This window comes from Variovorax sp. YR752 (assembly GCF_943372545.1).
The window spans coordinates 1-57,671 of record NZ_CALRZC010000018.1; the positions used below are offsets into that span (position 1 = coordinate 1).

Here is a 57,671-nt window from a genome sequence, read left to right on the forward strand (position 1 = left end):
CCACCCCACAACCCACCCCGAGAACGCCCCCCATGACGATCAAGGACGTCGCCGACGACCACCCCGACCGCGACGGTGCCGCCGTCAAGCGCGCAGTGGCCAACAAGCTGCTCTCCGCCGTCGGCAAGGACCCCGTGGCCGCCAGCCCCGACGACTGGCTGCACGCCACCGCACTGGCCGTGCGCGACCAGCTCGTCGAGCGCTGGATGACGACCACGCGCGCCAACTACGCGCAGGACCTCAAGCGCGTGTACTACCTGTCGATGGAGTTCCTCATCGGCCGCACCTTCACCAACGCGCTGCTCGCTGTCGACCTCTACGGCATCGTGCGCGAGGCGCTGGCCGACTTCGGCGTCGACATGGCGGCGCTGGCCGAGCGCGAGCCCGATGCGGCGCTCGGCAACGGCGGCCTGGGGCGGCTCGCCGCCTGCTTTCTCGATTCGATGGCCACGCTCGGCGTGCCCGGCATGGGCTACGGCATCCGCTACGAATACGGCATGTTCCGCCAGCAGATCGTCGACGGCCAGCAGGTCGAGACACCCGACTACTGGCTCACGCGCGGCAACCCGTGGGAGTTCCAGCGGCCCGAGGTGAACTACCGCGTGCGCTTCGGCGGCCGCGTGCAAAAGCGCGAAGGCACCAATGCGCCCTACGGCGCGGCCGACTGGGTCGACACGCACGACGTGCGCGCCGTCGCCTACGACACGATCATTCCCGGCTACGGCACGCAGGCCACCAACACCTTGCGGCTGTGGTCGGCGCGCGCGACCGAAGAGATCGACCTGTCGGCCTTCAACCGCGGCAACTACATGCAGGCGGTGGAGAGCAAGAACCACTCCGAGAACGTGTCGCGCGTGCTCTACCCCGACGACTCCACGCCCTCGGGTCGCGAACTGCGGCTGCACCAGGAATACTTTTTCTGCAGCGCCAGCGTGCAAGATTTGTTGCGGCGCTACCTGCGCAACCACACGAGCTTCGACCAGCTGTCGGACAAGGTGAGCATCCACCTGAACGACACGCACCCGGTGCTCGCCGTGCCCGAGCTCATGCGCCTGCTGCTCGACGAGCACGGCCTCGCGTGGGATGTGGCCTGGGGCCACACGCAGAAGGTGTTCAGCTACACCAACCACACGCTGATGCACGAGGCACTGGAGACCTGGCCGGTCGAGATGCTCGGGCGCATCCTGCCACGTCACCTGCAGATCATTTACGACATCAACGCGAAGTTCCTGGCCACGGTGACGCAGAAGGTGGGCAACGACGTCGAGCTGATGCGTCGGCTGTCGCTGGTCGACGAAGCGGGCGAGCGGCGCGTGCGCATGGCGTATGTGGCGGTGCTTGCGAGCCACTCGATCAACGGCGTGTCGGGGCTGCACTCGGAGCTGATGAAGCAGTCGATCTTTTCCGACTTTGCCAAGATCTTTCCCGAGCGCTTCAACAACAAGACCAACGGCGTCACGCCGCGCCGCTGGCTCGCACAGGCCAATCCGCCGCTGGCCGGCCTGCTCGACCAGCGCATCGGCAAGGGCTGGCGGCGCGACCTGTCGCAGCTCGAAGCGTTGCGGCCGATGGTCGCGCAGCCTGCCTTCGTGCGCGCCTTTCGCCACGCCAAGCGCGAGAACAAGCTGCGGCTGGCCAACTGGGTCGGCGAGCACCTGAAGCTCGACCTGGACACCGACGCGATGTTCGACGTGCAGGTCAAGCGCATCCACGAGTACAAGCGGCAGCTGCTCAACGTGCTGCACGTGATTGCGCGGTACCACCGCATCCTCGATGCGCAGGCCAGCGGTGCGCCGGTCGACATCGTGCCGCGCGTGGTCGTGTTCGCGGGCAAGGCAGCCTCGGCCTACGCGATGGCCAAGCAGGTGATCCGTCTGATCAACGACGTGGCGGCCACCGTGAACGCCGACGCGCGCGTGGGCAAGCTGCTGAAGGTGGTGTTCCTGCCGAACTACAGCGTGAGCCTGGCCGAGATCATCATGCCGGCGGCCGACCTGTCGGAGCAGATTTCCACCGCGGGCACCGAGGCCTCGGGCACCGGCAACATGAAATTCGCGCTCAACGGCGCGCTCACCATCGGCACGCTCGACGGCGCCAATGTCGAGATGCGCGAGAACGTCGGCCCCGAGAACATCTTCATCTTCGGCCACACCACGCCCGAGGTGGCCGACATCCGCGCCCGCGGCTACCAGCCGCGCGAGATCTACGAAGAAAACGCCGAACTCAAACGCGTGCTCGACGCCATCCGCGACGGCGCGTTCTCACCGGGCGAGCCGGCGCGCTACCAGGGCATCTACGACGCGCTCGTGAACTGGGGCGACCACTACCTGCTGCTGGCCGACTACGCGAGCTACGTGGCCAAGCAGGCCGAGGTCGATGCGCTGTACCGCGACGCGGACGCGTGGACGCACATGGCGATCCTCAATGTGGCGGGGATGGGCGCGTTCTCGTCGGACCGGACGATCGCGGAGTACGCGCATGAGATCTGGCATACGAAGCCGGTCGTGCTGAGCTGAGTCTTCGGTATTTCTCCCTCCCCTTCCGGGGAAGGGGAAGGGGAAGGAGCAAAGCCAGGCTCAGCGCGGTTTTGCCGGCGCCGCTTCCGCCTCGGTCACGAACCCGATCCGGCTCAACCCCGCCTTGTTCGCGATCCCCATCAGCGCCACCACCTTGCCATACGGCACGGTCTGGTCGGCGCGCAACTGCACCTCGGTGTCCTTGCTGTCGGCGGCGGCCTTCTCGAGCTGCGCCGTCAGCTCTTCATCGGTCACGGGCTTGTCGTTGAAGAAAGTCTTGCCCGACGCATCGACCGACAGGCTCACGAACTTGGGCGTGTCGTTGGGCTGGCCCGCGTCGGTCTGCGGCAGGTCGAGCTTGATCGAGCTGGCCATCAGCGGCGCGGTGATGATGAAGATCACCAGCAGCACCAGCATCACGTCGACCAGCGGTGTGACGTTGATGTCGGACAGCGGGCGCTGCCCGCCCGCGCCCACGGCACGCCCGCCGCCTGCGGCGCTGCTGCCTAGCGATGTGCGTCCGAAGGCCATGGTGTGTGTGCTGCTCTCTAGACGGGCATCGGCCGCGCAGGCGGCGGTGCGGCGGGCTTCGGCGCTTCGCCGAAGCTGCCGAGCAGGTCGTGCGCGAAGCCTTCGAGCTCGGCCTCGACGCGGCCCACCACACGACCGAACACGTTGTAGGCCAGCACGGCCGGAATGGCGACGGCAAGGCCGAAGGCCGTCATGACGAGCGCCTCGCCGACGGGCCCGGCCACCTTGTCGATGGTGAAGCCGCCGGTCTGGCCTGCGATGCCCGCCAGTGCGCCGTAGATTCCCCAGACGGTGCCAAGCAGGCCGACGAAAGGCGCGGTGGCGCCCACGGTGGCCAACAGGATCTGCCCGGCCTGCAGGCGCCGCAGCGCGCCGTGCAGCGCGCCGCGCAGCACGCGCGTGAGGCGCTGGTTGCGATCGACCGTGGCGCCCAGCGTGCCGCCGGGGGCTTCGGTGGCGGCCTGGCGCAGCGCGGCCACGGCGGGGCGCACGAGTTCGGCGCGGTCGAAGGCCTGGAGCTTCTGCTCGGCCTCGACCAGGGTGGCCGATTGCCAGAACGCCGCGATGCTGCGCAGCACGTCGCGCGTGCCGCCGCGCAGCAGCCAGGCTTTCCAGAGAATCACGACCCAGCTGGCGATCGACATCGCGAGCAGCAGCGCGGCCACCGAACGGCTGACGCCGTCACCGTGGGTCAGCAGTTCGAGCACGCTCATTCGCGTCCTTGGTTGTGGTCGCCTGGCTTAGCGCAGGCCGAGTACGTCGAACATGTCGAACAGGCCGTTGCGCTGGCCGCCCAGGAAGCGCACCGCACGCAGCGCGCCCTGCGCGTAGGTCACGCGGCTGGACGACTTGTGGGAGATTTCGATGCGCTCGCCGATGCCCGCGAACAGCACGGTGTGGTCGCCCACGATGTCGCCGCCGCGGATGGTGGCGAAGCCGATGGTCGACGGGTCGCGCTCGCCCGTGATGCCTTCGCGGCCGTACACGGCGCAGTCCTTGAGGTCTCGGCCCAGCGCGTCGGCGATCACTTCGCCCATCTTGAGCGCGGTGCCCGAGGGGGCGTCGACCTTGAAGCGGTGGTGGGCCTCGACGATCTCGATGTCGTAGCCGGTGGCCATGGCGCGGGCGGCCATGTCGAGCAGCTTGAGCGTGACGTTGACGCCCACGCTCATGTTGGGCGCCATCATGATGGCGATGTCCTTGGCGATCTCGGCAATCTCGGTCTTCTGCGCATCGCTGAAGCCGGTGGTGCCGATCACGGCCTGCACGCCCAGCTCACGGCACACGGCGAGGTGCGCCATCGTGCCTTCGGGGCGGGTGAAGTCGATGAGCACCTGCGCGTCTTGCAGGCCGGTGCGCAGGTCGGCCACGATGGGCACGCCGCTGGTGAAGCCCAGGAAGGCCGCGGCATCGGCGCCGAGGGCGGCGCTGCCCGTGATGTCGAGCGCGCCGGCCAGGCGGCAGTCGGGGGCATTGCGCACGGCCTCGATCAGCATGTGGCCCATGCGGCCCGAGGCGCCGGCAATCGCGACCCGGCGCAGCGCGGGAGCGGAGGAAGAAGAAACGGAAGTGGGGGTGGTGGTCGGTTCAGTCACGGCGATTCAGTCTTTGAAAAGTCCCTACGGGAGCCATGGACACCGACGCAAGCCAACCACCGGTCCGGCGGGCACCGCCCGCAGGTGGGGTGGCCGCCGCCGGAGCCCTGCCGCGCACGCTCAGCGCGCAGCTTCGAGCGGGGGGTAGGCGGCCGGCAGCGCGGGCACGGGGGCTGCCGGGGTGCCGGTGGTGTCGGCTTTCTTGTCGTCCTTGGCGGGCGCAAATTTCTTGAGCTCGTCTTCGGTGGCCTCGAGCTGCGGCACCTTGCCGGTCTTGCGGCGGGTGTCGAGCGTGGCGACGAACTCTTCTTCGCTGGGCATCTCGTCGCCCTGGAAGCGGTCCATGAGTTCACCGTTGAAGAACACGGTCAGGCGGCGCTCCTGCGGATCGACGCCCTGGCGGCGGATCGTGAAGACGTAGTCCCAGCGGTTGGCGTGGAAGACGTCGTTCAGCAGCGAGGTGCCGAGGATCTCGCGCACCTGTTGGCGCGACATGCCGGGCTTGAGTGCCGCGACCTGTTCCTTCGACACGAAATTGCCCTGCACCACTTCGACTTTGTAGGGGGTGACGGCAGACAGCGCGCCACGCGTGCGTTCGCTGAAACCGCTGCAGGCACCGAGGGCGAGCGTCGCCGCAATGGCAGCAACCAGCAACCAGGGCCGGCGTTGGAGGATGGCAGGCATGGGAGAAGAGGGGGTAGCGATATGATCGAACATTGTAGCGGCCGAGCCTGAAGGCCCGGCCTCAGCCCAGGGCGCAGGAACCATCATGGCCAACATCGACGAACTCAAGAACACCGGCCTCAAGGCCACCTTGCCGCGACTGAAGATCCTCGAGATCTTCCAGACCGGCAGCCAGCGGCACATGACAGCGGAAGATGTCTTTCGCGTGCTGCTCAACGAACACTCCGACATCGGACTGGCCACCGTGTACCGCGTGCTGACGCAGTTCGAGCAGGCCGGCATCCTGGAGCGCAGCCACTTCGAAAGCGGCAAGGCGGTCTACGAGCTGAACGAAGGCACGCACCACGACCACCTGATCTGCACCTCGTGCGGCAAGGTCGAGGAGTTCTACGACGCCGAGATCGAGCGCCGCCAGCAGATGATCGCCAAGGACAAGGGCTGGATCCTGCAGGATCACGCGATGTCGCTGTACGGCCTGTGCGGCGACTGCGTCAAGAAGCGCTGACGCTGAAGACCTGTTGAAGCAGACAGCGGCCCTTCCAGCCCTTCAGCTGGAAGGGCTTTTTTCTTTGCTCAGTCCGGATCGCGCCCGCTCTCCATCGCCTTGTGGTGGCGCGCCACGAAATCGGCGTAGGTGTCGATGCCGCGCAGCTGCAGGATCGAATTGCGCACCGCGGCTTCCACCAGCACGGCGATGTTGCGCCCCGCCACCACCTGGATGATGACCTTGCGCACCGGGATGCCCAGCACGTCCTGCGTGAGCGGCGCCGAGGGCATGCGCTCGTAGTCGCGCTCGAAGCTGTCGCGCCGCACGAGGTGCACGATGAGCTTCAGCCGCATCTTCCGGCGCACGGCCGTCTCGCCGAAGATCGCGCGGATGTCCAGCAGGCCGATGCCGCGCACCTCCAGCAGGTTCAGCAGCAGGTCGGGGCAGCGCCCCTCGATGGTGTTCTGGTTGATGCGGTACAGGTCGACCGCGTCGTCGGCCACGAGGCCGTTGCCGCGCGAGATCAACTCCAGGCCGAGCTCGCTCTTACCGAGGCCCGACTCGCCCGTGATCATCACGCCCATGCCCAGGATGTCCATGAACACGCCGTGCATCGAGGTGCGCTCGGCGAAGTGCTTGGACAGGTAGGCGCGCAGCAGGTCGATCACGAAGGCCGATGATTCGCGCGTGGCAAAGAGCGGCAGCTGGGCCCGCTCGCAGATCGACAGCAGCTCGTCGGGCGCGGCCTGGCCGTCAGCCAGCACCAGCATCGGCGGCTCCAGCGTGACGATGCGCCCGATGCGGCGCACGCAGTCTTCCTTGCTGCCGCGCGTGAGGTAGGCCACCTCGCGCGCGCCCAGAATCTGCACGCGGTACGGGTGGATGTAGTTCAGGTAGCCGACCAGGTCGGCGGCCGACTGCGCGCGGCTGATGACATCGGGGTCGAACTGGCGCTCCGAGGCGCCGAGCCCCGCGAGCCATTCCCAGCGGAGCGATCCGCGGAACTCCTCGAACATGGCATCGGCGCTGATGACGGTCGGCTTCATGCGTGCGGCGGCCGGCGCGGGACGCCGGCATTCTGGTCAGGATGGAGGGAGAGAAAAGCGTCGCCGCAGCTTATCAGCAGCGGCCCGCCCGGCGCGTGCGCTCAGGCGACCTGGGTCGATTGCCAGCCGGCAATGAGGCCGTGCAGTGCGGCGGCGTCGGTACTGGACTTGATCTGCTCGCGCAGGCCGGCGTCGCTCAGCAGCTCGGCAATTTCAGACAGGATTTCGAGGTGCTTCTGCGTGGCCGCTTCGGGCACCAGCAGGAAGATCAGCAGCGCCACGGGCTGCTCGTCGGGAGCGTCGAAGCCGATGGGGTTCGCCAGCTGGAACACCGCGGCCATCGGCGCCTTGAGGCCCTTGATGCGGCCATGCGGAATGGCAACGCCATGGCCCAGACCGGTGGAGCCGAGGCGCTCGCGCGCAAACAGGCTGTCGGTGATAAGGGCACGTCCCAGGCCGTGAAGGCTTTCGAACAGAAGACCAGCTTCTTCGAAAGCACGTTTCTTGCTGGTGGCGTCAACGCTCACGAGCACTTGAGCGGGCGGCAGGATGGACGCGAGGCGATTCATGGTGGGGTCAGGGCGGGGGCGATTATGCACCTCCTCGGTAAAAACCCCCAGTCCCCCTAATTACTTTCGTCTACATGTGTTGCCAAGAGGCGTCGCCTCCTCTGGAGGCCTTTGCAAAGCCCCACCAATGTGGTCGGACAAACAAAAGGCCGCCCGAAGGCGGCCTGAGATGCGGGGCGCGGGGCCCGGCGTTTACATCACGCGCTTGGGTGCCACGTGATGGTGGTCTTGCAGGCGATCCTTGTGGCGGACCACCTGGCGGTCGAGCTTGTCGACCAGCTCATCGACCGCGGCGTAGAGATCAGCGTGGCTCGATTCCGCGAACATGTCACTGCCCTTGACGTGGATGTTGCATTCCGCCTTTTGGCGGCGTTCCTTTTCCTTCTGCTTTTCCACCGTGAGGATCACCTTGACATCGACCACCTGGTCGAAATGTCGCGTGATCCGGTCCAGCTTGCTCGTGACGTAGGTGCGCAAGGCAGGTGTGACGTCGAGGTGATGACCGCTGATCGTCAAATTCATGAATGACCTCCTGAGAATTGACGGTTGGGGAAATGACCGCACTCCGGGATGAAGCGTGGCCGGCGAAACAGGTGTGGGGGAGAACGGGAGAAGAGGAAGAGAGAGGTGAGAAAGGGGGCGGTCGGATTCACTATGCCCAAGCTGTCACGGTATTGCAATACCGGGGCTTGCCCGAGTGACGGGCCGGTGTATTGCATGCCCTAATCCGCTATTGTTTCCATAGCTGTCCCCGTGCAGGGGTATGCGGTTGCGGCACATTGGAAGCAAGTGTTTCCACACATCGCACGCAGTGACCCTCCCGACCGAAGGGCTGGCCCGCTCAGCGCCAGGCGGCGCGCATGCGGTTGCGCAGGTCGATCACCGCGGCCGGTGGCGGCACGGCGGGCGGCAGCACCGGAGGCGGCGGCCAGGTCTGCAGCTCGAAGCCTGCGAGGTCGGACTCGGTGATGAAGCGGGTGCGGTTGGCGTACAGGTGCCGGTCGCCGCGCGCCGCCTGCTGCGTGATGTGAAAGCGCTGCGGCATCACCAGGTGCAGGTGGTCGCGGGCCCGCGTCATTGCCACGTAGAGCAGGCGCCGCTCTTCTTCCAGCTCGTGCGCGCCCTGCGCCACGTCGGCCGGCATGCAGCCGTCGACCACGTTGATCACATGCACCGAATTCCACTCCTGGCCCTTGGCCGAATGGATGGTCGACAGGATCAGGTAGTCCTCGTCGAGCAGCGGCGGGCCGGGCCGGTCGCTGGTGGCTTCGGGCGGATCGAGCGTGAGCTCGGTGAGAAAGCGTTCGCGCGAGCCGTAGCCGCCCGCGAGCCGCGCCAGTTGCTCGACATCGGCACGCCGCACGCCCGAGGTGTCTTCGTACAGCCGCTCCAGGTGCGGCTGGTACCACTGCATCGCGACCTCCACATCGGCCGGCCACTTCAGCGACGGTTCGCGCAAGGCGGTATAGGCCTGGGCGAAGTCGGCCCACTGTTCGCGCGCGGCCGACGGCGGCACGAAGTCGCGCACGGCCGCGGCCGGGTCGGCCGCCTGGTCCATCGCGTCGAGCAGGCGCGTGCCGGTGGCCGGGCCCACGCCGGGAATGAGCTGCGTGACGCGAAAGCCCGCCATGCGTCCGCGCGGGTTCTGCGCGAAACGCAGCACCGCGAGCAGGTCCTTCACGTGCGAGGCCTCGAGAAACTTGAGCCCACCGAACTTCACGAACGGGATGTTGCGTCGCGCCAGTTCCAGTTCGAGCGCCGCGCTGTGCGACGAGGTGCGAAACAGCACCGCCTGCGACTTCAGCGCCAGTCCGCCCTCGCGGTGCGCCAGGATCTTGTCGGCCACCCAGCGCGCCTGCCCGGCCTCGTCGGGCACGAGCACCAGCACCGGCTTGCCGGCCGAGGGCTTGTCGGTCCACAGCGTCTTGGCGTGCCGCTCGGCGGCCTGCGCGATGACGCGGTTCGACGCGTCGAGGATCGGCTGCGTCGAGCGGTAGTTGCGCTCCAGCGTGACGATGCGCGCCTCTTGCGAAAACTGCGACGGAAAGTCGAGGATGTTGCGCACCGTGGCGCCGCGGAACGAATAGATCGACTGCGCGTCGTCGCCCACCACCGTCACGCCGCGCCCGTCGGGCTTCATGGCCCGCAGGATCGCGGCCTGCAGCAGGTTGGTGTCCTGGTACTCGTCGACCAGCACATGGTCGAAGCGCGCGCCGACATGCGCGGCCAGCGCGGGCTCGGCGACCATTTCGGCCCAGTAGAGCAGCAGGTCGTCGTAATCGAGCACGTTCTGCTGCTGCTTGGCCTCGACGTACGCCCCGAACAGCATCCTGAGCTGGGCCTCCCACTCGGCGCACCAGGGAAAGTTGTCTTTCAGCACCTCGGCCAGCGGCGCGCGCGTGTTCACGCAGCGCGAGTAGATCGACAGGCAGGTGCCCTTGCGCGGAAAGCGGTTGACCGTGGACGACAGCCCCAGCTCATGCCGCACCAGCCCCATGAGGTCTTCGGCGTCGCCGCGGTCGTGGATGGTGAAGTTCTCGTCGAGCCCGATCTGCGCGGCGTACTCGCGCAGCAGCCGCGCGCCGATGCCGTGGAAGGTGCCGGCCCACGGCAGCGCCGGCGGGCGTTCCGACTTCAGGCCCAGCACACGCGCCAGCACCTGGCCCGCGCGGCGCTCCATTTCCTGCGCGGCGCGGCGCGAGAAGGTGAGCAGCAGCAGGCGCTGCGGATCGACCCCGCCCGCGATCAGGTGCGCCACCCGGTGCGCCAGCGTGCTGGTCTTGCCCGACCCTGCGCCGGCGATCACGAGCAGCGGCCGGTGGTCTTCGCCGAGCGCCGCCCCCACGCCGTGCTCGACCGCCGCGCGCTGGTCGTCGTTGAGCGCAGCAAGCGCCGCGGCCAGGCGCTCGGCTTGCGTCTTGGGTGCGGTGGAAACAATGGGGGGCGCAGCGGTCTGCATGGGCACGACTTTACTGTATGTCCGTCCAGTTCGAGTGCCTTGCCGCCCAATGGCCAGTGACATAATCGCGCCTCGCTGCAACCGGAGACTCCCCATGGAAACCGCCCCGTCTCGGCAGCTTTCAACTCCCTTGCGACGCCGCGCATGATGTACTGACGCCGGGTCTGCGGGAATTGAAAGCGCCCCTCCCTCGCCCATCGTTCAGTCATTCCCGGGAGTGAGCCCATGCTCAATATCTTTACGCTCGCCAACGGCCGCCTCGTCCAGGAAGAGATCGAGTCGCTCGAAGAGCTCTCCAAGTTCCAGCCGATCTGGGTCGATCTCGAGTCGCCCACGCTCGAAGAAAAGCGCTGGATCAAGCAGTACTACGGCCTCTCGATTCCCGAAGACGCGATGGACGAGGACATCGAGGAGTCGGCGCGCTTCTACGAAGAAGACAACGGCGAACTGCACATCCGCTCCGACTTCTTGATCGACGACGACGAAGACCCGCGCACCGTGCGCGTGGCTTTCATCCTCAACCAACACAACACCGACCTGCGCAGCCGCGGCGTGCTGTTCTCGATCCACGACGAAGACGTGCCCGTGTTCCGCCTCTTGCGCATGCGCGCACGCCGCGCGCCGGGGCTGATCGAAGACGCCAAGGAAGTGATGCTCAAGCTCTTCGACGCCGACGCCGAATACTCCGCCGACACGCTGGAGAACATCTACGACGAGCTCGAAGTGGCGGGCAAGAAAGTGCTCTCGGGCAACGTCACCGACGAGCTGGCCGGTGAAGTGCTCGGCCTCATCGCGCGGCAGGAAGACTTGAACGGCCGCATCCGCCGCAACGTCATGGACACGCGCCGCGCCGTGAGCTTCATGATGCGCAGCAAGATGCTCAACGCCGAGCAGTTCGAAGAGGCGCGGCAGATCCTGCGCGACATCGAATCGCTGGACAACCACACGGCCTTCCTCTTCGACAAGATCAACTTCCTGATGGATGCGACCGTCGGTTTCATTAACATCAACCAGAACAAGACCATCAAGATCTTCTCGGTGGCCAGCGTCGCGCTGCTGCCGCCCACGCTGATCGCGAGCATTTACGGCATGAACTTCAAGTACATGCCCGAGCTCGACTGGCAGGGCGGCTACCCGTACGCCCTGGCGCTGATGGCAGCGAGCGCGCTGGGGCCGATGTGGTACTTCCGCCGGCGCGGCTGGCTCAAGTAACGCCGCGCATCGGGTGCTAGAGTGACTGCCGACAGGCAGTTGACCTGGAGGGCCCCGTGCGCAGACTTCGTTTCCTCACCAACCGCCACCGCGCGCCGTCGACGAACACCGCGCTCGGCCTGCTGCTGGCCTTCAATGCCGGCGCCGTCAATGCGGGCGGCTTCCTCGTGCTGCACATGTACACCTCGCACATGACCGGCTTCGCCTCGCAGCTGGCGGACGGCATGGTGCTGGGCAACCTCACGTTGCTGCTGAACGCGTTGGGCGCGATCCTCGCGTTCGTGAGCGGCGCCGCGGTCTGCGCGGTGCTGGTGAACTGGGCACGCCAGCATCGGCTGCATGGCGTGTATGCGCTGCCGTTGCTGCTGGAGGCCGCGCTGATGTTCCCGTTCGGGCTCGCCGGCGCCATCACGCTGACCTGGGCCACGCCGTTCGCGGTGCCGCTCACAGTGCTGCTGCTGTCGTTCATCATGGGGCTGCAGAACGCCGTGGCGTCGAAGACCTCGGGCGGCAGCACGCGCACCACCCACATGACCGGCAACATCACCGACGTGGGGATCGAGCTGGGCAAGATGCTCTACTGGAACCGACGCGCGCCGTCCACACCGCTGCCGGTGCGCCACGACCGCAGCCGGCTGCGCCGCTGCGGCGGGCTGGTCGGCATGTTCGTGCTCGGGGGCGCGGTGGGCGCGCTGGGCTTCAAGCACGTGGGCTTCATCTGCGTCGTGCCGCTGGCCGCGCTGCTGCTGGCGCTTTCGATCCCGCCACTGCTGCGCGACCTGCCGTCGCTGCGCCGGCTCGCGCCGTAGCTTTTTTCAGGCCGCGTCGCGCGGCAAGGAGGCGAGCCACGCGTCGACGAGGGCCAGGCTGTAGCGGCTCGCCACCTCGGCCACGAAGCGCGTGAAGTCGCCGTGCGCGGCATCGTCGGCGCGGTCTGAAATGGTCCGCAGTGCCGCGAAGGGCACGCCGTAGTCGTGGCAGGCCTGCGCCATCGCCGCGCCTTCCATCTCGACCGCGAGCGCATCGGGCAACGAGCGCTGCAGGGCCCCGCTTTCCGCGGTGGTCGACACGAAGCGGTCGCCACTGATCAGCAGGCCGCGATGGACCTTCGGTGACCGCAGATGGAACTCATCGACAGCCTTCTGCCCCACCAGGCTCACCGGGTCACGCAGGGCACCTTCAGCCACCGCCGCCAGTGCATCGCCGATGGCCGCATCGGCCGCGAAGCGTGCACGCCCCATCAGCGGCACCTCGTACTTCGGAAAGATCGGCGAGGCGTCCATGTCGTGCTGCAGCAGCTCTGTCGCCACGACCACGTCGCCGACGTTCACGCCCGGCGCGAGTCCGCCCGCCACGCCCGTGAACACGATCGCCCGCACGCCGAAGCGTTCGAGCAGCACCGTGGCCGTGACCGCCGCCGCGACCTTGCCGATGCGCGACAGCACCGCGACCACGGGCTGGCCCTGCAGATGGCCGATCCAGAAGTCGCGACCGGCGACGCGCACGCGCTGCTCGTCGGGCATTCGCGCAAGGAGCGCGCTCAGCTCCTCGTGCATGGCCGCCACGATGGCGATGGGTGCAACCACCACGGCTTACTTGATGTCCACGCCGTAGAACGTATGGCGGCCGAAGGGGCTCAGCTTGAAGTCGACCACCTCCTTGCGCACCGGCTTCAACTGCACCGCGTGCGCGATGGTGAACCACGGCGCCTGCTCCTTGAAGATGACCTGCGCCTTCTTGTAGAGCGCATCGCGGTCGGCCTGCTTGACCGTGCTCTTGGCCTTCACCACGAGGTCTTCGTACGGCTGGTAGCAGAACTTCGAGATGTTGCTGCCGCTAGCCGACTTGGCCGAGGCGCAGCCCAGCAGCGTGTACAGGAAGTTGTCCGGGTCACCGTTGTCGCCGGTCCAGCCCAGCATGCCCATCTGGTGCTCGCCGGCCTGCAGGCGCTTGCGGTACTCGCCCCATTCGAAGCTCTTGATCTCGGCCTTGACGTTGATCTTGGCGAGGTCGGCCTGCATCAGCTCGGCGATGCGCTTGGCGTTCGGGTTGTACGGGCGCTGCACCGGCATGGCCCACAGGTCGGTGCTGAAACCGTCGGGGAAGCCGGCCGTCGCCAGCAGCTTCTTCGCCGCTTCGGGGTCGTACGGATCGTCCTTGGTCGCATCGTTGTAGGACCACATGGTCGGCGGAATCGGGTTCTTCGCAGCCACGCCGGTCGTGAGGTACACGCCGTCGATGATGGCCTTCTTGTTGATCGCCATGTTGATGGCCTTGCGCACGCGCACATCGTCGAAAGGCTTCTTCGTCGTGTTGTACGAGAGGTAGCCGACGTTCAAGCCGGGCTGCTCCAGCACCTGCACATTCGGGTCCTTGCGGATCGCATCGAGGTCGGCCGGGTTCGGGTACGGCATGACGTGGCACTCGCCCTTCTGCAGCTTGGCCCAGCGCACCGAGGCATCGGGCGTGATCGCGAACACGAGGTCGTCGATCTTCGCCTTGCCGCCCCAGTACTGCGGGAAGGCCTTGAAGCGGATGATCGCGTCTTTCTGGTACTGCACGAGGTAGAACGGGCCGGTGCCGACCGGGTCCTGGTCGACCTTCTCGGGCGTACCGGCCTTGAGCATCGCGATGGCGTATTCCTTCGACTGGATGCCCGCGTACTGCATCGCCAGGTTGGCCAGGAACGGCGCCTCGGCCTGGTTGAGCGTGATCTTCACCGTGTGGTCGTCGATGCGGTCCACCGATTTCAGCAGCTTAGGCATGCCCATGTCGTTGAAGTACGAGTGGTTCTGGCTCGTGACCTTGAAGAAGGGGTCGCTCTCCTTCCACTGGCGCTCGAGCATGAAGATGAAGTCGTCGGCGTTGAAGTCGCGCGTGGGCTTGAAGCTCTTGCTCGTGGTGTGCCACTTCACGCCCTTGCGCAGGTGGAAGGTGTACACCGTGCCGTCAGCCGAGATGTCCCATTTTTCAGCCAGGCCCGGCATGACCTTGGTGCCGCCGCGCTCGAACTCGACGATGGTGTTGTAGACCTGCGTGGTCACGTCGAACGACGTGCCGGTGGTGTTCATGCCCGGGTAGAAATTTTCCGGGCTTCCTTCGGAGCAGTACACCAACGTCTTGGCTGACACGGCGCCGCAGGCCAGGGTAAGGGCCGTGAGCGCTGCCGGTGCCAGGAGCGCCAGCTTTTGTGAGCGGCGCGAAACGGAGGACTGGGTCGTCATGGGGACTCCTCGAGACAGGGTTGAAAAAATCGCCACGTCACTCTTCAGGAAGCGGCGAGCACGGGACCATCGGCGCGCACGACAGGCGCGCCATCGAGAAACTGCTCGGCGAAGTGGCAGGCCACCAGCCGTTCGTCGAGCGCGCGCAGCGCGGGGCGCTCCTCGCGGCAGCGCGGCTGCACGTGCGGGCAGCGCGTGTTGAAGACGCAGCCCGTGGGCGGATTCAGCGGCGACGGCAGCTCGCCCTTGAGCACGATGCGCTGGCTGCTCAGGCCCGGCGTCGAGGCCAGCAGCGCCTGCGTGTACGGATGCAGCGGCCGCGCGAAGATGCGCGACTTGGGCCCGTGCTCCACCGCATGGCCGAGGTACATCACGAGCACGTCGTGCGCAATGTGGCGCACCACGCCCAGGTCGTGCGAGATGAAGAGGTACGCCAGCCCCAGCTCGGCCTGCAGGTCGGCCAGCAGGTTCAGCACCTGCGCCTGGATCGACACGTCGAGCGCCGACACCGGCTCGTCGGCCACCAAGAGGCGCGGCGACAGCATGAGCGCACGCGCAATGGCGATGCGCTGGCGCTGGCCGCCCGAGAACATGTGCGGGTAGCGGTTGGCGTACTCGGGGCGCAGGCCGACACGGGCGAGCATCTCGCGCGCCTTGTCGGCGCGCTCGGACTTGCTCAGCGTGGTGTTGATGGCCAGCGGGTCTTCGAGCACCGCCGAAATTTTCTTGCGCGGGTTGAGCGAGCCGTACGGGTTCTGGAACACCAGCTGCACGGCTTGGCGCAGCTCGCGCTTGCGTTCGTGCGGCGGGCTCACCGCATCGGCGCCGATCAGCGTCAGCTGCCCCGCAGTGGGCTTCTCGATCAGCGCGACCATGCGCGCGAGCGTCGACTTGCCGCAGCCCGATTCGCCCACCACAGCGAGCGTGCGGCCGCGTTCGAGGCGGAACGAGATGTCGCCCACGGCACGCAGCTGCGCCGGCGCACGGAACAGCCCGCGCCGCACGTCGTAGGTGCGCTGCAGGTTGCGCGCCTCGACCACGATCTCCGGCGGTGCGTCGCTCATGGCAGCACCTCCGCGATGGCAGCGCGCGGCGGGTCTTGCGCGATGGCTTCGGCGCGCCCCGGCTCGCCGAGCGGAAAGTGGCAGCGCACCTCGGCGCCCTGCCACGCACGCAGCGCCGGTCGCACCTGGCAGGCACGCTCGGTGACGTAGCCGCAGCGCGGTGCGAACAGGCAGCCCGCGGGCCGGTCGTGCACACCGGGCACCACGCCGCTGATGGTCGCGAGCCGCCCCTCGGGCGCGGCACGCTCGGGCAGCGCCGCGAGCAAGGCCTCGGTGTAGGGGTGCTGCGGCGAGGCGAACAAGCGATCGACGCGCTGGTGCTCCATCACCTGCCCCGCGTACATCACGGCGATGCGCTGTGCCATCTCGCTGACCACGCCCATGTTGTGCGTGATGAGCACGAGCGCCATGCCGCGCTCCTTCTGCAGGTCGCGCAGCAGGTCGAGGATCTGCGCCTGGATGGTCACGTCGAGCGCGGTGGTCGGCTCGTCGGCGATCAGCAGGCGCGGGTTGCAGGCAATGGCCATCGCGATCATCACGCGCTGGTTCATGCCGCCCGAGAGCTGATGCGGGTAGCTGCCCAGGCGCGACGAGGCGGCGGAAATGCCCACCTGTTCGAGCAGCTCGGTGGCGCGCTTCTTCGCCTCGCGCTTGTCGAGCTTCAAGTGCAGCCGCAGCGTTTCCATGAGCTGGAAGCCGATGGTGAAGCAGGGGTTGAGGCTGGTGGTCGGCTCCTGGAAGATCATCGCGACCTCCTTGCCGACCAGCGTGCGGCGCGCCTTGTCGGAGATGCCGAGCAGCTCCTTGCCCGCAAAGCGCATGTGCTCGGCGCGCACGCGGCCCGGGTAGCCGACGAGGCCCATGAGCGCCATCATCGTGACGCTCTTGCCCGAGCCCGATTCGCCGACGATGCCGAGCACCTCGCCCTCTTCGAGCGTGAGGCTCACGCCGTCGACGGCGTGCATCACGCCACCTTGCGTGGGGAACTCGACGTGCAGGTCCTTGATGTCCAGCAAAGGCATCGGTTCTTTCCTTTGCGTCAGCGCTTGAGCTTGGGGTCGAGCGCATCGCGCAACCCGTCGCCCAGCAGGTTGAACGCCAGCACCGCCGCAAGAATCGCAAGGCCCGGGAAGGTGACGACCCACCAGGCGCGCAGCACGAACTCGCGCGCGTCGGCCAGCATCGTTCCCCACTCGGGCGACGGCGGCTGCGCACCAAGCCCGATGAAGCCGAGTGCCGCCGCATCGAGGATGGCGGTCGAGACGCCGAGCGAGGCCTGCACGATCAGCGGCGCCGAGCAGTTGGGCAGCACCTCGCGGAACATCAGGCGCAGCGTGCCGGCGCCGCTCACGCGCGCGGCGGTCACGTAGTCGCGCGAGACCTCGGCGATGACGGTGGCGCGCGTGATGCGCACGTAGTGCGGCAGCACGACGATGGCCACGGCGAGCATCGCGTTGACGAGCCCCGGCCCGAGGATCGCGACGATCACGATGGCCATCAGCAGGCTGGGCATCGTGAGGATGATGTCCATCATCCGCATGATCGTGATCTCGAGCACGCCGCGGAAGAAGCCGGCGACGAGGCCGAGCACCACGCCCACCACCACCGACAGCGCCACCACCGCGACACCGATCGACAGCGACAGCCGCGCGCCGTGCATGAGCCGCGACAGGATGTCACGCCCGATGGCGTCGGTGCCGAGCAGATAGCTCCACGAACCGCCCTCCTGCCAGGCCGGCGGCTTGAGGAAGGCGGCGGCGTTGGTTTCGTTCGGCGCGTGCGGTGCGATCCACGGTGCGAACAGCGCGACGAGCAAGAGCACCACGATGGTGACGAGGCCGATGACCGCACCCCGGTTCGCCGAGAAGGCGGTCCAGAACTCGCGCCAGGGACCGGGAGGCGCCGCGGCCTGCGGGCCGGGGGTGACTGCGTGGGTATTGCTCGTCATCGACTCAGTGCCTGATCCGCGGGTTGATGACGCCGTACGCGATGTCCACCAGCAGGTTGAGCAGCATCACGATGCCGCCCAGCAGCAGCATGCCGCCTTGCAGCACGGGGTAGTCGCGCCGGCCGATGGCTTCGATGAGCCACTTGCCGACACCGGGCCAGGAGAAGATGGTCTCGGTGAGGATCGCGCCGGTGAAGAGCACGCCGATCTGCAGGCCGATCACGGTCACGACCGGGATCAGCGCGTTGCGCAGCGCATGCAGGCCCACCACGCGAAAGCGCGACAGGCCCTTGGCGCGCGCGGTGCGGATGTAGTCCTCGCCCAGCACCTCGAGCATGGCCGAGCGCGTCATGCGCGCGATGACGGCCAGCGGCACGGTGCCCAGCACGATGGCCGGAAGAATGAGGTGGTGCAGCGCCGACCAGAAGGCCTCGGTCTCGCCGGCGCGCAGCGCGTCGATCAGCAAAAAGCCGGTCTGCGGCTCGACGAAGTACTGCACCGAGATGCGGCCCGACACGGGCGTCCAGCCCAGCTGCACCGAGAAGAACAGGATGAGCAGCAGGCCCCACCAGAAGATCGGCATCGAATAGCCGGTGAGCGATGTCGCCATCACGCCGTGGTCGAAGATCGAATTGCGCCGCACCGCCGCGACGATGCCGGCCGGCAGCCCGAGCAGCAACGCGAAAAGAATCGCGCACACGCCGAGTTCGACCGTGGCGGGAAAGAGCGCGAGAAACTCGCTCATCACCGTGTCCTGCGTGATGAGCGACTTACCCAGGTCGCCCTGCAGCACGCGGCCGATGTAGATGCCGTACTGCACGAGCAAGGGCTTGTCCAGGCCCATGGCGGTGCGCAGCTCGGCGTGGCGCGCGGGGTCGATCCCGCGCTCGCCGGCCATGGTCTCGATGGGGTCACCCGGCACCAGCCGGATGAGAAAGAAGGCCAGCAGCGTCATGCCGATGAAGGTCGGCACGAGCAAGCCTAGGCGGACATAGATGAATCTGAGCATCGACCCGCGAATATGCAAGATCGATGCCCCGGCCCCACCCGGGCGGAACCCTTACTACTTCTTGCTATCCCGCAGCTCGCGCCGCAGGATCTTGCCCACCGGGGTCTTGGGCATGTCGGTGCGGAACTCGATCACGCGCGGCTGCTTGTAGCCCGTGAGGTTGGCGCGGCAGTACTCGCGCACCTGCGCTTCGGTGAGCGCCGGGTCCTTCTTGACGATGACGAGCTTCACGGCCTCGCCGGTCTTGTCGTCGGGCACGCCGACGGCGGCACATTCGAGCACGCCGGGCAGCATCGACACCACGTCTTCGATCTCGTTCGGGTACACGTTGAAGCCCGACACCAGAATCATGTCCTTCTTGCGGTCGACCACCTTGAAGTAGCCGCGCTCGTCGACCACGCCGATGTCGCCGCTCTTGAAGTAGCCGTCGGGCGTCATGACCTTGGCGGTTTCGTCGGGGCGCTGCCAGTAGCCGGCCATGACCTGCGGGCCCTTGATGGCGATCTCGCCACGCTCGCCGGTCGGCACTTCGTTGCCGTCGTCGTCGAGCAGCTTGAGCCAGGTGCTCGGCAGCGGCAGGCCGATGGTGCCGGTGTAGGCGGTGCTGTTGGTCGGGTTGCAGGTGGTCGAGGGCGAGGTTTCCGAGAGGCCGTAGCCTTCGCAGATCGGGCAGCCGGTTTTTTCGAGCCAGAGCTTGGCCACCGCGGCCTGCACCGCCATGCCGCCGCCGACCGAGACCTTCAGGTTCTTCCAGTTGACGGTGTTGAAGTCGGGGTGGTTCGCCAGCCCGTTGAACAGCGTGTTGACGGCCGGGAAGCTGTGGATGGTGTGCTTCGACAGTTCCTTCAGCACGCCAGGGATGTCGCGCGGGTTCGGGATCAGGATCAGCTTGCCGCCCGTGCGCATGTTCAGCATCATGCCGACCGTGAACGCGAAGATGTGATACAGCGGCAGCGCGCACACGCTGGTGGGCTGCTCGTTGGCCGGCACCTTGGCCATGACGGGCTCGTTCCAGGCCTCGGACTGCAGCACGTTGGCGATCACGTTGCGATGCAGCAGCACCGCACCCTTCGACACGCCGGTGGTGCCGCCGGTGTACTGCAGCACGGCCACGTCGTCGGGGCCGATGGCCACGGGCTTGAGCTTGCCGCTCGCGCCCTTGTCGAGCGCGTCGTTGAAGCGCACCGCGCCGGGCAGGCTGAAGTGCGGCACCAGCTTCTTGACGTTGCGCACCACGTAGTTGACGAGCGCGCCCTTCAGGAAGCCGAGCCGGTCGCCCATGGAGGCCAGCACGATGTGCTTGATCGGCGTGGCCGCGATGCATTGCTGCAGCGTGGTGCCGAAGTTCTCCATGATGATGATCGCCTTGGCGCCCGAGTCCTTGAGTTGGTGCTCGAGTTCGCGCGGCGTGTACAGCGGGTTCACGTTCACCAGGATCAGGCCGGCGCGCAGGATGGCCGCGACTGCAATCGGGTACTGCGGGCAGTTGGGCATCATCGCGGCGACGCGGTCGCCCTTCACGAGGCCCAGGCCCTGCAGGTACACGGCGAAGGACTTGCTCTGCTTGTCGGTCTCCGCGTAGCTGACGTCCTTGCCCATGAAGCTGTAGGCCGTGCGGTCGGCGTACTTGGTGAAGCTCTCTTCCATGAGCGCCACCAGCGACGGGTAGTGCGACGCGTCGATGTCGGCGGGCACGCCTTGCGGGTAGCTGCTGAGCCAGGGGCGTTCGGTCATGGATGTGTCTCCTCGGAGTCGGATGAGTTTTTTAAAACGAAAACGGCGCACGTGAGGCGCCGCGATGATCGGGCCCGCATCGCGGGCGCGGACCTTCGGCCTATTCGATGGCCTTGCCCATATCTTCCACTACTTTTTTCGCATCGCCAAAGACCATCATGGTCTTGTCCATGTAGAAGAGTTCGTTGTCCAGGCCCGCGTAACCCGCCGCCATGGAGCGCTTGTTCACGATGACGGTCTTGGCCTTGTAGGCTTCCAGAATGGGCATGCCGTAGATCGGGCTGCCCTTGGTGAGCGCGGCCGGGTTCACCACGTCGTTGGCGCCCAGGATGATCGCCACGTCGGCCTGCGCGAACTCGCCATTGATGTCCTCCATCTCGAACACCTGGTCGTAGGGCACCTCGGCCTCGGCCAGCAGCACGTTCATGTGGCCCGGCATGCGGCCAGCCACGGGGTGGATGGCGTACTTCACCTTGATGCCCTTGTGCGTGAGCTTCTCGGCCAGTTCGTTCACGGCGTGCTGGGCGCGCGCCACCGCCAGACCGTAGCCCGGAACGATGATCACCGTCTCGGCGTTGGACAGCATGTAGGCCGCGTCATCCGCGCTGCCGCTCTTGACCGGGCGCTGCTCCTTGTCGCCGCTGGTGGCCGTGGTCGCCTCGCCGCCGAAGCCGCCCAGGATCACGTTGAAGAACGAGCGGTTCATGGCCTTGCACATGATGTAGCTCAGGATCGCACCCGACGAGCCCACCAGCGAACCGGCCACGATCAGCATCGCGTTGTTCAGGCTGAAGCCGATGCCGGCCGCCGCCCAGCCCGAGTAGCTGTTGAGCATCGACACCACCACCGGCATGTCGGCGCCGCCGATCGGGATGATGATGAGCACACCCATCACGAAGGCCAGCGCCAGCATCGCGAAGAACGCCGGCCAGCTTTCGGTGGCCACGAACACCAGGCCCAGTGCGACGGTCGCCAGGCCCAGCACCAGGTTCAGCATGTGCTGGCCCTTGAACTGCACCGGCGCGCCCTGGAACAGGCGGAACTTGTACTTGCCCGACAGCTTGCCGAAGGCGATGACCGAGCCGCTGAAGGTGACGGCGCCGATGGCCGCACCCAGGAACAGCTCGAGCCGGTTGCCGTAAGGAATGCCGTGGCGCACGAAGCCCTCGAAGAGCACGGCACCGTCGGGTGTGCGCGCACCGATGACGGCCGCCACGGGCGCGGCGGTGATGCCGAAGGCCCAGGGCTCGGCCACCGCGGCCACGCCGATGAACACCGCGGCCAGGCCGATCATGCTGTGCATGAAGGCGACCAGTTCGGGCATCTTGGTCATCTCGACCTTGTTGGCCATGAAAGCGCCCAGGCCGCCACCGACCACGACGGCGGCCAGCACCCAGGCGATGCCGGTGGTGAAGTCGACGTTGAGCGCGCGCGCCTGCCCGTGGACCAGCGCGATGGTGGTCAGCACGGCGATCGCCATGCCGGTCATGCCGAAGACGTTGCCGCGGATCGAGGTGGTGGGATGCGAGAGGCCCTTCAGGGCCTGGATGAAGCAGACGCTGGCAACGAGGTACAGCAGCGTGACGAGGTTCATGCTCACTTGGCCACTCCTTGTGCTGCCTCTGCGGCCTTCGGGGCGGCCTTCTTGTCTTTCTTCTTGAACATCTCGAGCATCCGGCGCGTGACCAGGAAGCCGCCGAAGACGTTCACCGCGGCCAGCGCCACGGCGAGCACGCCCATGGTCTTGCCCAGCGGGGTGGTGGTGAGCGCGGCGGCCAGCATGGCGCCCACGATCACGATGGCCGAGATGGCATTGGTCACGGCCATCAGCGGCGTGTGCAGCGCGGGCGTGACGGTCCAGACCACGTGGTAGCCGACATAGATGGCCAGCACGAAGATGGTCAGGTTGATGACGGTGTGCGAAACGATTTCCATGGTGTTTTCCTCTCCTCGTTCGGTCTCGGTCTCTTGTCCAGGGCTCTGTCAGAGCTTCTTGACTTCGTTGATGCGGTTGGCATCGCCAAGCAGCACCACCTTGGGCTTGTAGTCCGCGGCTTCGGCCTCGGTCATGGGGGCGTAGGTGCAGATGATGAGCAGGTCGCCCACATGCGCCTTGCGCGCCGCCGCGCCGTTGAGCGAGATGGCGCCCGATCCGCGCGCCGCCTTGATGATGTAAGTCGAGAAGCGCTCGCCGTTGTTGACGTTGTACAGCTCGATCTTTTCGTACTCGCGCATGTCGGCCGCGTCGAGCAGGTCTTCGTCGATGCCGCACGAGCCTTCGTAGTGCAGGTCGGCTTCGGTCACGGTGGCGCGATGCAGCTTCGCGCGAAGCATGGTGCGATTCATGGAGGGCAGCCTGCTCTTCTTACTTGCGCGTGACCTGGCCGTCTTGCGTGACGCGGCAGGCGGCGACGATGTCGTCCTCGAGGTCGATCTGGAGCGCGCCTTCCTTCGTGACGACGAGCTTCAGGAAGTCGAGCACGTTGCGCGCATAGAGCGCCGACGCGTCGGCCGCCACCAGCGCCGCGAGGTTGGTTTCGCCGACGATGGTCACGCCATGCTTGACCACAGTCTTGTCGGCTTCCGACAGCGGGCAGTTGCCGCCGACACCGTCGGGGCCCTTGCCGGCCGCGATGTCGACGATGACCGAGCCCGGCTTCATCGACTTGACCATGTCTTCGGTGATGAGGGTGGGCGCGGCACGGCCGGGAATGAGCGCGGTGCTGATGACCACGTCGGCCAGCGCGACGCGCTTGGCGACCTCGATCTGCTGGCGCGCGAGCCAGCTCGCGGGCATCGGCTTGGCGTAGCCGCCGACACCGACCGCGGCCTCTTTCTCTTCATCCGTGTCGTAGGACACCTCGATGAACTTGCCGCCCAGCGACTCGATCTGTTCCTTGACGCTCGGACGCACGTCCGACGCCTCGATGACGGCGCCCAGGCGCTTGGCCGTGGCAATCGCCTGCAGGCCGGCCACGCCGACGCCCAGGATGACGACGCGCGCGGCCTTCACGGTGCCGGCGGCGGTCATGAGCATGGGGAAGAAGCGCTGGTACTTGTCGGCCGCGATCATCACGGCCTTGTAGCCCGCGATGTTGGCCTGCGAGCTGAGCACGTCCATGCTCTGGGCACGGGTGGTGCGCGGCGCGGCTTCGAGGGCGAAGCCGGTGACGCCCGCGGCAGCCAGGCGTTGCAGGCCGGCCGCGTCGAAGGGATTGAGCATGCCGATGACGACCGCACCGGCTTTCAGCTGCGCCGCTTCGGCGTCGCTGGGCGTGCGCACCTTGAGCACCATGTCGGCGGAGAACGCCCCGGCCTGATCTGTGATTTCCGCGCCAGCGGTCTGGTAGGCCGCATCGGTGACGCTGGCTGCAACGCCGGCTCCCGACTGAACACGAACGATGTGCCCGGAAGCGACCAGTTTCTTCACCGTTTCAGGTGTCACGGCCACTCGGGTTTCGCCAGCCGCTGTCTCGGCAGGCACGCCTATCAACATAGAGATCTCCTCAGGGGGAAGGGGCAGCACGGATTGCGGGCAGAGCTTACAGCAAGATTACAAGCGTTCACTGTCGCCAAGATGCTGCATGCACATTGCCTGTCAATGCCCGCCCACATTGAATTCATAGCTACTCAATTGATAGCAAATTGAGGATCGATGCGATTCTGGGCGCCCACCGCCCGCATGGGTTGAAACCCGTAGGCCGCGCGATCCGGCGGAATTCCAAGAATGCAATCAATTGAGATCAATTGACTTCAATTAACGATTGGATCACATAGATCAAATCAATTTGAGTGAATTAGTGGCAATTGACACTCCAAACCCAAGACGCAGATAGATACACTTCGATTCATATTGCCGACACATACACAGATCGGCTCAGGGCGGAAAAGGGAATGGAATGCGAATTGCAGTACTCGACACTGAGCCGGACCAGCTTCAGTTGATCAACCAAACCATGGCGAGCCTCGGCCACGAGTGCCACACCTATCCTGGTGGCAAGGCGCTGCTCCATGCGATGCGCCGCGAGACCTTCGACATGCTGGTGCTCGACTGGCGCCTGCCCGACATGAAGGGCCCCGACGTCGTGCGGACGATCCGCCAGGACTACAAGAGCCGGATGCCCATCCTGTTCGTGACCGAGTGCCACGACGACACCGACCTGGTCGAGGGCCTCAATGTCGGTGCCGACGATTTCATGGCCAAGCCGCTGCGCGCGACCGAGCTGCAGGCCCGCATCAACGCGCTGCTGCGCCGCTCCTACCCCGCGCGGCACGAGCCCGAACTGGTGTTCGGCCCGTACCACTTCTTTCCGCCGTCGCGCACCATCCGGGTCCACGGTGCGCTGGTCGAGCTGAAAAACCGCGAATACGAACTCGCGCTCTTCCTGTTCCAGAACCTCGGGCGCCTGCTCTCGCGCGAGCACCTGCACGAGGCGGTCTGGGGTCTGGGCGTCGAAGCCCTGTCGCGCTCGCTCGACACCCATGTGTCGCGCCTGCGCACCAAGCTCGAGCTGCGCCCCGCGAACGGTTTCCTGTTGCTGGCGGTCTACGGCCTCGGCTACCGGCTCGAAACCATCGAAGTCGACACGCAGGCGGTCACGACCCTGCGCTGAAGCGCTCCGGGCCGCGGCGCCTGTCGTGCTGCGATCAGCCGATAGCCGATAGACTCGCGCCCACGATGCCCACACGCTGGAAACCCAATGTCACCGTGGCCGCGGTGATCGAGCAAGACGGCCGCTTCCTGCTCGTCGAAGAGCAGACCGACGACGGCCTGAAGCTCAACAACCCCGCCGGCCACCTCGACCCCGGCGAGTCGCCCGAGGACGGCTGCATCCGCGAGACGCTCGAGGAAACAGCCCACGCCTTCACGCCGACCGCGCTGCTCGGCGTCTACATGGCGCGCTCGGCCGAGCAGCCCGACGTGACCTACATGCGCTTCGCCTTCACCGGCGAACTGGGCGCACGTGAGGAAGGTCGCGCGCTTGACGAAGGCATCGTGCGCACGCTGTGGATGACCGTGGACGAAATCCGCGCCAGCGTGGCGCGCCATCGCAGCCCGCTGCTGCTGCGCTGCATCGAGGACTACCTCGCCGGCAAGCGCCACCCGCTGTCGCTGATCCACACCGAAGACGGCGTGCGACAGCCGCGCTGATCAGCTGCCGCAAGGCTCAGACGATGACGCCGCCCCCGAGGCAGCGCTCGCCGTCGTACAGTACGGCCGACTGCCCCGGCGTGACCGCCCATTGCGGCGCACCGAAGCGCAGGCTGAACGCACCATTGGCGCCATCGCCCAACTCGCAGGCTGCATCGGCCTGCCGGTAGCGCGCCTTCGAACCGTAGGTGCCCGCAGCGGGTGCTTCACCCGCCACCCAGCTCGCGTCGTCCGCCTTCAGTTCGGTCGACAGCAGCCACGGATGGTCGTGGCCCTGCACCACCCACAGCGTGTTCTTCTCGACGTCCTTGCGCGCGACGAACCAGGGCGAATGGTCGCCCGCGCCGCGCTGTGCGCCCTTCTCCTTCACGCCGCCGATGCCCAGGCCCTGGCGCTGGCCCAGCGTGTAGAAGCTCAGGCCCTGGTGCTCGCCGAGCTTGCGGCCGCGGTCGTCCTTGATCGGGCCCGGCTCTTTCGAGATGTAGCGGTTCAGGAAGTCGCGGAACGGCCGCTCGCCGATGAAGCAGATGCCGGTCGAGTCCTTCTTCTTCGCATTGGGCAGGCCGATTTCTTCGGCGATGCGGCGCACCTCGGTCTTGTGCAGCTCGCCGACCGGGAACAGCGTCTTCGACAGCTGCGCCTGGTTCAGCCGGTGCAGGAAATAGCTCTGGTCCTTCGAGTTGTCGAGCCCCTTGAGCAACTCGTGCCGGCCCGTGGCCTCGTTCAGGCGCACACGGGCGTAGTGGCCGGTGGCGATCTTCTCGGCGCCCAGCCGCATGGCGTGGTCGAGAAAGGCCTTGAACTTGATCTCGGCGTTGCACAGCACGTCGGGGTTGGGCGTGCGACCGGCCTTGTACTCGCGCAGGAACTCGGCGAACACGCGGTCCTTGTAGTCGGCGGCAAAGTTGACGTGCTCGATCTCGATGCCCAGCACGTCGGCCACGCTGGCGGCGTCGATGAAGTCGATGTTCGACGAGCAGTACTCGCTGTCGTCGTCGTCTTCCCAGTTCTTCATGAAGATGCCGACCACCTCGTGCCCCTGCTGCTTGAGCAGGTGCGCGGTGACCGCGGAGTCCACCCCGCCGCTCAGCCCGACCACGATCCGTTGTTTTGCCATAAGCCCGCCATTGTCCCAGCCCGGCGACAGGGGCATCCGGCGTGTGGGAAATCGGGAAAACCCGTGTCGCCGGCTTGTCAGCCCGCACTCCACGATGCGAAAGGCCGGCGCTACAGTGACCCGAAACACCGCGGAGACACAACGCATGGCGACCCCTTCCCTCTCTGACAACCCCACCCCCTGGACGCGCAACTACCCGCTCGGCATGCGCTGGGACGCCGAGCTGCCCGTCAAGCCGGTGCAGCAGATGCTCGATGAAGCGGTCGCCCGCTGGCCCGACCACTCGGCCGTCGAGTTCATGGGCCAGTCGCTCAGCTACCGCCAGCTCGGCGACGCGGTGGACCGCGCCGCCAAGGGTCTGCAGGACCTGGGCGTGAAGCCGGGCGTGCACGTCGGCCTGTACCTGCCGAACACGCCGCACTACCCCATCGCCTTCTTCGCCGTGCTGAAAGCCGGCGGCACGGTGGTGAACTATTCGCCGCTCGACGCCGAACGCGTGCTGGCCCACAAGATCGAGGACAGCCGCACCGACATCCTCGTCACGCTCGACCTCGTGAACCTGTACCCGCTGATGGCGCGTCTGCTCGACAGCTCGCGCCTGAAGACGCTGGTGGTCGGCAGCCTCGGCGACTACGGTGCGGCGGGCGACAAGGTGCAGGCCCAGTTGCAGGCCGCGGGCCAGATCGCGCCCGTGCCGGTGGACGCGCGCCATGTGCGCTTCACCGACCTGCTCCAGAGCGAAGGCACGCATCAGGTCTACCCGCTCGGCGACCTCGCCGAAGAGATCGTCGTGCTGCAGTACACCGGCGGCACCACCGGCCTGCCCAAGGGCGCGATGCTCACGCACGCCAACCTCACGTCGGCCTCGGCGCAGTACTACGAATCGACGCGCGGCGAGCCGCCGATCCTGGCCGAGGGCGGCGAGCGCTTCTTGGTCGTGCTGCCGCTGTTCCACATCTTTGCGCTCAGCGCCGCGATGCTGCTGGGCGTGCGCCTGGGTGCGGCGCTGGTGCTGCACACGCGCTTCGATGTCGACGCGGTGATGAACGAACTCGCGGCCAGCAAGATCAGCGTCTTCCCCGGCGTGCCGACCATGTACACCGCCATCCTTTCGCACCCCAAGGCCAAGGAGATGGACCTGCGCTCGCTGAAGTTCTGCGGCTCGGGCGGCGCGCCGCTGCCGGTGGAAGTGGAACAACGCTTCTTCGAACTCACCGGCTGCCACCTCAACGAAGGCTGGGGCATGACCGAGACCTCGCCCGTGGGCACCTTCACGCCCGCGCGCGGCGTGCGCAAGGCCGGCTCGTGCGGCATGCCGCTGCCGCGCGTGCGCATCAAGCTCGTGAGCCTGGACGATCCGACGAAAGACGTGACCGCGTTCGGCGAGCCCGGCGAGCTGTGCGTGCAAGGGCCGAACGTCATGAAGGGCTACTGGAACAACCCGAAGGCCACCGCCGAATCGATGACGGCCGACGGCTACTTCCGCAGCGGCGACGTCGCGAAGATGGACGCCGACGGCTACCTCTACATCGTCGACCGCACCAAGGACATGCTGCTGTGCGGTGGCTACAACGTGTACCCGCGCGTGCTCGAAGAGGCGGTGTACGAACACCCGTCGGTGGCCGAGGTCTGCGTGATCGGCGTGCCCGACGAGTACCGCGGGCAGTCGCCGAAAGCCTTCGTGAAACTGAAGGACGGCGCGGACGAGCTCACGCTCGACACGCTCAAGTCGTTCCTGAAGAATCGCCTGGGCAAGCACGAGATGATCGGCGCGCTCGAAATTCGCGCCGAGCTGCCCAAGACCGCCGTGGGCAAGCTCTCGAAGAAGGGCCTCGTGGACGAGGAAGCCCGCAAACGGGCCTAGGACGGGTCTTTACTTCTTCTGGCCGAACGCCCCGGCCAGCAGCTCGTACGAGCGCAGCCGGGCGGCGTGGTCGAACACCTGCGAGGTGATCATGAGTTCGTCGGCGCCGGTGCGCGCCACGAACGCTTCCACGCCCTGCTTCACGGTCTCGACCGAGCCCACCGCCGAGCACGACAGCACCGAATCGAGCAGCGCGTTCTCGGCCGGACCGACCTTCTGGCGGTAGTTCTCCACCGGCGGCGGCAGCTGGCCGGGACGGCCGCTGCGCAGGTTCACGAAGGCCTGCTGCCACGAGGTGGCGCGGAACTCGGCTTCGGCATCGGTGTCGGCCGCGAACACGTTGAAGCCCAGCATCACGTACGGCTTGCTCAGCTGCGCCGAGGGCTTGAAGGTCTCGCGGTAGATCTGGATGGCCTGCATGATCTGCTGCGGCGCGAAGTGCGAGGCAAAGGCGTAGGGCAGGCCCAGGTGCGCCGCGAGCTGTGCGCCGAAAGTGCTCGAGCCCAAGATCCACACCGGCACTTCGAGCCCCGCGCCGGGCACGGCACGCACGGCCTGCTGCGGGCTCTTCGACATGAAGTCCATGAGCTCCATCACGTCCTGCGGGAACTGGTCGGCGTCCGACTCCAGGTTGCGTCGCAGCGCGCGCGCGGTGCGCTGGTCGGAGCCGGGCGCGCGGCCCAGGCCGAGGTCGACGCGCCCCGGGTACAGCGACTCCAGCGTGCCGAACTGCTCGGCGATCACCAGCGGCGAGTGGTTGGGCAGCATCACGCCGCCGGCGCCGATGCGGATGGTGGAGGTGCCCGCGCCCACATACGACAGCAGCACGGCCGTGGCCGCGCTCGCGATGCCCGGCATGCCGTGGTGCTCGGCCAGCCAGTAGCGCGTGTAGCCCAGCGCCTCGCCGTGCTGCGCCAGCGACAGCGAGTTGCGGAACGACTGCGCGGCATCGCTGCCTTCGGTGATCGGGGAAAGGTCGAGGATCGAGAGCGGAATCATGGCGCGATCATGGCGCGAACCGCCCCATGCCGTCACGCACGGGGCTATTCGGTTTGGTATAGCGTCGCGACGCTCGCGAAATCGCGACCGTGCTGCGTCACGTGGACCTGAAACGGCACGCTCTCGCCGGGCGCAATGGCCGGCAGGTTCTCGATCAGCTTGAAGCCGGTCAGCTGGTCGTTGCGGTCGCGCAGGCTGACCCACAGTCGCACCTTGGCCGCAATGGCCGTGCCGGGGTTCGTCACCGTGCCCGTGACCTCGACGCTCTTGTAAGTGAAGCGCTGGCTGAAGTTGAGCAGCACGCTGCCCGTGCCGGCCTTGGTGCCCGTCACCTGCACTTCCAGCGGCTTGCGCGGGCCGGGCAATGCGGCGCGGCGCATCGGCTTCCACTCGACGCGGGTCTGCGTGATGCGGTCCACGGCCCTCGGCTCGAACAGGATCGGAAAGCGCTCGCCCGGGTACAGGTAAGCCAGCTCATCGAGTCGCGTGGTGCCGTCGGCCGTGCTGCCGCCGAAGCGCGCGATCACGGCGCCGGGCGTGATCGCCACGGCGTCGGTGCTGCGGTTCACCAGCTCGGTCATGAAGAGCGGCCGCTGGATCGTGCTGCGTCCCGCCACCAGCGGCAGCAGTTCGAGTTGCCGCGGGTCGAAGCGCTCGCTGTCCTCGGCCAGCAGGTCTTCGGTGCTCAGCCGCAGGTCGGGATGGAAGACCTCCGGCGCGCCGGTCGTGCGGATCACGCGGTCGGCACTCAAAACCGCCGTGCGCGAGCCCGAGGGCATGACCGTGTGGTAACCGATGCGGTAGTCCCACGCCGCGATGGCGGTGCCGCGGCCGAAGCGGCTGAGGTCGACATCGATCGCGGCGCGCCCGCCCGGCTCCAGCGTGGACCCGGGCGCGTGGCCGCGGCCGACGCCGATCACCTGGCCCGCGTCGTCGTACAGCGTGACGAGCGCCTCGATGCTGCCGAACGCCGGCGCCCCGGGCGCACCCGCATGCACGATGCGCCCAGCCAGGCGCACGCGCTCGCCCTGCTGCACCAGCCGCAGGCGCGAGAACGCGAGACGCGGCCCTTCGGCGGCGCTGCGGGGTTCGGACAGCTTCTCGACCGTCACGTCCTGCCGCGTGACGTTCTTGCCCGACGGCAAATCGACCAGCACGGACGCGGACTCGCCGGGCATCAGCACGTCGATCGGCAGCGATTCGCTGCGCTCGCTCAGCCGCGTGTCGCCGTCGTGGAACACGACCTTCAGGCTGGGGCGTTCGAGCGGCCGGCCGGTTTCGTTGCGCGCCAGCACCAGCAGCTTCGGCCGCTCGCCGACCAGCACCTGGCGCGGCTCGGAGAGCTTCAGGCCATCCGTGGCGATGGTGCGATCGACGATCGCGCGCGACACCGAGGGCGCCTCGCTGCGCTTGCCCGGACCGAACAGCAGCATCGCGACCTGGACGGCCAGCGCCACGCCAACGAAGCCGATCACGACGAAACCGACCGTGCGCAGCATCTGCTTCTGGCGCAGCGCCTGTTCGGCCGCGATCTGCTGGCCGGCGTGATGCTTGACCTGCTGCAACACGCGCTCGAGGCGGTCGGACACGTCGTCTTCCACCAGCGACATCGAGCCGCAGTGCGAACAGGTGTATTCGTTCAGGCCGGTGCGGCGCAGCGTGCTGCTGCCGCACTCGCCGCATTTGAGGGTCTGCAGGTCGATGCTCATGGATGTCGTTTCTTTTTGTCCCTTACCAGCCGAACACGTCGACGATGTCTTCCGCCGCCGCGGCGCTGCCCAGCAGCGGCACGAGGCGCGTGATCAGCCGCGCGCGATGCACCGGGTCGACCTCGCAGTCGTCCTCGTCGGTGAAGATGGTGTCGCCCGCTTCGTCCCACACCTGGCCGATGGTGCCCAGGCAGGCGGCCATCTCGAAGATGTCGGCGAAGAGCGGTTCGTCTTCCTGCCAAGTGCCCGTGCCGTGCATCGCGAACTGGATCGCGCCGGTGCGCAGGTCGAAGATGAACGGATCGGCGCCCTGGTCGGCCACCACGAGCCAATGCTCGGGCCAGTCGGCGATGCGCTCGCCGGTGATGCCGTGCCAGCGGTAGCCCGCCTGCAGCTGCCACAGGCGCGAGAGCGCGGGAATGCTGAACGGATTGCCGGTGGTCGGCACCGTGAGACCTGCATAACCCACGCGGTCGTTGACCCAATCGCCGAGCGGGCCGACCTGTTCGTAGAAGGTGGCGATGGCGGCGGGCAAGGCCAGCTCGCCGTGCCAGTGCTCGGCGGCGGATTGCGGCGCGAGTGCACCATGAGAAGCCAGGGCCGCGCGGGCCTGTTCGATCGATGCCACGTGTGTTGTTCTCCGTTCAGGCAAGGCAGGCGGTCTGCAATGCCGTGCGCAGTGCGTCGATGTCGCCGGGTGCGACCTCGTGCACGCCCGGCACACCGGCCAGGCCGCAGGCGGTCGATGCCACCACGGGCACGCCGGCCGCCACGGCGCGCAGCAGCGCGCGCGGTGCGTGTTCGATGTGCGCGGGCAGCACGACGACGCTCGCATCAGCCAGCCCGTCGCCTTGCCAGTTCATGTGTTGAATGTGTTCGATGCCCTGCCAGAGCCGCGCGTCGTCCGATGGCGACCCCAGCACGCGCAGGCGGCACGACCAACCTTGCAGTGCGGCAGCGAGTTCGCGCGCGCCCTTGCGTGCCAGCGCGCTCGCGGCGAACACGACGAGCGGCGGTTCTTGGCGCGCGCTGTGCGCGGCCCTCACCTGCGGCATTACCCAATCGAGCCGCTGCAGCGTGGCCTGCGGTGCGTATGTCGCCATGGCCTGCGCCACCGCGGCATGCGGCGTGACGATGCTCGCCGCACGTGCGAGCGCCAACGCCTCGTCGCGCACCAGCGACGCATCGGCGCGAAAGTCGCGCAAGGTCGCATCGCCGGGCCAGCGCTGCGAGGCGGCATCGAGGGTCTGTTCGATGTCGGCCATCGGCAAGGCGCTGGCCAGAACGGTGATGCGGCGCCCGTCGAGCGCGCCGAGGCGCTGCAGGTGCGGCAGCAGCGACTGCTCGACCACCAGGTGCGTGTGCGCCGGCACCAGCCGCACGGCAAAAGCCTGCGCGAGCCATCGCTGGCCGTCGATCAGGCTGGCTTGGCGGCGGCCCGGCTGCCGTGCCCAGAGCCGCTGCCACACGGCACGGCGCAGGCTTGCGGCCCAAGGGGTGGTCACTTGCTCTTTCGTCGCAGGCTCGCGATGCCACCCCGCAGCAGGCACGCGCCAGAACGCGAGCCGCAGCGGCACGGGCTGCATGCGCTGCGTCTGCGGATGCGCCTCGCGCAGGTGGCATGCGAACTCCGGCGTCCAGCCATCGACGAGCACCGCCGTGCGGCCTTCGGAACCGACGTCGATCGGCGGGCGATGGCGAAAGCACGCCGTCTGGTCGCAGCTCAGACAGCCGCGCGCCAACGGCAACGCGGTGGGCGTGTCGTCGTTCGTGCGCCGCAGCGTGACGGGCTCGGTCGGCACTGGCACCGCCAGCGGCGTGCGCGCGCGAATGCGCACCACGAGCTCGGTGTCGGTCAGCGCCACTTCGAGCCGCCATGCCTGCCGGGCGCGCAGCTTGAGGTCGACGTAGTTCCAGAACACCGTCGCGTCGATGGCATCGCCGTTCGGCGTGTCTGCCTGCTCGATGCGCGCCGTATGCCCGTGGCGCTCCACCAGCTCGAAGCCCGCGCGCACGGCCACCGTGGCGAGCGCGTTCGACAGCTGGCACAGCCCACCGGCCAGCGTCGGCACCACGCAACCGCCGCGCACCTCGCGCCCGACCACGAAGCCGCGCCCCGCGCCCGGCCGCCCGAGCTGGCGCCAGAAGCTCAGCACTTCGCCGGCCGGCACCTCGACGGCGTCGAAGGCCGCCCGCGCCACGCGCAGGTTCTGCACCTTGCCGGCGACCAGCGGAAATTCATCGGCACGGCCGTCGGTCCACAAGGGGGTTCGGTACTGCGCGAGCACCGGCGCATCGGCCAGTGCATGCGCGCCACGGGGCCAGCGCCGGGCCGAGGGTCGCAGGGTTTCGCGCAGGGCGTGGGCCGTGGCGAGCAGCCGCGAGCGCAGCCAGAAGTCGATCGCATCGATGCGGCGCGGCGGCTGCCAGGCCTGCACGCTCACGCGGTGGGGCCTCGCTTGCGCCATTGGCCGAGATCGGCTTCGATGCGCTCGTTGATGTTGCCGCTCCATTGCGCGCCGAAGCCGGCGTCGCGCAGCAGCTCGACGATGCGATGGCCGACCACGACGGTGTTGGCTTCGCGCTGCGCGATCTCGGGGATCATGCCGCCGCTGAACGCGAGGTACAGGCGGCCGTTGCGCACGGCGCCGTCGAGGTCCTGGGCGTGATAGAAGCAGCAGCCGCGGATGCCGGACTCGAGCCGTCCTGCCGCACGCCACTGCTCGCGCACGTCGTCATGCCCGTCGGACAGCGTGTTGCCGGCGCGGTGCAGGGCGATGATGTTTTCGTTGCGCAGTTGGGCGAACACAGCCTCGAGCCGGTCGTACTCGGTCTGCACGGGCCACTGCGCCTCGGCGGCGCGCTTGGCGGCGCAGGCGCGCGTGGTCTCGGCCTTGATCCAGGCGCGATCCTCGGCGGTGAGCTCATCGGGATCGAGGTACTCGTCGGTGATCATCCAGCCGATGTCGGCATCGGCATGGAAGCCGCTCCACACCAGGTCGTGGATGCGTCCGCGCGTGTCTTCGGGGTCGAGAGTGAGGGCCATGCGTAGTGGGTCGTCGCTGGGTCGGCGACGGATCATGCTTTCATTTTTCGCGGTCGGAACGACGCTTGATTCTCGCGTGTCCGCACGACGGCGATGCGTTAATGCGAAAGCATGCGCTCTGGCGGCCATCCCTCCCGCGCCCAAATCATGAAGGATGCGCAAGGCCAAGGCAATGTGACTTTCGGCCAAGATTTCACGGTCATGGCCCATGAAAAAAGCCGACCCTGCGTTGGCAGGGCCGGCTTTCATGAAGACCTGGAACGTTCGCCGAGCGCATCGGCGAGCGTTCGGAGCGCTTACAGCGGCAGTGCGTCGCCGTGGGCGGCAGCGCGGGCTGCGGCGCGAACCGCAGCGCGGTCGACGGTGCTGGCAACGATCGGGGCCACGCCCGACGAAGCGCCTTCGGCGTACGGGTCGGCGCTGTGTGCAGCGGCGACGGCGTCGGCACGCACAGCGGCGCGGCTGGTCGACGAGACGATCACCGGTGCGGGGCCTGCGTTGGCGCCGGTGGCGTACGGGTTGGCGCTGTGTGCGGCCACGACGGCTTGTGCGGCGACGTCGGCACGGCTGGCGGCCGAGGTCAGCTGGTGCACGCCTTCATAGCTTTCGGCATGGGCGGCGCCGGCAACGGCCATCAGGGCAACAGCAACGGCGGAGAGGATCTTCGAGGCGGTCATTTGGATTTCTTCCTTCTTCAATTCAGTTCAAGTTCTTGCTTCGGATGTGGAACCGGTCTTGGGTGGGTCACCGCCCCTCTGTTCTTTTTCGGAGGGCGGCCACCTCGCTCGGGGCCCTGTTCACCCAGATCAGCTTTGAGGGCTGGTCCGTGAGATCAATTGTGCGCCGCGATCTAGGTAAAAACCCGTAGCAAAACGAACCACGGTGTTCACGGATTCGAAACAATTGAAAGGAAGCGGGACGCGCAGGGCCCTGTTCGCGAGGGGAAAACAAAAACGCGCGTCCCCGGACCGGGAACGCGCGTTTCTGTGAAATCGCACGGATCGCAGCGCGTCCGCCCACGAAGGACGGCGGCTGCGGCTCGCTGGATCAGAACGGAATGTCGTCGTCCATGTCGTCGAAGCCCGACGACGACTTGGCCGGAGCCTGGCGCGGCGCCGGTGCCGGTGCGCGCGGTGCTGCGGCTGCTGCGGGGGCACGCGGGGCGTAACCGCCACCGCCGCCACCACCACCGCCGCCGCCTTGCGAATAACCGCCGCCGCCACCGCCTTGCGAGTAGCCGCCGTCGTCTTCCGGACCGCCCGACGGGCCGCCCTGACCCTGGCGGCTGCCCAGCATTTGCATCTGGTCGGCGCGGATTTCGGTGGTGTACTTTTCGATGCCGTCCTTGTCGGTCCACTTGCGCGTGCGCAGCGAGCCTTCGACGTACACCTGCGAGCCCTTGCGCAGGTACTGGCCGGCGATTTCGGCCAGGCGGCCGTTGAACACGATGCGGTGCCATTCGGTGGCTTCGCGCATCTCACCGCTTTGCTTGTCTTTCCAGCGATCGGTGGTGGCCACGGTGACGTTTGCGACCTGATCGCCGCTCGGGAAGGTCCGCATTTCGGGGTCGCGCCCCAGGTTGCCGACGACGATGACTTTATTGACCGATGCCATATGCACTGCCCCTGATAAGTAGATGAAGGAGGAGGTTGAGAGGAACCCTCCATTCTGCCTGATCGGGCGCCGGCGTCCGCCTGGGCGTCCGGTGTCCCCGGCCTACAGCCCGGCGCCCGGGCCGGTGCCAGAATGAACGTCTCCCCCGCCCCGCCCGATGAACCACGAGCCCGATTTCCTCGCACACCTGCGCGCCGAGCTGTCCAGCGGGCGCATCTGGCTCGACCGAGCCATCGTGCTGGGCTACGCCATCGCGGCCGGCCTGTTCGTGGTGGGCTTCACGCTCGCCAGCGACTGGGTCTTCGGCGCCTTTCACCGCTTCTACGCCGCCTGGCCCTGGGCGGTGCTACTGACCACGCCGGCGATCACCGCCGGTATCGTCTGGTGCACGCTGCGCTTCTTCCCCGGCGCGGGCGGCTCCGGCATTCCACAGATCAAGGCGGCGCTGCACCCGGCGCTGCCCGAGGAGCGGCGCTTCGTCTTCGCCTCGCTGCGACTCACGGTCGCCAAGATCGGCCTGGGCGTGGCGGGTTTCGCCGCCGGCCTGTCGATCGGGCGCGAGGGCCCGTCGGTGCAGGTGGCGGCCGGGGTCATGCAGCACGCGCGGCGCTGGCTGTCGCCCCACACCGCCATCGACGGCCGCGCGCTGCTGGTGGCCGGCGGGGCCGCCGGCATTGCGGCGGCGTTCAACGCGCCGCTGGCAGGCGTGGTGTTCGCCATCGAGGAGCTGTCGGGCCGGCTCGAGGCCCGCTCCAGCGGGCTGATCATCACGGCCATCGTGCTGGCGGGCCTGGTGGCGGTGTCGGCCTTCGGCAACGCCAGCTACTTCGGCGTGATCCGCGTGCAGCGGCTGGACTGGGACGCGCTCGGGCCGGGCCTGCTGGTCACCCTGCTGAGCGGCGCGGCCGGCGGCCTGTTCGCCCGGCTGCTGATCGCCTCGCTGACGGGCGCGCCCGGGCGCCTGAATCGCTGGCGGGCGCGCTTTCCGGTGCGCTTCGCAGCCGTCGGCGGGCTGGCAGTGGCGGTCATCGGGCTGGTGACGGGCGGCGTCACCTTCGGCGCAGGCTCCGAGGCGGTCAAGCAGATGCTGCAGGGCCACGACGAGCTGACGCCGCTGTACACGGTGCTGAAGTTCATCGCCACCTGGCTCACGGCCTGGTGCGGCGTGCCGGGCGGCATCTTCGCGCCGTCGCTGTCGATCGGCGCGGGCATCGGCGACGCAGTGGCCCGGCTGGCCGCCAATGACCTGGGGCCGGCGCTCATCGCCATGGGCATGGCCGGCTTCCTGGCCGCGGTGACGCAGGCACCGCTCACCGCCTTCATCATCGTGATGGAAATGGTCGACGGCCATTCGATGGTGCTGAGCCTGATGGCCGCGGCCATGCTGGCCAGCCTGGTCTCGCGCATGATCAGCCGCCCGCTGTACGACACGCTGGCCGAGCACATGGTCGGCCGGGCCATCGGCAGCACGGCGCCGGTGCACCCGCCGGAAAGCCCCGCGCCCAGCCCGCCAGAAGCCGCCCGCTCGCCATGAAATGGCCGGCGGACTATCATGTCCGGTTGCCCTCGGACGATCGCCCCCTTTGAATTCAATATCCACTGAAGACACCGCGGAGCGTGCGCGCGACGCAGAACGCGAACGTGACGTCTACCTCGGCGCCCTGCTCGCCCAGCAGCGCATCAGCATCCGCGGCGCGCGCACCCACAACCTGAAGAACGTCGACCTCGACATTCCGCGCAACAAGCTGGTGGTAATCACCGGCCTGTCGGGCTCGGGCAAGTCGAGCCTGGCGTTCGACACGCTGTATGCCGAAGGGCAGCGGCGCTACGTGGAAAGCCTCTCGGCCTATGCGCGGCAGTTCCTGCAGCTCATGGACAAGCCCGATGTCGACGTGATCGAGGGCCTGTCGCCCGCCATCAGCATCGAGCAGAAGGCCACCAGCCACAACCCGCGCTCCACCGTGGGTACGGTGACCGAGATCCACGACTACCTGCGCCTGCTGTACGCGCGCGCCGGCACGCCCTTCTGCCCCGACCACCACCTGCCGCTGCAGGCGCAGACGGTCTCGCAGATGGTCGACGCCACGCTGGCGCTACCCGACGAGCCCCGCCTCATGATCCTGGCGCCCGTGGCGCGCGAGAAAAAGGGTGAGTTCCTCGAGCTCTTCACCGAGATGCAGGCGGCCGGCTACGTGCGCTTTCGCGTCGACGGGCAAACGTACGAATACAACGACCTGCCCAAGCTCAAGAAGACCGAGAAGCACGACATCGACGTGGTCATCGACCGCCTGCGCGCGCGCCCCGACATGCAGCAGCGCCTGGCCGAGAGCTTCGAAGCCGCGCTGCGCCTGGCCGAAGGCCGCGCCATTGCGCTGGAGCTGGGCGCCGAGGGTACGGCCGACAAGGAGCACCTGTTCAACGCCAAGTTCGCCTGCCCGATCTGCCACTACTCGCTGTCGGAGCTCGAACCGCGCCTGTTCTCGTTCAACTCGCCCGTGGGCGCCTGCCCCAGCTGCGACGGCCTGGGCCACCGCGAGGTGTTCGACCCGGTGCGCGTGGTGGCGTTTCCGTCGCTGTCGATCGCCAGCGGCGCCATCAAGGGTTGGGACCGCCGCAACGGCTACTACTTCAGCATGGTCGAGAGCGTCGCCAAGCACTACAAGTTCGACGTCGACGCACCCTTCGAATCGCTGCCGGCCTCGGTACAGCAGGTGCTGCTGCATGGCTCGGCCGCTGAAGAGATCAAGTTCAACTACACCATGGAGTCGGGCAACTTCGCGGGCAAGAAGCTTTCGAAGAAGCATCCCTTCGAGGGGATCATCCCGAACATGACGCGGCGCTACCGCGAGACCGATTCGGTGATGGTGCGCGAAGACCTCGCACGCTTTCGCAACCAGCAGCCCTGCCCCGACTGCGGCGGCTCGCGGCTGCGGCGCGAGGCGCGCAATGTGTTCCTGGTGGACGACACCGGCCACGTGGCCGCGAACGGCGGCGAGCCCCCACGCATGGCGATCTTCGAACTGAGCCACCTCACGCTGCGCGACGCCTACGCCTGGTTCAGCACGCTCAAGCTGCGCGGCGCCAAGGCCGACATCGCCGACAAGGTGGTGCGCGAAATCGGCCTGCGCCTCAAGTTCCTGAACGACGTGGGCCTGAACTACCTGAGCCTGGACCGCAGCGCCGAGACGCTGTCGGGCGGCGAGGCGCAGCGCATTCGCCTCGCGTCGCAGATCGGCTCGGGCCTCACGGGTGTGATGTACGTGCTCGACGAGCCCAGCATCGGCCTGCACCAGCGCGACAACGACCGCCTCATCGGCACGCTCAAACATCTGCGCGACATCGGCAACAGCGTGATCGTGGTCGAGCACGACGAGGACATGATCCACGCCGCCGACCACGTCATCGACATGGGCCCCGGTGCCGGCGTGCACGGCGGGCGCGTGATGGCCCAGGGCACATATGCCCAGGTGTCGGCCAACCCCGACTCGCTCACCGGCCAGTACCTCTCGGGCGTGAAGAAGATCGAGGTGCCCAAGCACCGCACCGCGTGGCTGCCGGCCGTGAAGAAGCCGGCCTTCAACGAAGGCAAGAAGCCCTCGCGCTTTCCGCAGAGCCCCGCGGCCGAACGGCGCGCCGCGCGCGAAGCGGCGCACCTGGCCTCGCAGACCGACCTGCAGGAAATCCGCGTCGTCGGCGCCACCGGCAACAACCTGAAGAACGTGAGCGTGGCCTTCCCCGTCGGCCTCTTGACCTGCGTGACCGGCGTGTCGGGCTCGGGCAAGTCGACGCTGGTGAACGACACGCTCTACACCGCCGTGGCACGCACGCTGTACCGCGCGCACGAAGAGCCGGCCGAACACGAATCGGTCGAAGGCATCGAGTACTTCGACAAGGTCATCAACGTCGACCAGAGCCCCATCGGCCGCACGCCGCGCAGCAACCCCGCCACCTACACGGGCCTGTTCACGCCGATCCGCGAACTGATGGCCGAGACCAACACCGCGCGCGAGCGCGGCTACGGCCCGGGCCGCTTCAGCTTCAACGTGGCCGGTGGCCGCTGCGAGGCCTGCCAGGGCGACGGCGTGGTGAAGGTCGAGATGCACTTTTTGCCCGACGTGTACGTGCCCTGCGAGGTCTGCCACGGCCAGCGCTACAACCGCGAGACGCTCGAGGTCCAGTACAAGGGCCGGAACATCGCGCAGATCCTCGAGATGACGGTCGAGACCGCGCACGAGTTCCTGAAGGCCGTGCCGACCATCGAACGCAAGCTGCGCACGCTGCTCGACGTGGGCCTGAGCTACATCAAGCTCGGCCAGTCGGCGACCACGCTGTCAGGCGGCGAGGCGCAGCGCGTGAAGCTCGCGCTCGAGCTCAGCAAGCGCGACACGGGCCGCACGCTGTACATCCTCGACGAACCCACGACCGGCCTGCACTTCGCCGACATCGAGTTGCTGCTCAAGGTGCTGCACCAGCTGCGCGACGCGGGCAACACCATCGTCGTCATCGAGCACAACCTGGACGTCATCAAGACGGCCGATTGGCTCATCGACATGGGCCCCGAAGGCGGTGCCGGCGGTGGCACGGTGGTGGGCGAAGGCACGCCGGAAGCCATCGCGGCGAACGAGGCGAGCCACACGGGGCGGTACCTCAAGCGGTTATTGCCGAACTGAGCGCCGATGGAGCGGCAACGCTCAATCGGTCGCGTCGCCCAGCAAACCTCGCTGTCCGTTCTCGAACCACGCGGTGTCGAAACCATCTGCCAGCAAGATGGGCTTCACGCTGCTGGTGCCTGCCTTGTTCAACCGTTCCAAATACTTCACCAACGTCTGTGCATCCTCGGTGAGGATGTGCGTCAGCGATTCGCAGATCGCCTGAGCGATCAGCTTGATATCGTCTTTGACTGCGCTGCGATCATCCCCTGCGTCTCGTTTGAGATCCCGCATCAGCAGGCCCGCCGTCATGGCATGGTCAATGTTGAACGGCAGCACTTCGAAATTGCGCAAGGGCAAATCGGTCACCGCTTGTTTGACCTGAAATTCCGAAGCAGCGATCGCCGAGAGATAAAGAGGAACACCACGCTTCAAAGCTTCGCGAAGATAGCTGACCGCAGTTTGATGATGTGCGCGTGCCGGGTCGGCCAGCGAAATCAGATAGCTCGTATCGAGCAGGATCGCACTCACTCCTTGCTTCCCCGAAGCTCGTCAACCCACGCTCCAGCGTCAGGTACGTCACGCCACGCCTTGGCGCCACGTTGAATCAGGCGGTCAAGGTCTTTCTGTTGGAGCTGGCTTTCGTGCTCGACAAATTCCAACAGCCTGGCGCCTCGATATTCGCGCGTCACGACGTTGTATTCCGCGACGATCCTGATCATTGCCGGCTTGTAAAGGCGATTGACCTTTTCGTCCCGCAGCATTTCGCGAGCGGCATCGACCAACAACGCCTTGCCGTCTGGCAGACGAATGTGCGCATTCGGCTTGGCGTGCCCGCCCATGTCTTCAATCTCACCGCGCACATAGCGTTCGACACGCACCCACTGGTCGGCATCGTCAGCTCTGAAATCGGACTCGGCGCTGACCACGATGGCCGCGGGAAGAAAGTCCGCCGCAATGCTCACTCGCCAACGGCGGCTGCCGCGCGCACTCTTCTGCCACCGCTCCATCACCGCACGTCGCTTCGGTCCGACACCATCCATCTCCTGGGTGCTGGCGAGCTTTCGCAAGTCGTTCATCAAGACAGGATTGGCGGTTGGCGCTGTGCGAAAGGCCAACGATCCCTTTTCAACAGAGACATCAAGCGTCGAGGTATCGACGTCATTGCTGTCCCCGCGAAGAAACTCATCCACGTCCTTGGCAAAGCTGCGCAACACGGACAGCGGCACTCTGTCGGGCGAGATTTCGTATCCAGCCGACTCATCGTGCAAAGCTATCAGTAACTCTTGCGCTTCCATCGAATCATTCTATGGGTCCGAGCACCTTCCGTGTAGAGGCGTCCCCAGGCAGGGGCAAGCTCCCGCCAGCACGAATGCGCGGGCCGCGCCACAATCGCGGCCCATGCCTTCCTTCACCCCGCGCCAGTTCGTTCTTCTCGTGCTCCTCACCCTCGCGTGGGGCTTCAACTGGCCGGTGATGAAACTCGGCGTGGCCGACTACCCGCCGCTGGCCTTTCGCGCGATTTCGATCTGGCTGGGCGTGCCCGTGCTGGCGATGGCGCTGGTGGTGATGAAGGTGCAGTTCCGCGTGCCGCGCAGCGCGTGGCCCGAGCTGGTGTGGCTGGGCGCGACCAACATGTTCGTCTGGCACGCCTGCATCATCCTCGCGGTGAAAGCACTCTCAGGTGGGCGCGCCGCGATCCTGGGCTACACGATGCCGGTGTTCTCTGCCGTCATCGGCGCGCTGCTGTTCTCGGCCGTGCTCACGCGCCGCGCGTGGACCGGCGTGGGCGCCTGCGCCATCGGCGTCGGGCTGCTGCTGTGGCACGAGCTCACCGACTTCGCGGGCCGCCCCGGCTACGTGGCGCTGGCACTGGTGGCCGCCGCCACCTGGGCGCTGGGCACGCAGCTGCTGCGCCACACGCGCATCGGCCTGCCCACGCTCACGCTCTCGTTCTGGATGACGGCCATGACGGCCGTGGTGATGACGGTGCTGTCGCTGCTGTTCGAGCGCGACCAGTGGCGCTCGCCGGGCGCCGTGACCTGGGGATCGATCGCCTACAACGCGGTGCTGATCTTCGGCTTCGCGCACGCGGCCTGGTTCTACCTGGCGCGCGGGCTGCCGCCGGTGGCCTCGACCCTGAGCGTGATGTTCATTCCCGTGCTCGGCGTGTTCAGCGGCGCGGTGTGGCTCGGCGAGGTCGTGCACTGGCAGGACTGGGTGGCCGTGGCGCTGATGATGGTCGCCATCGCCTCGGTGCTGCTGCCTGCGCGCGCTGCCAAAAGCTGAGCCCAAGAGCGCGCCACCAGGCGCGAAAAGACCGCACGACCGGCACGCCAAAAGCATTACAGACGCGTCCTGAAAATTGACCCTTTGCTGGGCAAAAGTCTCGTTCCGAGCGCTTTCGATTCCTAGAATTCGGCTGCTTTTTATTGCAACTGAATCTCATTAAGGATCGAAATGGTATTTGGAATTTCCTGGAAAACGACGTGCGGCATCGCCGCTGCTACCAGCTTCTTCGCGCCTCTGGCTTATGGTCACGGCGCCCCCGAGTACCCCATCTCGCGCCAGTACAGCTGCTACCAGAACCGGGCCCAACCGGCGTGCCAGGCGGCCATCGCCTACGGCGGTGAACAGGCGATCTACGACTGGAACGGCGTGAACCAGGGAGCGGCCGGCGGCAATCACCAGGCCGTGGTGCCGAGTGGCCAGATGTGCGCGGGCGGCCAGAGCAAGTTCAAGGGCTTCGACCTGGCGCGCCCCGATTGGCAGGCCACGACCTGGTCGCCGTCCACCGACGGCAGCTACGAATTCCGCTACCACGCGACCGCGCCGCATCGCACGCTCGACTGGAAGTTCTATCTCACGCGCGAAGGCTGGAAGCCCGGCACGCAGCCGCTGCAATGGTCGGACGTCGAACTGGTCAGCACTGTCGGCGCGAACCAGGTGGCGACCCCCACACCGAATCGCTACCTGATGAAGCTGCGCCTGCCCCATCGCACCGGGCCGCACGTGCTCTACGCGGCCTGGCAGCGCTCGGACAGCCAGGAGGCTTTCTACAGCTGCTCCGACGTGAACTTCGGCGGCGGCGGCGTCACGCCGCCCGTGGCGCCGACGCCGCTGCACCACATCGGCCAGGTGAATTCCACCCAGAACCTGCCGGCCAACGCGAGCGCGAAGCTGCGCGTGTTCGGTCGGGACGGCGCGGACCTCGAAGGCCACACCCTCGCGATCACCGGCGCCAACGGCGCGCGTGACACCTGGCTCGGCCAGCTCGCCAACCTCGTCAACGGCCGCTCGGCGTATGTGCGCGTCGGCAACCTGCAAGGCGGCAGCGTGACGGTGCCGTCCCAGGCGACCGTGCTGCAGGTCTATGCGCTCACCGAGACGTCGGGCGTGAGCTACGTCGTCGACATCGCGCTGCCGCCCACGCCACCAGTCACGCCGCCCGGCGGCCCCGAATGGACCGAGGGTGCGCACTACAAGACCGGCCAGGTGGTCTCGCACAAGGGCGGCAACTACGTGTGCCTGCAAGGCCACCAGGCCCTGGTCGGCGCGGGCTGGCACCCGGACGCGCCCTCGGTGATCAACGTGCTGTGGAAGCGCCAGTAGCCCTGTGACTCGCGCGCTGCATCGCGCTCAGGTCGTCGTCTGCACGTGCAGGCGGCTGGTCTTGCAGCGGTGCAGCGCGCGGTAGTGCTCCAGCGGCCGGCCGTTGGCACCGTAGGCGATCGATTCGATGCGCAGCAGCGGCTCGGGCTGCGGCAGGTCGAGCAGGCGGCAGGTCTCGGCGTCGGGCAGCACGGCGTCGATCCAGCGTTCGGCGCGCACCAGCCGCACGCCGTACTGGCGGCGCAGCACGTCGTACAGCGAACGGTCGTCCAGCCGCGTGCGGTGCAGGCCCGGCGCAAGGTCGGCCGGCACCGCCGTCTCGACCAGCAGCCGCAGCTCGCCATCGACGCTGCGCAGGCGCTTGAGGCCGACCACCTGCGCGTCTTCGGTGAGGCCCAATGCGGCGGCTTCTTGCGCGGTGGCGGCGCGCAGTTCCTGCACGAGGATCTGCGTGCGCACCGAGCGGCCCTTGCGTTCCATCTCGTCGGAAAAGCCCAGCACGGTGGAGACGAAATCTTCGTCGCGCTCGCGTGCCGACACGAAGGCGCCGCGGCCCTTGATCTTGTAGATGAGGTTGTTGCGCACCAGGTCGGCCAGCGCCTCGCGCACCACGATGCGCGAGATACCGAACTGCTCGCCGAGCTCGGCCTCGGACGGCAGCTTGGCGCCGATGGGCAGCACGCCCTGCAGGATCTGCAGCCGGATGGCGTCGCGGAACTGCGCCCACAGCGGCGATTCGGAGTTGCGGTCGAGCGAGGTCGTCGACACGGTGTTGTCGGAGGCGGTGGTGAGGGTCACGTTAGGTCGGGCCGAGGACGGGGCTGGCCATCAATGATGCATCGAAAGCGGAAGGCGCCGGCTCGTTGGCCGCCACCGGTTGGAGGCGCACGCCGTGGCGCTCGCGCAGCGCAGCGGCGCAGGTGCGCAGCTCTTCGTGCGCGCGGGCCGGGTCCCAGCCGAGGGCTTCGGCGGCCACGCCGGCGATTTCGGCGAGCGCGTCGTCGGTGATCAGCCCGCGGATGGCCAGCAGCGTGCGGCGGATCACGAGGTCGTCCAGGTGCACGACGCCGGTCTCCATGCACAGGTACGAGAGTTCGGCCGCCGAATACTCGGGCGCGTGGCGCAGCGGCGTGTCGCCCGAGGCCGCGAGGCGCTGCGCCAGCGGCAGCGCCTTCGAGCCGTAGCGGCGCAGCAGGCCCAGCGCGCGCGCGCGGCCCAGGCCCGAGCCTGCGGTCATCTTGTCGATGAAGCGCTCGGTGGCAGCGGCGTCGGCCGGCAGCTCGGCACCGCCGCCGATGGGCAGCGACTCGGTCGAGGCGGTGCGCGAGCGGCCCAGGTGGCGCAGCACGTGGTCGGTGGCTTCTTCGGCCAGCGCGCGGAAGGTGGTCCACTTGCCGCCCACGAGGCCGACGATGGGCACGTCGCGCGTGGCGCTCGGCGGATCGACCACCACCGAGTGGTCGCGCGAGATCTGGCCCGGCTTGTCGGCGTCGGAGCGCGCCAGCGGGCGCACGCCGACATAGGTGTAGATCACATGGTTGCGATCGAAGGCCATGTTCGGGAACACCTCGCGCAGCACGTCGATCAGGTAGTCGATCTCGGCCGGCTCGGTGACGATCTGGTCGGGGTCTTCCACCGGGATGTCGGTGGAGCCCACCAGCACGCGGTCGAGGAAGGGGTAGACGATGCACACGCGCCCGTCCACCGCCTCGAAGTAGGCCATGCGGCCATCGAGCGCGTCGCGCAGCGCCGGGTGATCGAGCACGAGGTGCGAGCCCTTGGTGCCCATCACGCGCGGGCCAGCACCGCCGAGCACGGCCGCGCTGCGGTCGAGCCAGGCGCCGGTGGCGTTCACCACGGTGTCGGCCGTGACGCGCACCAGCGCGCCGGTGATCTCGTCGCGCAGCGTGAGGATGTTGCCCGCGCAGCCCGTCACGCGACAGTAGTTGGACGCCACCGAGCGCGGCTGGTCGCGGCAGGCGTCGCCGATCAGTTCGAGGATCAGCCACTCGGGATGGCTGATCCAGGCGTCGAAGAAGGTGGCGGTCCAGCGGATCGCGGCGCGGAACAGGCGGCGGTCGTTGGTGGGCACGCGGCTGATGCGGTGGCCCGGCATCACGCGCTGGCGGCGGCCCAGCAGGTCGTACAGGCGCAAGCCCGCGGCCACGGCCAGCAGGCCGCGCGTGCGCTGCGGCGGCGTGCGCCCGAAGAACTTGAGCGCACTGCTCAGCAGCCCGCCGAAGAAACTCGACAGCGGCACCACGGTCTTCAGCGGCTGCACCAGGTGCGGCGCGTTGCGCAGCAGCAGGTTGCGCTCGCGCGTGGCCTCGGCCACCAGCGAGAAACTGCCGTTTTCGAGGTAGCGCAGGCCGCCGTGGATCATGCGCGAGGGTGCGCTGCTGGCGCCCGCGCCGAAGTCGCCCTTGTCGACGATGAGGCAATCGACGCGCTGCAGCGACAGGTCGCGGAACACGCCCACGCCGTTGATGCCGGCGCCGACGATCACCGTCGAAAAATGGCGGCCTTCGAGCGAGGCCGGACGGACGAAAGGCAGTTGCCAGGCGCTCATGACGCACCGCCCGAGAGGTGAGAAAAGACAGGAGACATGCGATCGATCAGTTCGTTGAATTCGGCGTTGAAATCGGCATGGGCCCGCGCGTCGCGCGCGTCGGGTTCGATGAGTTCGCAGGGCGCGCGCAGCGGGCTGGCGGGCCCCGCGTCGTCGAGGTCCTGCGACATCGCTGCATAGAGGGCGGCGCCGCGCGCGCCGGTTTCGTCGTCGGCGCAGCGCTCGACCGGGTGGCCCAGCAGCGCCGCGAGCAGGCGCACCAGGCGCGCATCGCTGGCACCGCCGCCCAGCACGCTGGAGGCCGACACCGGCAGGCCCTGCGACGCGAGGCGTGCGGTGTGGCGCGCATGCAGCGCGGCCACGGCATCGACCACGGCACGCGCCATGTCGGCGGGCGTGTGGTGGCTTTTGAGCCCGACGAAGCCGGCCGTGATGCCGCCCCCGCCGTTGATGAAAGGCAGAAAGCGCAGCCCGTTCGCACCGAGCGGCACGCCCATGGCCAGGTCGACCACGGCGCGCGCCTCGGGCAGCCCGAGCGCGCCGGCCAGCCACGCGATGTTGGCCATCGACGAGGGGCTGTTCTCCATGTACAGGCGCTCGCGCGTGCGGCCGAAGTTGACGAGTGCGGCGACCTGCGGCTGCGGCTCGATGACCGGGCCGATGACGGCGTTGACGCACCACGTGCCCAGCACCGACACGGCGCGGCCGCGGTCTTCGGCGCCGATGGCGGTCATCGAGGCGAGCAGGTCGATGGCGCCCATCGCCACCGGAATGCCCGCGGGCAGGCCGCACAGCGCCGCCTCGGCCGCGCGCAGCCGACCCATCGTCTGGCCGCTGGGCACCAGCGGGCCGAAGGCGCGCGGCCCGAGGCCGTCGATGCCCGCGACCTCGAAGGCCAGGGGCGACCAGTCGCCGGTGGCCAGCGAGAGCAGGCCGGCGGTGCTGGCGTCGCTCGCGTCGGTGGCGATCTCGCCGGTCAGCAGGAAGCCGAGGTAGTCCTTGGCGAACAGCAGGCGATGCAGTTCGCTGCGCTGCACGGCGTCGGCGCCGAGCAGCTCGGCCGCGATCACGGTGGGCTGCCCGGGCCAGGGGCGGCAACCCACGTCCGCGAACAGCCGGTCGCCGTGGCGTGCCGAGAGGGCGAGTGCGCGCGCATCGGCGCGCTGGTCGGTGGAGGCGACGGCGCGGCCGCCGACGAGTTCGTGTTGGGCATCGAGGGCGTACAGGCCTGCGCCGTGGCCGGTGCAGCCGATGGCGCACACGTCCGCGGCGCGCGGGCCGAGCTGGCGGGCCACGTCGCCGAGCACGTGGGTCAGCCCCGCGCGAATCGCCGCCTCGCCCACCTCGCACCCGCCGCCGGGCAGCCGCGCATGCCGCAGGGGCAGGCGCGACACGGCCAGGCTGCGCCCGCTCCCCGCGTCCAGGGCCAGCGCCTTCAGGCTGCTCGAGCCCATGTCGATGCCGATCAGTATTTTGGTCTTCATGTCATAACAGCTTCGGCGGAAAAAAAGACTGTCACCAGTAGCGTTTCCCCTAGTTATCGAGTGAAACGGCCCGCCATTACATTCTAGCCTGTCATAACAACTGTCGTGACACCACGGTCCACAGGCTCGCCACCCAACGGCGGGCCGAAAGCTCTGCCAGTCAACGTGAGGAGACAAAGAATGAGGCGTAATTTCCTGAAGTCCGCGGCCGCTGCCGGTATCGGCCTGGCCGGTGCGAGCGCGTTCGCGCAACAGCAAGCCGCAGCCCCTGCGGCAGGTACCGGCCTGCGCGGCAATGCCAGTGACGTCTACGTGATGAACGTGATGGTCTCGGGCGTCGAGTACTGGTTCCCGGTCTACGAAATGATGAAGCAGCTCGGCCGCACGCTGGGCGTTCGCACCCGCTACACCGGCACGCCGGAGTACGACGTGAACAAGCAGCTCGCATCGTTCGAACAGGAACTGGCGCGCAAGCCCGCCGGCATCCTGCTGCACCCGATGAACCCCGATCCGTTCATCGAACCCATCAACCGCGCCGCCGCGATGGGCATCCCGGTCGTGACCTTCGCGGCCGACTCGCCGAACTCCAAGCGCACCTCGTTCATCACCTCCGACAACGACCGCGAAGGCAACCAGGCCGCTGACGCCATCGCTGCCTCGCTCAACGGCAAGGGCGAGTACGCCGTGCTCGAGAACCCGGGCCAGGACAACCACGACCGCCGCATCTCCGCGTTCGTGAACCGCATGAAGGCCAAGCACCCGGGCATGAAGCTGGTCGGCCGCGCCGCCAGCAACCAGGACCCGAACAAGGCCTACCAGGCCGTGCTGAGCCTGGCGCAAGCCAACCCGAACCTGGGCGCGCTGTTCATGCCCGAAGCCAACTCGGCGCTCGGCGCGGCGCAGGCCAAGGTCGAGACCAAGAAGAACATCAAGGTGATGTGCTGCGACGTCAACGCCAAGATCCTGGACATGATCAAGTCGGGCGACGTGTTCGGTGCCATCAACCCGAACCAGGGCATGCAGGGCTACATGGGCATGATGATGCTGTTCCTGGCCAAGAACCCGGGCCTCATCGATCCGATGAACGACGCCAAGCGCAACGGCACCAACCCGATGGCCGTGCCCTTCCTGGACAACGGCCTGGCCGTGGTCAGCAAGGCCAACGCCGACGACTTCTACTGGGACAAGTACCTTGCCCGCCGTGGCACCAAGGGAATCGGCGAGTGAGCACCCCTGCCGCATTGCTTGAACTGCGCGGCATCGCGAAGCGCTTCGGCGCTTCGCGCGCCCTCTCGGGCGTGGACTTCTCGCTGCAGGCCGGCGAGATCCACGCCCTGTGCGGCGAGAACGGCGCGGGGAAGTCGACGCTGATGAACATCATCGACGGCATCCACCAGCCCGACGAAGGCACCATCGCGCTGCACGGCGACACCGTCGTCATCGACGGCCCCGCGCACGCCATGCGCCTGGGCATCGGCCTGGTGCACCAGGAAATCGCCCTGTGCGCCGACGCCACCGTGGCCGAGAACATCTTCATGCCGGAAATCAACGCCGGCCACCAGGCGTGGATGAACTTCTCCGCCTTGAACACGCGCGCCGCCAAGGTGCTGGCGCGCCTGGGCCAGGACATCGACCCGGCCGCGCTCGTGCGCGACCTGAGCATTTCGAACCAGCAGCTGGTGGAGATCGCCAAGGCGCTCACGCTCGACTGCAAGGTGCTCATCCTCGACGAGCCCACCGCCGCCCTCACCGACAACGAATCGGCCGCGCTCTTCCGCGTGCTGCACGACCTCAAGGCGCAGGGCATCGGCATCATCTACATCAGCCATCGCATGGCCGAGATCTTCACGCACTGCGACCGCGCCACCGTGCTGCGCGACGGACGCAACGTGCACAGCGGCCCGCTCGAAGGCATGACACCCGACGAGCTGGTGCGCCGCATGGTCGGGCGCGACCTGGGCAACTACTACCCGCCTAAGCAATCCGGTGCCGCTGCTGACGCGAACGCCGGCCCCGTGCTGGAAGTCGACGGCATCGCCGACGACGACCGCGTGCACGGCATCTCCTTCACGCTGAAGCGTGGCGAGATCCTCGGCATCGCCGGGTTGATGGGCGCCGGGCGCAGCGAGCTGGCCGAGACCGTGTGCGGCCTGCGCCCCGCGCGGCGCGGCGCCGTGCGGCTCAACGGCAAGACGCTGTCGATCCGCAAGTACAGCGACGCACTGCGCGAAGGCATCGCCTACTTGAGCGAAGACCGCAAGGAGGCCGGCGTGTTCCTCGATCTGCCGATTGCGCAGAACATCTCGTCGATGGCGCTGCGCCGCGTCAGCTCGGCCTGGGGCCTGTTGCAGCGTGCGACCGAGCACCGGCTCGCGGTGCAGCTGGGCGCCAAGCTCAACCTGAAATCGGACGGCGTGGCGATCGAGGTGTCGAGCCTGTCGGGCGGCAACCAGCAGAAGGTGGCGATCGCCAAGCTGCTGGCCACGCAGCCCGCGGTGCTGCTGATGGACGAGCCCACGCGCGGCGTGGACGTGGGCGCGAAATCCGAGATTCACCACATCCTGCGCGACCTCGCCGACCAGGGCGTGGGCGTGGTGGTGATCTCTTCCGAACTGCCCGAGATCATCGGCCTGTGCGACCGCGCACTGGTGATCCGCGAAGGGCGATTGGCGGGCGAACTGGCCCATGACGAGATGACGGAGGAAGCCCTGCTGCGGCTGGCCTCCGGACTTTGCGAACCCGAAGAGGCAATGGCATGAACTTTCCGACCAGAATCGATGCAGGCGCTGCGGCCACGGCCACAGCCGGCTCCCTGCAACCCCGCCGAACAGGAGACCCCGTGAAGCAGAGCAACAAGCTCACGAGCATGCGCGAGGCCGGGCTGGTGCTGATCATCCTGGCGCTGTGCGTCGCGATGAGCTTCGCATCGCCCTACTTCCTCACCTGGGACAATGTGCGCGCGATGCTCTTGTCCTTCTCCATCGAAGGCATCGTGGTGGTCGGCATGACCATCCTGCTCATCGTCGGCGGCATCGACCTGTCGGTGGGCTCGGTGGTGTGCTTCGCGATGGTGGTGACCGGCAAGCTCTTTCTCATGGGCATGGACCCGTGGCTCGCGAGCCTGGTGGCCATTGGCGCCAGCGGCCTCATCGGCGCCATGATCGGCGGCTGCGTCACGCGCATCGGGCTGAACCACTTCATCGCCTCGCTGGCCTTCATGGTGATCGTGCGCGGCCTGTGCCTGGCGCTCACGCAGGGCACGCCGCAGTCGCTGTTCTCGCTGCCGGCCGAGTTCAAGTTCATCGGCCAGGGCACGCTGTTCGGCGTGCCGGCCGTGATCCTGATCTTCCTGGCCATCGTGATCGTGAGCGACTTCGTACTGCGCCGCTCCACCCTGCTGCGCCGCGTGTTCTACACCGGCAGCAACGAGAAGGCCGCGCTGTACGCCGGCATCCGCGTGGGCCGCGTGAAGTTCTGGGTCACGGTGCTGTGCTCCGCGTCGGCGGGCCTGGCCGGCGTGATCTACACGGCGCGCTTCGGCGCCGCCACGCCGACCTTCGGCATGGGCATGGAACTCAACGTGATTGCCGCGGCCGTGATCGGCGGCGCCAGCCTCAAGGGCGGCTCGGGCACCGTGCTCGGCGCCGTGCTCGGCCTGGCCCTGCTGTCGGTGGTGACCAGCTCGCTGATCCTGCTCGACGTATCGCCTTACTGGCAGGACGTGATCAAGGGCTTGATCCTGCTCGCGGCCGTGACCATCGACCACATCCTGAACACCCGAAAGACCAAGCGATGAGCAGCGCAACACAGATGAAGAAGACCACCCTGGGCCCCTCGGGCATCGAAAGCTCGGCCATCGGCCTGGGCACCTGGGCCATGGGCGGATGGATGTGGGGCGGCGGCGACAACGCAGCCGCCGTGATCGCCATTCACGCCTCGCTCGATGCGGGCGTGAACCTGATCGACACCGCACCGGCCTACGGCCTGGGCCGCTCCGAGAGCATCGTCGGCACCGCGCTCAAGGGCCGCCGCCACGAGGCCGTGATCGCCACCAAATGCGGCCTGGTGTGGCACACGCAGCAGGGCACGCACTTCTTCGAGGAAGACGGCCACCCGGTGTACCGTTACCTCGGGCGCGATTCGATTTTTCATGAATGCGAAGAGAGCCTGAAGCGCCTGCAGACCGACTACATCGACCTGTACATCACGCACTGGCAGGACCACACGACGCCCGTGGCCGAGACCATGGACGCACTGCTGGCCCTCAAGAAGCAGGGAAAGATCCGCGCCATCGGCGTGAGCAACGCGACGCCCGAGATTCTGTCCGAGTACCTGACGCACGGCCCGGTCGATGCGGCGCAAGAGCTCTACAGCCTCATCGACCGCGGGATCGAGACCACGCTCGCGCCGCTGTGCGCCGAGCACAACGTGGCGGTGCTGGGTTACTCGTCGCTGGCGCTGGGCCTCTTGGCCGGGCCCATCGACCCCGCGCGCGAATTCAAGGGCGACGACCAGCGCGCCACCAACCCGCGCTTCAGCGAAGCCAACCGGGCCAAGCTCAAGGCCTTCTTCGACACGCTGGAGCCGCTGCGCACGCACCTGGGCTGCTCGTTCGGCCAGATGATGATCGCCTGGACCATCGCACGCGGCACCGTCTCGGTGGCGCTGTGCGGCGCGCGCGTGCGCCAGCAGGCGATTGAAAACGCTGGCGCCGGTGCGGTCGTGCTCGACGGCGAAGCGCTGCAGCTCATCGACGCTGCAGCCAAGCGCCACCTGGACGCGCTCGCCTGAGCTAGCGCGCCCTTTCCCTCCCTTCCTTTTTCCTCACCACGGAGTTCTTCCTTCATGTCGAAAGACAAGACCGCGCGGCTCAACCGCCTGCTGCACAACGGCCGCTGCCTGGACATCGCCCTCGACCACGGCGTGTGCAACGAGCCCACATTTCTCGACGGCCTGGAGGACATGCCCGGCGTGATCGACAAGCTCGTGGCCGCCCGGCCCGATGCGATCCAGCTCAACTACGGGCAGTCCGACCTGCTGCAGAACCGCCCCGGCCGCGAGCGCCCCGCGCTGGTGATGCGCCTGGACATGGGCAACCCCTACAACGCCGTGCACCACCGCGTGATGTGGGCCGTGCTGCAGAACCAGGACGACCCGGTGCTGCCCGCCGTGCAGATGGACGCGGCCTGCGTGGTCGTCAACCTGTTCATGCTGCCCGACGAGCCCGACCTGTTCCGCCAGTGCGTGCAGAACATCGCCCGCGTGCGCGCCGACTGCGACCGCTACGGCATGCCGCTGATGATCGAGCCGCTGGTGATGCAGGCACCCACCGCCACCAGCCGCTACATGGTGGACGGCGACGCCGAAAAGATCGTCACGCTCACGCGCCTGGCGCGCGAGATGGGCGCCGACATCGTCAAGGCCGACCCCACCACCGACGCCACCGACTTCCACCGCGTGGTGCAGGCCGCGCGCTGCCCCGTGCTCGTGCGCGGCGGCGGACGCGAAGACCTGCAGCAGGTGTTCGCGCGTTCGCGCGTGCTCATGGACCAGGGCGCCGTCGGCATGGTGTACGGCCGCAACGTCTACCAGCACGCCAACCCCTCGGCGGTGGTGAGCGCACTGATGGCCATGATCCACAACGATGCCAGCGCCGAAGCGGCCTGGAACATCTACGAATCGGGCGGCGTGAAGTAAGCGCGCCCCGGCGCTGACGCCTTCCCCCCGGAAGGCGCCGGCGCCAACCAGCGGGAGAGCAAGACAGAAGAAGAAGCTGGACGGCGGACAACGCATGCGTTGCCCGCCGGGGGCGCGCCTGCGCGTGCGCTTTCCCTGCAAGCGACCGAGTGATTCGAGAGAACCAAGGACAAGAGGGTTCCCTGCGAACTTCAAACAACCTGGAGGCGACGATGAAGATCCGGTATTTCCTGATGGCGTTCCTGGTGCCGTGCGTCACATTGCTGACGCATGCGGCAATCACCGGGGTCAGTCCGATGACGACCCTCAACAACATGGCCACGGCAGCGGCTGCTGTCGTGGCCGACCCGCTCCCGCTGCAGGGGCCGGGCCTGGGCAACCTCACCTACACCTCGGCGGAACTGTTCAAGCCGGTGTCGATGATCACGAGTGCCGCTCACCCGCTCGATCCGGCGCACAGCGACGCCTACGAATCGCGCGAGGTGCCCGCCACGTTCCCGGGCCGCAAGGACTACGGCATGAACGCCGGCATCATGGTCAACGGCTACTTCCTCACCTCCTTCGCGCCGGACAGCGGCCTCGGCCCGGGCGGCTTCTTGCTGTACGACGTGTCGAACCCGCGCCAGATCCAGCTCGTGAAGAAGATCTACGAGCCCGATGACGCTTCAGGGGGCCGCACCAAGGAGTTCCGCGAAACGCACTCCTTCGGCACCGCGAAGATCGGCGGCAAGACCTACGTGGTGCTGCCCAGCATCAACGGCGTCGAGTTCTGGGACTTCACCGACATCAACGACATCAAGCAGGTGAAGAAGCTGGCACTGCCCGGCGTCAACGCCGGCGACTACGAGAACGTGGCCTGGCAGCTCTGGTGGCAGGCGCCCTACCTGTACGTGGCCTCGGCCGGACGGGGCATGTTCATCGTCGACGCGACCGACCCCGCGAATGCGGTGATCGCCAACCGCGGCGCGGGCAAACCCAACCCGGTGCCCACCGGCGAACTCGGCGGCTTCCGCCTCGGCCCCATCTTCACGATGGGCAACCACATGGTGCTGACCGCGATGGAAAGCAACGGCGGTTTCGCGAGCCTGGACATCTCCGATCCGCTCAACCCCAAGGTGCTCGATTCGATCGCCGGCGCCACGCCGTTCTATTACGCGACCTGCTTCGACGGCAAGACCGTGCACACCTCCGCGCGCGGCAGTGGCGCCAAGATGTACAGCTACGACCTGAGCGACCGCTCGCGCTTCGTGGCCGAAGACAACCGGCTCGTCATCGACGAACAGCTGTACTGCGCCACGCAGGACAACTACGTCATTCAAGGCGCACAGACCCGCATCCACAAGGTCGACGTGAGCAACCCGCTCAACCACGTGGAGGTGGGCCGCGGCGGCATCCTGCGCGAGGACGACCCGAACTTCTCGCACTCGGACAACGGCCAGGTCGCGATGTTCGGCAACCTCGTCTTCGTGGGCAACGACCACGGCTCGGGCAGCGGCTTCGTCGTGCATTCGGTAGAGCCCGACACCACCAAGCCCGAAGTGAAGCAGGTCTCGCCCGTGAACGGTGCGAAGCAGCAAGCCCTCACCTCGCGCATCGGCCTGGGCATGACCGATAGCATCCGGCCCGAGAGCGTGAACAGCAACACATTCATCGTGCGCCCGGTGGGCGGCAACACGCTGGCGGGCACCTACAGCGTGCAGCTGGGCATCGTCAACTTCCACCCCGCGCAGGCGCTGCTGCCAGGCACCAGCTATGAAGTGTTCCTGCCGGCCAACGGCGTGAAGGACTATGCGGGCAACGCCATCGGCGCCGACTACCGCTCCACCTTCAACACCGGCAACGCCAGCGACATCAACCTGATGCACCACTGGCCGCTCACGGGCAACCTGACCGACCAGATCGGCGCCAACGGCGGCAAGCCCCTGCCCGGCGACGCGTTCGAGAGCATCGGCCTGAACTTCGCGAACCGCACCACGGGCGTGGAGCTGAAGAACGACACCGTGGCCAGCGCGCTGGGCGGCACCGCCACGCTGAGCTTCTACATGAAGACCACGCAGGCCGGCAGTGCCAACTCCTGGACCGCGCCCGGCATCTTCGGTCGCGACCAGTCGGGCGGCACCGACGACGTGTTCTGGGGCTGGCTGGACAACAACGGGCGCATCAAGCTCTCGGTGGGCAATGACGCCGGCACCAGCTCCACCGCGGCCGTGAACGACGGCAACTGGCACCACGTCGTGCTCACGCGCGACGCGGCCTCGGGCGCGCAGGCGGTGTACGTCGACGGGGTGAAGACCACGTCGACCGGCTCCACCGGCACCAAGGGCCTGTCGACCAAGTTCAAGTACATGGGCCAGATCGAAGGCAACGCGGCGCTCTTCAAGGGCACGCTGGCCGAGGTGCGCGTGTACGGCCGCGTGCTCGGCCAGGCCGAGGTGGACACGCTGCGCGGCCAGGCCATCATCGGCGACCCAGGCCTGGGCGGCGGGCCCAAGCTGGTCAACGGCCAGCTGACCTTCAACCCCGCGACGCTCGGCGCCAGCGGCGTGCAGTTCCGCTGGAACTTCGGCAACGGCACGCAGACGGCCTTCTCGTCGGTACCGAACACCAACTACACCTACACCACCCCGGGCCACTACACGGTGACCCTGACGGTGAAGGACAGCAGCGGCCGCGAGACCTACTACACCTACAACGTGACCATCATTGCGCCAGTCACCGCGACCGCGCCGACGCACACGACCAACATCGCGGGCGATGCGAGCCGGGTGTACTCGGTGAACCCCGACAGCGGCACGGTGGCCGCCGTCGACGCCACCTCCCTGGCCAAGCTCTGGGAAGTGCGCGTGGGCGACGAGGCCAAGACGCTGGCCGTCGGCCCCGACGGCCGCATCTGGGTCGCGGTGCAGGGCGAGGACAAGCTGGTGGCGCTCAACGCCGCCGACGGCTCGCAGTCGGTGTCGATCCCGCTGGCCTACGGCAGCGGCCCCTACGGCGTGGCCTTCACGCCCAACGGCGCCAAGGGCCTGCTCACGCTCGAAAGCAAGTCGGTGCTCATGAGCTTCGACCCGAGCAACGGCGCCACCACCGGCGCGCTGGCCATCGAAGGCGGCGTGCGCGGCATCGCCGTGAGCGCCGACTCGCAGGTGGCCTACGTCACGCGCTTCAAGTCGAAGATGACGGGCGGCCAGCTGCACAAGGTGAACCTGCAGTCGATGACCGCGCTGCAGACCATCCCGCTGCCGGTGGACACCACGACCGTCGACACCGAGAGCCGTGCGCGCGGCGTGGCCAACTACCTGAGCCAGGTGGTGATCTCGCCCGACGGTTCGCGTGCCGTGCTGCCTTCGAAGAAGGACAACATCGTGCGCGGCCGCTTCCGTGACGGCACCGACCTGCCGCACGACCAGACGGTGCGCTCCATCCTGTCGCAGGTGAACCTGCAGGGCGCCGCCGAGGTGTTCGCCGAGCAGATCGACTTCGACGACCGTTCCCCCGCGCGCGCCGCGCTGTACTCGCCCGCCGGCGACTACCTGTTCGTGGCGCAGATGGAAGGCAACCGTGTCGCCATCGTCGACAGCTAC

49 protein-coding genes (1 of these 49 running past the window's edge) are annotated in these 57,671 nt (G+C 67.5%); 17 read left to right on the forward strand and 32 right to left on the reverse strand.

Features of this window, described 5'->3' with window-relative positions:
* Positions 1–32: 32 nt before the first annotated feature.
* Positions 33–2,516, forward strand: a complete 2,484-nt coding sequence (locus AAG801_RS06475) for a glycogen/starch/alpha-glucan phosphorylase (protein ID WP_341887676.1) — start codon at positions 33–35, stop codon at positions 2,514–2,516.
* A 60-nt stretch (positions 2,517–2,576) separates the two neighbouring features.
* Here AAG801_RS06475 and AAG801_RS06480 read toward each other — a convergent pair whose 3' ends face one another.
* The 4 genes from AAG801_RS06480 to bamE form a co-directional block, all read right to left on the reverse strand.
* Positions 2,577–3,047 carry a biopolymer transporter ExbD gene (locus tag AAG801_RS06480; protein WP_341887677.1) on the reverse strand — a complete coding sequence of 157 codons (471 nt, stop codon included), beginning with the start codon at positions 3,045–3,047 and terminating at the stop codon, positions 2,577–2,579.
* Between the two features lie 17 nt (positions 3,048–3,064).
* Positions 3,065–3,760, reverse strand: coding sequence for a MotA/TolQ/ExbB proton channel family protein (locus AAG801_RS06485; RefSeq protein ID WP_341887678.1), 696 nt, complete (start codon positions 3,758–3,760; stop codon positions 3,065–3,067).
* Positions 3,761–3,787: 27 nt separating this feature from the next.
* A complete protein-coding gene (gene dapB, locus AAG801_RS06490; protein ID WP_341887709.1) occupies positions 3,788–4,588 on the reverse strand; it encodes a 4-hydroxy-tetrahydrodipicolinate reductase in 801 nt (266 codons plus the stop codon).
* A gap of 174 nt (positions 4,589–4,762) precedes the next feature.
* Positions 4,763–5,326: an outer membrane protein assembly factor BamE gene (bamE, locus tag AAG801_RS06495; protein ID WP_101493352.1), complete on the reverse strand. Its 564-nt coding sequence runs from the start codon at positions 5,324–5,326 to the stop codon at positions 4,763–4,765.
* An 85-nt stretch (positions 5,327–5,411) separates the two neighbouring features.
* On the opposite strand from bamE, the gene fur reads away from it, so the two are divergent.
* A complete protein-coding gene (gene fur / locus AAG801_RS06500; RefSeq protein ID WP_056584276.1) occupies positions 5,412–5,831 on the forward strand; it encodes a ferric iron uptake transcriptional regulator in 420 nt (139 codons plus the stop codon).
* 68 nt (positions 5,832–5,899) lie between these two features.
* Here the strand turns inward: fur and hprK are convergent, their stop codons facing one another.
* The 4 genes from hprK to AAG801_RS06520 all read right to left on the reverse strand — a co-directional run bounded on the left by hprK (position 5,900) and on the right by AAG801_RS06520 (position 10,387).
* On the reverse strand, positions 5,900–6,859 hold the full coding sequence (gene hprK / locus AAG801_RS06505) for an HPr(Ser) kinase/phosphatase (protein ID WP_062481041.1): 960 nt from the start codon (positions 6,857–6,859) through the stop codon (positions 5,900–5,902).
* 101 nt (positions 6,860–6,960) lie between these two features.
* On the reverse strand, positions 6,961–7,428 hold the full coding sequence (locus AAG801_RS06510) for a PTS sugar transporter subunit IIA (RefSeq protein ID WP_042581318.1): 468 nt from the start codon (positions 7,426–7,428) through the stop codon (positions 6,961–6,963).
* A gap of 192 nt (positions 7,429–7,620) precedes the next feature.
* Positions 7,621–7,950 (reverse strand): ribosome-associated translation inhibitor RaiA, encoded by a 330-nt coding sequence (raiA, locus tag AAG801_RS06515; RefSeq protein ID WP_101493353.1) that lies wholly within the window; start codon positions 7,948–7,950, stop codon positions 7,621–7,623.
* 319 nt (positions 7,951–8,269) lie between these two features.
* Entirely contained in the window at positions 8,270–10,387 is a 2,118-nt protein-coding gene (locus AAG801_RS06520; RefSeq protein ID WP_341887679.1) for an ATP-dependent helicase, read from the reverse strand.
* Between the two features lie 225 nt (positions 10,388–10,612).
* On the opposite strand from AAG801_RS06520, the gene corA reads away from it, so the two are divergent.
* Both corA and AAG801_RS06530 read left to right on the forward strand, forming a co-directional pair.
* Positions 10,613–11,599, forward strand: a complete 987-nt coding sequence (corA, locus tag AAG801_RS06525; protein WP_101493355.1) for a magnesium/cobalt transporter CorA — start codon at positions 10,613–10,615, stop codon at positions 11,597–11,599.
* A gap of 56 nt (positions 11,600–11,655) precedes the next feature.
* Positions 11,656–12,408, forward strand: a complete 753-nt coding sequence (locus AAG801_RS06530) for a YoaK family protein (protein ID WP_153281024.1) — start codon at positions 11,656–11,658, stop codon at positions 12,406–12,408.
* 6 nt (positions 12,409–12,414) lie between these two features.
* Here AAG801_RS06530 and AAG801_RS06535 read toward each other — a convergent pair whose 3' ends face one another.
* The 11 genes from AAG801_RS06535 to AAG801_RS06585 all read right to left on the reverse strand — a co-directional run bounded on the left by AAG801_RS06535 (position 12,415) and on the right by AAG801_RS06585 (position 24,074).
* Positions 12,415–13,185 carry a 5'-methylthioadenosine/adenosylhomocysteine nucleosidase gene (locus AAG801_RS06535; RefSeq protein WP_341887710.1) on the reverse strand — a complete coding sequence of 257 codons (771 nt, stop codon included), beginning with the start codon at positions 13,183–13,185 and terminating at the stop codon, positions 12,415–12,417.
* Positions 13,186–13,191: 6 nt separating this feature from the next.
* Positions 13,192–14,823 carry an ABC transporter substrate-binding protein gene (locus AAG801_RS06540; RefSeq protein ID WP_192194597.1) on the reverse strand — a complete coding sequence of 544 codons (1,632 nt, stop codon included), beginning with the start codon at positions 14,821–14,823 and terminating at the stop codon, positions 13,192–13,194.
* A 44-nt stretch (positions 14,824–14,867) separates the two neighbouring features.
* Positions 14,868–15,887 carry a peptide ABC transporter ATP-binding protein gene (locus AAG801_RS06545; protein WP_341887680.1) on the reverse strand — a complete coding sequence of 340 codons (1,020 nt, stop codon included), beginning with the start codon at positions 15,885–15,887 and terminating at the stop codon, positions 14,868–14,870.
* Positions 15,884–16,909, reverse strand: coding sequence for an ABC transporter ATP-binding protein (locus AAG801_RS06550; protein ID WP_341887681.1), 1,026 nt, complete (start codon positions 16,907–16,909; stop codon positions 15,884–15,886). Before AAG801_RS06550 ends, AAG801_RS06545 begins: the two co-directional genes overlap by 4 nt.
* Before the next feature lie 17 nt (positions 16,910–16,926).
* On the reverse strand, positions 16,927–17,835 hold the full coding sequence (locus AAG801_RS06555) for an ABC transporter permease subunit (RefSeq protein ID WP_341887682.1): 909 nt from the start codon (positions 17,833–17,835) through the stop codon (positions 16,927–16,929).
* A gap of 4 nt (positions 17,836–17,839) precedes the next feature.
* Positions 17,840–18,844 carry an ABC transporter permease subunit gene (locus AAG801_RS06560; RefSeq protein WP_070063398.1) on the reverse strand — a complete coding sequence of 335 codons (1,005 nt, stop codon included), beginning with the start codon at positions 18,842–18,844 and terminating at the stop codon, positions 17,840–17,842.
* A gap of 54 nt (positions 18,845–18,898) precedes the next feature.
* On the reverse strand, positions 18,899–20,578 hold the full coding sequence (locus AAG801_RS06565; protein ID WP_101493361.1) for a long-chain-fatty-acid--CoA ligase: 1,680 nt from the start codon (positions 20,576–20,578) through the stop codon (positions 18,899–18,901).
* A 100-nt stretch (positions 20,579–20,678) separates the two neighbouring features.
* On the reverse strand, positions 20,679–22,178 hold the full coding sequence (locus tag AAG801_RS06570) for an NAD(P)(+) transhydrogenase (Re/Si-specific) subunit beta (protein ID WP_341887683.1): 1,500 nt from the start codon (positions 22,176–22,178) through the stop codon (positions 20,679–20,681).
* Positions 22,175–22,513 (reverse strand): NAD(P) transhydrogenase subunit alpha, encoded by a 339-nt coding sequence (locus AAG801_RS06575; protein WP_056584236.1) that lies wholly within the window; start codon positions 22,511–22,513, stop codon positions 22,175–22,177. Before AAG801_RS06575 ends, AAG801_RS06570 begins: the two co-directional genes overlap by 4 nt.
* Before the next feature lie 48 nt (positions 22,514–22,561).
* The gene (gene panD, locus AAG801_RS06580) at positions 22,562–22,924 is read right to left on the reverse strand and encodes an aspartate 1-decarboxylase (RefSeq protein ID WP_062481508.1); all 363 of its coding nucleotides are present in this window, start codon (positions 22,922–22,924) and stop codon (positions 22,562–22,564) included.
* 19 nt (positions 22,925–22,943) lie between these two features.
* Positions 22,944–24,074 carry a Re/Si-specific NAD(P)(+) transhydrogenase subunit alpha gene (locus AAG801_RS06585; protein ID WP_341887684.1) on the reverse strand — a complete coding sequence of 377 codons (1,131 nt, stop codon included), beginning with the start codon at positions 24,072–24,074 and terminating at the stop codon, positions 22,944–22,946.
* Between the two features lie 403 nt (positions 24,075–24,477).
* Between AAG801_RS06585 and AAG801_RS06590 the strand changes: the two genes are divergently transcribed.
* Entirely contained in the window at positions 24,478–25,191 is a 714-nt protein-coding gene (locus AAG801_RS06590) for a response regulator transcription factor (RefSeq protein ID WP_099794704.1), read from the forward strand.
* A 65-nt stretch (positions 25,192–25,256) separates the two neighbouring features.
* Complete coding sequence (locus tag AAG801_RS06595; protein ID WP_341887685.1) at positions 25,257–25,730, forward strand: NUDIX hydrolase; 474 nt, start codon at positions 25,257–25,259, stop codon at positions 25,728–25,730.
* A gap of 16 nt (positions 25,731–25,746) precedes the next feature.
* On the opposite strand, the gene mnmA is transcribed toward AAG801_RS06595, so the two are convergent.
* Entirely contained in the window at positions 25,747–26,847 is a 1,101-nt protein-coding gene (mnmA, locus tag AAG801_RS06600; protein ID WP_319358841.1) for a tRNA 2-thiouridine(34) synthase MnmA, read from the reverse strand.
* Positions 26,848–26,992: 145 nt separating this feature from the next.
* Here mnmA and AAG801_RS06605 point away from each other — a divergent pair, with 145 nt between their 5' ends.
* On the forward strand, positions 26,993–28,711 hold the full coding sequence (locus AAG801_RS06605) for a long-chain fatty acid--CoA ligase (RefSeq protein ID WP_341887686.1): 1,719 nt from the start codon (positions 26,993–26,995) through the stop codon (positions 28,709–28,711).
* Positions 28,712–28,720: 9 nt separating this feature from the next.
* Here the strand turns inward: AAG801_RS06605 and AAG801_RS06610 are convergent, their stop codons facing one another.
* The 7 genes from AAG801_RS06610 to ssb form a co-directional block, all read right to left on the reverse strand.
* Positions 28,721–29,710 (reverse strand): LLM class flavin-dependent oxidoreductase, encoded by a 990-nt coding sequence (locus tag AAG801_RS06610; protein WP_341887687.1) that lies wholly within the window; start codon positions 29,708–29,710, stop codon positions 28,721–28,723.
* A 44-nt stretch (positions 29,711–29,754) separates the two neighbouring features.
* Positions 29,755–31,419, reverse strand: a complete 1,665-nt coding sequence (locus tag AAG801_RS06615; protein ID WP_341887688.1) for an FxLYD domain-containing protein — start codon at positions 31,417–31,419, stop codon at positions 29,755–29,757.
* 22 nt (positions 31,420–31,441) lie between these two features.
* Positions 31,442–32,047, reverse strand: a complete 606-nt coding sequence (locus AAG801_RS06620) for a hypothetical protein (protein WP_341887689.1) — start codon at positions 32,045–32,047, stop codon at positions 31,442–31,444.
* A gap of 16 nt (positions 32,048–32,063) precedes the next feature.
* Complete coding sequence (locus AAG801_RS06625; RefSeq protein ID WP_341887690.1) at positions 32,064–33,863, reverse strand: VanW family protein; 1,800 nt, start codon at positions 33,861–33,863, stop codon at positions 32,064–32,066.
* Entirely contained in the window at positions 33,860–34,465 is a 606-nt protein-coding gene (locus AAG801_RS06630) for a hypothetical protein (RefSeq protein ID WP_341887691.1), read from the reverse strand. Before AAG801_RS06630 ends, AAG801_RS06625 begins: the two co-directional genes overlap by 4 nt.
* 296 nt (positions 34,466–34,761) lie before the next feature.
* Positions 34,762–35,142 (reverse strand): helicase SNF2, encoded by a 381-nt coding sequence (locus AAG801_RS06635; RefSeq protein ID WP_101493373.1) that lies wholly within the window; start codon positions 35,140–35,142, stop codon positions 34,762–34,764.
* Between the two features lie 370 nt (positions 35,143–35,512).
* Positions 35,513–36,079: a single-stranded DNA-binding protein gene (gene ssb, locus AAG801_RS06640; RefSeq protein WP_341887692.1), complete on the reverse strand. Its 567-nt coding sequence runs from the start codon at positions 36,077–36,079 to the stop codon at positions 35,513–35,515.
* 157 nt (positions 36,080–36,236) lie between these two features.
* Between ssb and AAG801_RS06645 the strand changes: the two genes are divergently transcribed.
* Both AAG801_RS06645 and uvrA read left to right on the forward strand, forming a co-directional pair.
* The gene (locus AAG801_RS06645) at positions 36,237–37,613 is read left to right on the forward strand and encodes a chloride channel protein (RefSeq protein WP_341887693.1); all 1,377 of its coding nucleotides are present in this window, start codon (positions 36,237–36,239) and stop codon (positions 37,611–37,613) included.
* A 49-nt stretch (positions 37,614–37,662) separates the two neighbouring features.
* Positions 37,663–40,749 (forward strand): excinuclease ABC subunit UvrA, encoded by a 3,087-nt coding sequence (gene uvrA, locus AAG801_RS06650; RefSeq protein WP_341887694.1) that lies wholly within the window; start codon positions 37,663–37,665, stop codon positions 40,747–40,749.
* A gap of 21 nt (positions 40,750–40,770) precedes the next feature.
* Here the strand turns inward: uvrA and AAG801_RS06655 are convergent, their stop codons facing one another.
* Positions 40,771–41,259, reverse strand: coding sequence for a PIN domain-containing protein (locus AAG801_RS06655; RefSeq protein ID WP_341887695.1), 489 nt, complete (start codon positions 41,257–41,259; stop codon positions 40,771–40,773).
* Complete coding sequence (locus AAG801_RS06660) at positions 41,256–42,026, reverse strand: hypothetical protein (RefSeq protein ID WP_341887696.1); 771 nt, start codon at positions 42,024–42,026, stop codon at positions 41,256–41,258. Before AAG801_RS06660 ends, AAG801_RS06655 begins: the two co-directional genes overlap by 4 nt.
* 103 nt (positions 42,027–42,129) lie before the next feature.
* On the opposite strand from AAG801_RS06660, the gene AAG801_RS06665 reads away from it, so the two are divergent.
* Both AAG801_RS06665 and AAG801_RS06670 read left to right on the forward strand, forming a co-directional pair.
* The gene (locus tag AAG801_RS06665) at positions 42,130–43,017 is read left to right on the forward strand and encodes a DMT family transporter (RefSeq protein ID WP_341887697.1); all 888 of its coding nucleotides are present in this window, start codon (positions 42,130–42,132) and stop codon (positions 43,015–43,017) included.
* Positions 43,018–43,188: 171 nt separating this feature from the next.
* Positions 43,189–44,340: a lytic polysaccharide monooxygenase gene (locus AAG801_RS06670; RefSeq protein WP_341887698.1), complete on the forward strand. Its 1,152-nt coding sequence runs from the start codon at positions 43,189–43,191 to the stop codon at positions 44,338–44,340.
* 27 nt (positions 44,341–44,367) lie between these two features.
* On the opposite strand, the gene AAG801_RS06675 is transcribed toward AAG801_RS06670, so the two are convergent.
* From AAG801_RS06675 to AAG801_RS06685, 3 genes are read right to left on the reverse strand one after another with little or no spacing between them, the layout of a single operon-like run.
* Positions 44,368–45,138, reverse strand: coding sequence for a GntR family transcriptional regulator (locus AAG801_RS06675; protein ID WP_180288626.1), 771 nt, complete (start codon positions 45,136–45,138; stop codon positions 44,368–44,370).
* A 1-nt stretch (position 45,139) separates the two neighbouring features.
* Entirely contained in the window at positions 45,140–46,909 is a 1,770-nt protein-coding gene (locus tag AAG801_RS06680) for a glycerol-3-phosphate dehydrogenase/oxidase (protein WP_341887699.1), read from the reverse strand.
* A complete protein-coding gene (locus tag AAG801_RS06685; protein ID WP_341887700.1) occupies positions 46,906–48,393 on the reverse strand; it encodes an FGGY family carbohydrate kinase in 1,488 nt (495 codons plus the stop codon). Before AAG801_RS06685 ends, AAG801_RS06680 begins: the two co-directional genes overlap by 4 nt.
* A 180-nt stretch (positions 48,394–48,573) precedes the next feature.
* On the opposite strand from AAG801_RS06685, the gene AAG801_RS06690 reads away from it, so the two are divergent.
* The 6 genes from AAG801_RS06690 to AAG801_RS06715 all read left to right on the forward strand — a co-directional run.
* On the forward strand, positions 48,574–49,620 hold the full coding sequence (locus tag AAG801_RS06690) for a substrate-binding domain-containing protein (protein ID WP_153281053.1): 1,047 nt from the start codon (positions 48,574–48,576) through the stop codon (positions 49,618–49,620).
* On the forward strand, positions 49,617–51,152 hold the full coding sequence (locus AAG801_RS06695) for a sugar ABC transporter ATP-binding protein (protein WP_341887701.1): 1,536 nt from the start codon (positions 49,617–49,619) through the stop codon (positions 51,150–51,152). The genes AAG801_RS06690 and AAG801_RS06695 overlap by 4 nt, the downstream gene beginning before the upstream one ends.
* Positions 51,149–52,189: an ABC transporter permease gene (locus tag AAG801_RS06700; protein WP_099794687.1), complete on the forward strand. Its 1,041-nt coding sequence runs from the start codon at positions 51,149–51,151 to the stop codon at positions 52,187–52,189. Before AAG801_RS06695 ends, AAG801_RS06700 begins: the two co-directional genes overlap by 4 nt.
* Positions 52,186–53,184: an aldo/keto reductase gene (locus tag AAG801_RS06705; protein ID WP_341887702.1), complete on the forward strand. Its 999-nt coding sequence runs from the start codon at positions 52,186–52,188 to the stop codon at positions 53,182–53,184. The genes AAG801_RS06700 and AAG801_RS06705 overlap by 4 nt, the downstream gene beginning before the upstream one ends.
* Before the next feature lie 54 nt (positions 53,185–53,238).
* Complete coding sequence (locus AAG801_RS06710; RefSeq protein ID WP_192194563.1) at positions 53,239–54,090, forward strand: aldolase; 852 nt, start codon at positions 53,239–53,241, stop codon at positions 54,088–54,090.
* Between the two features lie 212 nt (positions 54,091–54,302).
* Positions 54,303–57,671, forward strand: partial view of an RICIN domain-containing protein gene (locus AAG801_RS06715; RefSeq protein ID WP_341887703.1) — the 5' portion only. Its footprint extends 1,353 nt past the window's final position; the window shows 3,369 of its 4,722 coding nt (coding positions 1–3,369); the start codon lies at positions 54,303–54,305; the stop codon falls past the right edge of the window.

Bases quoted from the DNA above. Each gene is read 5' to 3' on its own strand.
- AAG801_RS06475 (WP_341887676.1), top strand. From the start codon at position 33: ATGACGATCAAGGACGTCGCCGACGACCACCCCGACCGCGACGGTGCC.
- AAG801_RS06480 (WP_341887677.1), bottom strand. From the start codon at position 3,047: ATGGCCTTCGGACGCACATCGCTAGGCAGCAGCGCCGCAGGCGGCGGG.
- AAG801_RS06485 (WP_341887678.1), bottom strand. From the start codon at position 3,760: ATGAGCGTGCTCGAACTGCTGACCCACGGTGACGGCGTCAGCCGTTCG.
- bamE (WP_101493352.1), bottom strand. From the start codon at position 5,326: ATGCCTGCCATCCTCCAACGCCGGCCCTGGTTGCTGGTTGCTGCCATT.
- fur (WP_056584276.1), top strand. From the start codon at position 5,412: ATGGCCAACATCGACGAACTCAAGAACACCGGCCTCAAGGCCACCTTG.
- hprK (WP_062481041.1), bottom strand. From the start codon at position 6,859: ATGAAGCCGACCGTCATCAGCGCCGATGCCATGTTCGAGGAGTTCCGC.
- AAG801_RS06510 (WP_042581318.1), bottom strand. From the start codon at position 7,428: ATGAATCGCCTCGCGTCCATCCTGCCGCCCGCTCAAGTGCTCGTGAGC.
- raiA (WP_101493353.1), bottom strand. From the start codon at position 7,950: ATGAATTTGACGATCAGCGGTCATCACCTCGACGTCACACCTGCCTTG.
- AAG801_RS06520 (WP_341887679.1), bottom strand. From the start codon at position 10,387: ATGCAGACCGCTGCGCCCCCCATTGTTTCCACCGCACCCAAGACGCAA.
- corA (WP_101493355.1), top strand. From the start codon at position 10,613: ATGCTCAATATCTTTACGCTCGCCAACGGCCGCCTCGTCCAGGAAGAG.
- AAG801_RS06540 (WP_192194597.1), bottom strand. From the start codon at position 14,823: ATGACGACCCAGTCCTCCGTTTCGCGCCGCTCACAAAAGCTGGCGCTC.
- AAG801_RS06545 (WP_341887680.1), bottom strand. From the start codon at position 15,887: ATGAGCGACGCACCGCCGGAGATCGTGGTCGAGGCGCGCAACCTGCAG.
- AAG801_RS06550 (WP_341887681.1), bottom strand. From the start codon at position 16,909: ATGCCTTTGCTGGACATCAAGGACCTGCACGTCGAGTTCCCCACGCAA.
- AAG801_RS06555 (WP_341887682.1), bottom strand. From the start codon at position 17,835: ATGACGAGCAATACCCACGCAGTCACCCCCGGCCCGCAGGCCGCGGCG.
- AAG801_RS06560 (WP_070063398.1), bottom strand. From the start codon at position 18,844: ATGCTCAGATTCATCTATGTCCGCCTAGGCTTGCTCGTGCCGACCTTC.
- AAG801_RS06565 (WP_101493361.1), bottom strand. From the start codon at position 20,578: ATGACCGAACGCCCCTGGCTCAGCAGCTACCCGCAAGGCGTGCCCGCC.
- AAG801_RS06575 (WP_056584236.1), bottom strand. From the start codon at position 22,513: ATGGAAATCGTTTCGCACACCGTCATCAACCTGACCATCTTCGTGCTG.
- panD (WP_062481508.1), bottom strand. From the start codon at position 22,924: ATGAATCGCACCATGCTTCGCGCGAAGCTGCATCGCGCCACCGTGACC.
- AAG801_RS06585 (WP_341887684.1), bottom strand. From the start codon at position 24,074: ATGTTGATAGGCGTGCCTGCCGAGACAGCGGCTGGCGAAACCCGAGTG.
- AAG801_RS06590 (WP_099794704.1), top strand. From the start codon at position 24,478: ATGCGAATTGCAGTACTCGACACTGAGCCGGACCAGCTTCAGTTGATC.
- AAG801_RS06595 (WP_341887685.1), top strand. From the start codon at position 25,257: ATGCCCACACGCTGGAAACCCAATGTCACCGTGGCCGCGGTGATCGAG.
- mnmA (WP_319358841.1), bottom strand. From the start codon at position 26,847: ATGGCAAAACAACGGATCGTGGTCGGGCTGAGCGGCGGGGTGGACTCC.
- AAG801_RS06605 (WP_341887686.1), top strand. From the start codon at position 26,993: ATGGCGACCCCTTCCCTCTCTGACAACCCCACCCCCTGGACGCGCAAC.
- AAG801_RS06610 (WP_341887687.1), bottom strand. From the start codon at position 29,710: ATGATTCCGCTCTCGATCCTCGACCTTTCCCCGATCACCGAAGGCAGC.
- AAG801_RS06615 (WP_341887688.1), bottom strand. From the start codon at position 31,419: ATGAGCATCGACCTGCAGACCCTCAAATGCGGCGAGTGCGGCAGCAGC.
- AAG801_RS06630 (WP_341887691.1), bottom strand. From the start codon at position 34,465: ATGGCCCTCACTCTCGACCCCGAAGACACGCGCGGACGCATCCACGAC.
- AAG801_RS06635 (WP_101493373.1), bottom strand. From the start codon at position 35,142: ATGACCGCCTCGAAGATCCTCTCCGCCGTTGCTGTTGCCCTGATGGCC.
- ssb (WP_341887692.1), bottom strand. From the start codon at position 36,079: ATGGCATCGGTCAATAAAGTCATCGTCGTCGGCAACCTGGGGCGCGAC.
- AAG801_RS06645 (WP_341887693.1), top strand. From the start codon at position 36,237: ATGAACCACGAGCCCGATTTCCTCGCACACCTGCGCGCCGAGCTGTCC.
- AAG801_RS06660 (WP_341887696.1), bottom strand. From the start codon at position 42,026: ATGGAAGCGCAAGAGTTACTGATAGCTTTGCACGATGAGTCGGCTGGA.
- AAG801_RS06665 (WP_341887697.1), top strand. From the start codon at position 42,130: ATGCCTTCCTTCACCCCGCGCCAGTTCGTTCTTCTCGTGCTCCTCACC.
- AAG801_RS06670 (WP_341887698.1), top strand. From the start codon at position 43,189: ATGGTATTTGGAATTTCCTGGAAAACGACGTGCGGCATCGCCGCTGCT.
- AAG801_RS06680 (WP_341887699.1), bottom strand. From the start codon at position 46,909: ATGAGCGCCTGGCAACTGCCTTTCGTCCGTCCGGCCTCGCTCGAAGGC.
- AAG801_RS06685 (WP_341887700.1), bottom strand. From the start codon at position 48,393: ATGAAGACCAAAATACTGATCGGCATCGACATGGGCTCGAGCAGCCTG.
- AAG801_RS06690 (WP_153281053.1), top strand. From the start codon at position 48,574: ATGAGGCGTAATTTCCTGAAGTCCGCGGCCGCTGCCGGTATCGGCCTG.
- AAG801_RS06700 (WP_099794687.1), top strand. From the start codon at position 51,149: ATGAACTTTCCGACCAGAATCGATGCAGGCGCTGCGGCCACGGCCACA.
- AAG801_RS06705 (WP_341887702.1), top strand. From the start codon at position 52,186: ATGAGCAGCGCAACACAGATGAAGAAGACCACCCTGGGCCCCTCGGGC.
- AAG801_RS06710 (WP_192194563.1), top strand. From the start codon at position 53,239: ATGTCGAAAGACAAGACCGCGCGGCTCAACCGCCTGCTGCACAACGGC.